A 52968-nucleotide genomic window follows, 5' to 3' on the forward strand; every position below is an offset into this window, starting at 1 on the left:
ATTTGGGTGGAAAAGAATTTAAGCTCAAATTAATCTGACAGACACGGTAATTTAAAACGGGGGACTGTCAGATTAGGTTTGATCTTCTACAAATATTGCAAATTTTCGTTGAAACTAACCGTTTGTAAAATTATCATTTGTTTCCTTTTGCTCGATTATGGCTGATACACAACATTTCGCAGTTTTCTGCTCCAGTTAACCCTCCTTTACTCCAGGCACTAACGTGGTCGGCTTCCATCTCTTTTAATGTCCAAATTTTGGTTTTATTGTTATTATCGCTCACAGCACACAATGGGCAGTTAGAGTGATTGGCTACTTTGGCTTTTTCGGTTTGCTTGCTATAGGTATCTTTTTTTGTTTTGTCGTCAAAAATCCGAATATCTAGCAAACGTTTATCTGTCATTCCGCCCAATACATATTCCCAAATACCTTTATGGTTTTTCACACAAGGGTCATCATAAAAGCGGTCAATTTCAGCATTAATTTTGCTTAAATCATAAGCTTGCTTGCCATAATTTTCATAAAGTCTGCCCCATTCTAAACCACACATCTCTTTTTTAGCATCAAAGAATGTGGTATTTACCCAATCAATCACGGTAGTAAAGTAAGTTTTCAATTCAGCGATATTCTCATCAAAACGATGGCGACTCATATAATCACTGATATTTCCCTTGCTTACCCAATTTAACGCACAAGCCAAAAAATCTTGGCGAATAACTGAACCTTTCACAAATGCCGACCATTTTTGCACATTGGCATTTTGAGAATTGCTAAATTCTGCTTTAGCAAGGGTGACAAATGAGCCTGAATAAACAGCATTTAATAATTCTTGCTCATTGAGTGGTACGCCTGCGATATTAATGGTTTTAAACCACTCTTTAATTTCGCTTTCAGTGCCTTTGCATTCATAAATTAATAACGTGGTATTTAAAATGAATTGGCGTTTATCTTCAGGCAAACTGGAAAAATAGCAAGGGATATTATTTTGATCTAAAATGGCAAATTTATTCGTAACAAATCGCCCGATACTAGTAATGCGTTGCTGACCGTCTAACACTTCAAATTTATCATCATCTGTTTGATTAAAATAAATCAAACCAAGTGGATAGCCTTTCAAAATAGAGTGAATAACCGCCACATCTTTTTTACCGTCCGCATAAATATAGTTACGTTGATATTCAGGCTGAATAGTTAATTTACCGTTTAAACCAAATAAGCCTTTGCCTTCAAGTTCGTTATATTGAAAACCTTCGCACAGTTTTTCAATGGTGATTTCGGTATTTAATTTCGTTTGCATTTTGTCTCCAAGTCGGGCATAAATGCCCGAAAATTTATATTATCGGTACAATGGTTGAATATATCGGAAAATTGTCGGGCATAGATGCCCGACCTACTTTTTATGGCGGATAAAAATACGTTGATAAGTGGATTGTACAATATGACCATCTTTTCATTTAATTCAAGGAGTGAGTTCTGTATTACTCACGGCTTAGTCCAACTTTTGGGGCAGATCAAAAAACAACGTGAGCTATTCGTGGGGGTAAAGGCGGTTTAGATCGTATTTTAATAATACTAATCCTGCGCCGATAAGTAGAATATCCTTGAAAATAAAGCTGTTAAAACCAAGCTGTAGCAACAGGCTAAGTGTAACAGATGAAACCAGTAATACTGTCATTGAACCGATAATTCCCCACCTAGGTTTCCAATAGCCAACGGCAAGTGCTATATAAGCAATCCCTTCAACCACACCTAAGAAATAACTTGTGCCGTGATAGCCTAGCCACTCATAGAGAAAATTCAACCAAGTCGGACTGATCATCGGCTTAAGGATTTCCACCTCAAAATCAAACCATTTTGTCATACCGAAAGTAAAGAAGATTAGACATACGCTAAGACGTAAAATCGTGATGTCTAAAGTCGTGCTACGAAAAGTGTGGATAAGTGCTCTCATCGTCATACCTAAGTTAAAAAATGAAGTATATTAGACATAGATCAAGCGTGTTTCTGACAAGTATTTGCAATTTAAAATGAAAATCGGTATTTTCAGCACCATTAATCAAAGCTATCACAGAGAATAAAATGAACAGTACAGAATTGATGAAATAATTTTTTTTCCATCATTTGTCGCTAAATTGGCATTTTCATTCGTTTTCCCTCCGCCTGATCCTGTTTTTTCTCCATTCTGTTTCATTTCCCAATAATCATCGTATTTCTTTGTGTCAGGCACTTCATCGTGGCAACCACGTTGCGTTGCTCCCAAAATCTCAAACTGCTCTGGGCAATACTTATCCAAGAACGAGATCGGCACACCCATAACTCCGTCAAAATCACTCGGTATTGCTTTGGTTTCAGGTACTTCAATTGCATTGTAATTATCGTATTGTTGATAGGCATTTTTACCGTCTAGTTTTTTATTGAATTTGAGATTATCCGTCATTGTCATTAATTGTAATGGTTGATGACGGCGACCGTGTTCTATATTGGTGAACCAGTGAATGCTTGCTACTCGAGTAACAAATAATCCTTTCGGAACAGCTATGCCTAATTTTTCAAATCTATCTAACTCTAGATATTCGCTATCACTTTCATACGGACTAAAAAAATGTGCACAACTTCTAGTAAATCCTTTCCCTAACCAAATTTTGTCATCTTTAATCAATGGGAAAACTTCTTTATAAGTAATCGCATTCATATTGCCAATAATCGCAAATTTCTTATCCGCTTCCATAATCCACGTAATAAATTCACGAAATAGAGAAAATGGCGGATTAGTAATAATGATGTCGGCTTCATCTCGTAGGGCTTTAATTTCATCAGAGCGAAAATCGCCATCGCTTTTTAAATATTTCCACGCTAAATCGTGGTGATCGATTTTGCCGTCATTGTTCAGATCTTTGTCAAGCGTAAAAATCTTGCCTTTAAGTGGTGAAATTAGGGCATTAAATTGTGAATCTTCACTTTCAAATAAGCTTGGTTGGTAGGGGATATTGAGAGGTTTGCTACTATGAGCAAAGCTGGTACTAATTAATTTTTTTAAACCAAGTCTGGCAAAATTTTGTGCAAAATAAAGTGTAAAATTACTCCATTCAGGATCATCGCAAGGCAACAAGATGGTTTTGCCACGAAATACATCAGGATCAAAATCAAGATAAGCATTCATCTCTTTCTCAATGTCGTGATATTGTGTGTAAAATTCGTCACTTTTGGCTTTTTTAGCGTTAGAAAGATTGCTATTTTTAGCATTATTATTCGACATTCCAACCTCCCAAGTTAAAAAAAGAGTTGGCGAGTTGGAATAAAGAGGTTAAATTATTTTGATTTGATTTGATTTGATTTGATTTGATTTGATTTGATTTGATTTGATTTGATTTGATTTGATTCATTTTTTATTCCTTAGTGAATAACTAGCGTTTTATTAATTATAAATTTTTTCATCAGAGAATCAATATCTTGGCGACAAGCGGTCATTTTTCACCAAAATTTTGCAAAACAGCTGAATTTTCCTTAAAATTCAGCTTCATTTTATAGCCTAAGAGAAAGAATAATGTCTGAAAAACGCTATGGGGCGGATGAAATTACCGTTCTAAAAGATCTTGAACCCGTGCAGCTTCGCCCGGGAATGTACACGGATACCACACGTCCAAACCATTTGGGGCAGGAGGTGATTGATAATAGTGTCGATGAGGCGTTGTCCGGCTTTGCAGATAAAATTGATGTGATTCTTCATGCTGATAATTCGTTGGAAGTGGTGGATAACGGGCGGGGAATGCCGGTCGATATTCATTCCACCGAGAAAATTTCAGGGGTGGAGCTTATCTTAACGAAATTGCACGCCGGCGGTAAATTTTCCAATAAAAACTATACGTTTTCCGGTGGTTTGCACGGGGTGGGGATTTCGGTGGTAAATGCCCTGTCCGAACGGGTTGAAATTCAGATTAAACGTGGCGGAGAAGTCTATTCGATTGCCTTTGCCAACGGGGTAAAAGTGGAAGATCTGACGGTAATTGGTACTTGCCCGAAAAAACAGACCGGCACGACAGTGCGTTTTTACCCGAACCCAAAATATTTTGATAGCCCTCGTTTTTCGGTGAGTCGTTTACGCCATTTGTTACGAGCCAAAGCGGTGCTTTGCCCGAAACTCACCATCAATTTTATTGATAAAATCAACAATACCGAAGAAAGTTGGTATTACGAAGACGGCTTATCTGATTATTTGAGCGAGGCATTAAACGGTTATGAAACCGTGCCGAATCCACCGTTTATTGGTGATGTTACTGCTGAAACAGAGGCGGTAAGCTGGGCATTAACTTGGTTGCCGGAAGGGGGCGAGTTAGTAGCGGAAAGCTATGTGAACCTGATTCCGACCGCACAAGGCGGCACGCACGTTAATGGCTTGCGTAACGGTTTATTAAAGGCGATGGTGGAGTTTTGCGAAATCCATAATTTATTGCCGAAAGGGGTAAAATTAACCGCTGATGATGTGTGGAACCGTTGTGCTTATGTGCTTTCTCTGAAAATTCAAGAGCCACAATTTGCAGGGCAGACCAAAGAGCGTTTGTCTTCCCGTCAAGCCTCAAGCTATGTGGATAGCACCTTGAAAGATGCCTTTAGTTTATGGCTTAACCAAAATGTGCAGACAGGTAAATTAATTGCTGAAATGGCAATTAGTTCCGCCCAGAGCCGTATGCGTGCGGCGAAAAAAGTGGTGCGTAAGAAATTGGTGAGTGGTCCGGCTTTACCGGGCAAACTGGCGGATTGTACTGCTCAAGATCTCAGCCGTACCGAACTTTTCTTGGTAGAAGGTGATTCTGCCGGCGGTTCGGCAAAACAAGCTCGAGATAAAGAGTATCAAGCCATTTTGCCGCTGCGTGGTAAGATTTTAAACACTTGGGAAGTTTCATCAGACCAAGTATTGGCTTCACAAGAAGTACACGATATTGCGGTAGCCTTGGGAATTGACCCTGATAGCGATAATTTAGAAGAGTTGCGTTATGGCAAAGTTTGTATTCTTGCCGATGCGGATTCTGACGGTTTGCATATTGCTACCTTGCTGTGTGCGTTATTCCTTCGTCATTTCCCGAAATTGGTGCAAAACGGACACGTTTATGTGGCAATGCCGCCACTTTATCGTATTGATATAGGTAAAGATGAGGTGCATTATGCTTTAGATGAGGCGGAAAAAGAGGCAATTTTAGCTCGCCTTGCCAAGAAAAAAGGCAAGCCAAATGTGCAACGCTTTAAAGGCTTAGGCGAAATGAATCCGAGTCAGTTGCGTGAAACGACGATGGATCCAAGCACTCGCCGCTTAGTGCAATTAACCTTTGATGATACGGCAGAAGAGGGTGAATTGAATACCTTTGAAATTATGGATATGTTATTGGGTAAAAAACGAGCGGAAGATCGTAAACAATGGCTACAAAATCGAGGCGATGAGGCTGATTTAGCGGTTTAGTCGAGAAGACAAGCGGTGATTTTTCCGCAATAATTTGCAAATAGGCATAGCGAACGGTTCACTATGCCTATTTTTATGCTCTATTTTTCTTGAATTTATCCCACAGTTTGTCTTCCTGCCCACGCCATAAGCGTTGAATATTATCGTGATGGCGGTAAACCAATAGGCAACAAACTAAGGCGACGGGGAAAGTAAATTGTGGTTCGAACCACCAAATGTAAAACGGTACGACCAAGGCAGTGAAGACGGCACTTAAAGAAGAATAGCCGGAGATTAAAAACACCAGTAGCCAAGTGCCGATAGCACCGCCTGCAACAATAAAGCTTAATGCGGAGATTGCACCAAATGCGGTGGCAACGCCTTTTCCGCCACGGAATTGGAAGAAAATCGGGAAAATATGCCCAAGACAAACCGCTAAGGCGATGAAACCGAGTTGTGAGGGAGAGAGTTCAAAATAAATCCCCATCGCCACCGGTAATGTGCCTTTTAAAATATCGAATAAAAGCACACCTAATGCGGCACTTTTACCGCCAATTCGTAGTACGTTCGTTGCACCGGCATTGTGTGAGCCGACTTCTCTTGGGTCAGGCAAGCCTGCCAGCTTACAAAAAATGACCGCACTGGAAATCGAGCCGAGCAAATAGGCGGTTAAGATCAATAAATAGGGAATTAAATTCATAAATTTTCCTGATTAAATTTATCTTGTGCTATATTTTACAGAAATTCAGAAAATAAAACAGGACGAAAAATGAGTGATAAGGTTTTTATTCGAGAACTAACCGCTTTTGCTTCCATTGGGGCTTACAATTGGGAGCATACGATTAAGCAACGCTTGGTTTTTAACATTGATATGGCGTGGGATTTTTCCAAAGCGGCAGAAACCGATGATGTACAATATTGCTTGAATTATGCGGAAGTATCGCAAAAAGTGCTGGATTTTGTTGAATCTCAACCTTTCAAATTAGTTGAAACTGTTGCCTATCAACTGGCGGAACTATTACAAAAAGAGTATCAACTTTCTTGGATTCGGATTGAACTGCATAAGCCGAAAGCGGTTGCCCAAGCAAGCAGTGTAGGTGTGATTGTAGAACGAGGTCATCAATGATCTCATCATCACTGAAATTGGGGTATTTCAGTTTAATCGTTGCTACTCTTTTTTGGGGTGGGAATTTTGTATTAGGCAAAGTGTTAAGTGGGGCAGTTCAGCCTATTACCTTAACCTATTTGCGTTGGTTGCCGGCTTTTTTAATTTTAGTTTTGCTCTTTTTTCGCCCAACTTGGCGGGTAATGCACTTATTAAAACCTCGTTTAGGTGTGATGTGGGTATTAGGTCTGCTTGGGGTAATTTTATTCCCGGCTACCTTATATGAAGGTTTAAAAACGACAACAGCATTGAATGCGAGTCTCTATTTAGCTATTTCGCCTGTATTGGTGCTATTTTTAAATCGGCTCGTTTTTAAGGAGAAAATCAGCCCGATTATTCTAAGTGGGGCAATAATCAGTTTGCTGGGAGTGCTGTGGCTATTGATGCAAGGGAAGCTAACTCGCTTATTCAGCTTGGCAATTAATCAAGGTGATTTATGGGCGATTGCTTCTACTATAAGCTGGGCGGTTTATTGTTGTGTGATTCGGCTACGTCCACAAGGTATAAGCAATACGGTGTTTTTGACCGTATTAGTGGGGCTGGCAGTTCTAACGTTAACGCCATTTTTTATCTATGAATATGTAGCAGAATCTGCAAAAAATTTAGCAAATTTGACCGCTTTACAATGGAGTGGGGTAGGCTATTTGGTTATCGGCCCTTCTATTCTCTCTTATGCGTTTTGGAATTTCGGCATTGCAATAGTCGGTTCTGCTAAAGGAGCGGTAATGACTAATTTTACGCCGCTCTTTGCAGCAATATTCAGTATTATTTTATTAAATGAATCAGTTCATTCTTACCATATTATTAGTGCCATACTGATTACGGCAGGGATACTGATTTGCAGCTATAAAAAACATTAAACGGAGGTACCGTATGTTTCGAACAGACATTACAGAGCGTTTTGAACAATTAAAAGCAGAGAAAAACTGTGCAGTTACACAGGCTATTATTGAGCAACTTATCAAACAAGATTTTCACGGGCAGCCCTCTTATGAAGTGGTTGATGAACTCTGTGAAAAATTTAAACGCTCTCGTGTTGAGTTGGCTTTATATTGCATTGCCATTGCTGCCTGTTATGCGGTTACACCAGTTTCCGATTTTAATGTAGGGGCGGTTGCGATTGGCAAAAACGGAGATTTCTATTTTGGGGCAAACCAAGAGTTTTCCGGGGAATGTATGCAACAATCCGTTCACGCAGAGCAAAGTGCAATCTCGCACGCATTTTTAGCAGGGGAAACTTTGATAACAGATGTGGTTGTGAACTATACCCCTTGTGGGCATTGCCGCCAATTTATGAATGAATTAAACAGTGCGGCAAGCTTAAAAGTACATTTACCGCATAGCCAAAATAATTTGCTCCATAGCTATTTGCCGGATAGTTTTGGACCGAAAGATTTAGGGATTGAGAAAGTCTTATTTGATGAACAACCGCAACAATTTGAGGTTAAGGGCGATCATTTACAACAAGCGGCAATTTTTGCTGCCAATAATGCTTATGCCCCTTACAGCAACGCATTTAGTGGGGTTGCACTGCAAGTAGGTGAGCGTATTGTTTGTGGTAAATATACTGAGAATGCAGCTTTTAATCCTACTTTTTTACCGTTGCAAAGCGCGTTGAACTATCGATTATTTTTAGGGCTTGCCGATATTCCCGTTACTCGAGTTGTGCTGGCTGAGGCGAAAGGCTCTCTCAGTAGTTATGCAATGACTCAAGCATTGGCAAAATCACTATTTGGGTTAGAGATTGAATACCTTTCGCTACAAGCGGTGTAATTTTGATTTATTTTTGCAAAGGTGCTGTATCTTTAAGCAATTTATTTTTTAGTGTTAAATTTTTTGATGAGCTTCACACTTTTGCAACAATTATATTTGCCTATATCGTTTTTTTATATATAGTGATACCACTGATTATCTATATTTTGTGAGGTTTTTATGGAAAATACTCCTCTTATTGAACCGAGTAAAAATACACGCAATAGCTTGATTGTATAGAACCATTAAAACTAAGAAATAAAAGAATAATAGGAATTTGGCGGAATTTTTCGGGAATAAGTGAAACAGAAGTATTGAAAACAGGGGCTTTGCGGTGCATTGCCCCTTTGTTTTATGTAGAAAAAAGTAAAAATAATGAATTGCGAAAAAATGGCTAAAACTAACCGCTTGTACCATTAAAACAACGAAAAAGTAAAAATGATTTAAGTAGCTTTAAATGGCGTTTAAATCATCTCGTGTCCAATGTACACAACCTGCCCGATAACCTCAAAATCTAACGTTTCATCAAAAATCACATCAATAGGGCTGTATAGCTCTTTATTATCGCTGATTAAGCGAATACCGCCCATAATGCCTTGCACACGTTTAACCCAAAGCTGCTCGCCTTGGCGGAACACATAAATTTTACCGTCTTTAGGCTGGGTGGTGGCTCGGTTTACCAATAGCATATCGCCATCACTGATGGTTGGGTACATTGAATCACCTGAAGCGGTAATAAATGCAAGATAGCTCAAATAGAAGCCACGCACATCTAGCCATCGTTTACTTAGCCCAATATAGTCATCAGGGGCATACACCTCGCTATTGAAAGCACCAAAGCCTGCTGAAGCCTGTACATTATAAAACGGCACACGTTCCATTTCATCTGCAGTTTGGGCTGCCACTAATGTTCTAGGCTCTTCTTTTACTGCCGTTTGAGCAAAGCCTAACTCTTGCTGCACGCTTATTGGGAGAGAGCTGTAGTGGTATTCAAAAGCAACCCCCCTTTTTCCCTCTATTTGTCTTTTGAGCCAATTATTTTTGGTAGCTCTTCTTGTTACATTTGATGGTTGTTCAGGTAAATTTCCCATTCCAGCTACTTCAGATGCCGTAAACCATTCCTTTCTAATTATAGAATTCATAAAACCCCTTTTGAATTCAAGTGGAATTCAAAAAAATTTACAAACAAATTCTCTTGAAAATCAATTAGTTAATTAAATAAAACCGAAAAACACTAAATTCTTTTGAATTCTCTTATTGAATTCATTTGGAATTCACTATATTATTCGTTCTGTAGTTAAATGATTTACATCATTTAAGTAGTTTCTAAAACTAACTTTCAAGGATCTCACAAAATGGCAAGAAATAAAAGAGTTCGAGATATGAGTAATTTCGAAATTCGTGGTGAGCTGATGAAAATCGGTAAGTCCTTATCTCAGTTAGGTATTGAGAATGGATTAGCAAAAACCACAGTTCGTAATGCGTTAGATAAGCCATATCCCAAAGGGGAGCAAATTATTGCAAAAGCGATTGGTAAAACACCGCAGGAAATTTGGCCCTCTCGTTACGAATAAGGAGCTTTTATGAAGGAATGGTTTTTAGCCAAAGAAATCGCAGGATTATCTGGAGTTCCAGAATTACCGAATAGCGTTTCAAGATTGGCAACCAAAGAAGGATGGCAAAAACGACAAATTCAAGGTGTAAGAGGTGTTACTTACGAATACCACCTCACCAGCCTACCCATTGAAACCCAACAACAACTTAGACTAAACGCCGCCCTTGCGGTAATACCGCAAGCGGCAGAACTACAACCCAAACGAGACGACCCCGCACTTATCGCAAGGCTCAATAATGCCACCGATAAAGGCAGGGATAAAGCAAAAGGCAAGGCAGAAGCCTGTATGCAGTTGCAAGCCTTTCTCGACCAAGGGTTTAGTTATACGCAGGCAGAAGCGGGAGCAGCAACCGCTAAAAATGTGTCGCAAGGTTCTTTAAAAAATTGGTACTACAAAGTGAAAGGTCACCCCGTCCATTTATGGCAGGCGATCTTAATTTCCGAAAGCGGTAGGAGTAAAAAGCCGCAGCTGAAAGCCAAGATTACTGAAGAAGCGTGGGACTGCTTTTTGGCGGATTACCTCCGCCCTGAAAAGCCGGATTTACGGGCAAGTTACCGCCGAACCCAAGCCATCGCCAAGCAATACGGCTGGCAAATGGCAAGTTTACAGACTTTCCAACGCCGAGTGTTGGCGGAAGTGCCTTACGAGGTGATTTTGCTCAAACGGGAAGGAGCAAATGCGGTTGCCAAGTTAGTGCCGGCACTACAACGCACGGTGAAAGATATTCTCGCAGGAGAATGGATTAACGGCGATGGCTATCAACACAATGTGTTTGTGAAATGGCACACCGGCGAGATTGTCCGCCCTAAAACGTGGTTTTGGCAAGATGTTCGCACCCGCAAGATTTTAGGTTATCGAACATCGATTTCGGAGAATACTGACAGCATACGCCACGCATTAATGGATGTGATTTTTAACGTAGGCATACCGAAAACGCTCACGCTGGATAACACCCGAGCAGCAGCGAATAAGGCAATGACCGGTGGTATTGAAAACCGCTACCGCTTTAAACATACCGAGTTAGACCCGAAAGGCATTATGCCGATTTTAGGGATTGATGTGCATTTTACCTCAATTCTTTATGGTGAAGGACACGGGCAAGCCAAGCCGATTGAACGTGCTTTCGGGCGAGGCGGAATTGGCGAGAAAATAGATAAACGCCCTGAATTAAGTGGTTTCTATACGGGCAGAAATGCACAAGAAACCCCTGATAACTATAACGGCGGTAAAGACGGTGTGGATTACAACACATTCTTGAAAGCCATAGCAGCAGGGATAGAAGAGTACAACTCTCAAACCGAACGCCATACCGAAATGTGCCGAGGAGAATTGAGTTTTAACCAAGTTTGGGAGCGGGATTACCACCCAAGCAACGTAAGACAAGCCAGCCCTGAACAGTTGCGGTTACTGTTCTTACAGGCAGAAACGGTCAGCATTAAACGCAACGGCAGTTTTACGCTGAAAGCAGCCGGCAAACTTTACGGCTTAACTAACGTTTACTGGGCAGAAAGCCTGATAGGGATAACGGATAAGAAAGTAGTGGCACGGTTCGACCCCGATGACTTACACGGCAACGTGTATGTGTACAACCTAGAGGGGCAATTCTTAGCCGAAGCGGTTTGCCGAGAGGCGAAAGGATTTGGTGATACCAGTGCAAGCCGTGAGCAAGGTCGCTTATATCAGAAAGTAGTGAAAAGTGCCAAAGCTCAAGCCGAAGCCCTTGAATTACTGGAAGCTCACGAACTGGCAAGCCTCGCCCCACAAGTGGACGTGCCTGAGCCGATAGAGAAGAAGGTAAAAGAGGTGCTGGTGAAAGAAGATTTTATCGTGGATTTCAACACTGTGCGTAAAGCAACGGTGGTGGAAGAAACCGAAGAGATCAGTATTTTTGATGAAGTGTTACTGAAACAAGAGAAACAACTTCGCATAGTGGAATAACTAGCGGTCAGTTTTTGCAAAAAATTTGCAAATTTTTCTAAAAAAACGACCGCTTGAAATGAGATTTAAACAGGGTTTAAACGCCTTTAAGGAGTAAAAAATGACATTAACAGGGCAAGCTTACCGAGTGATTTTCAAGGAACTCAAAGAGCAACAAGAGAGTGAATTTGAACAGGCTTTCAAGAAAGGGATTGCCAAAATTCAGCAGAATCAAACTCAGGAATCCATTCTGGTAAACCGTGATATGTTTCAAGCTGAAAAGCTAACACTGCTTTCACAAAAGTTGGAAGCGGTTGAGCAATTACTTCGCCTTGAATTAAATCAGCCGAATTTTCAAGCAAAACTTGAAGACTACGCTGACGCATTACGAACAACCATTTTAAGTAAAGTAGCCAAATAAGAGCTTTAGACTCTTGAAGGCTTAACATCTGAGCCACTTTTTTTACTGTCGGCATTATACCGTCAAGATCATCAATAGAAGTTAAATGATGAAAAGAGGAATGGTATTCAGCTAAACAAAAATTGATTGTACTAAGTTTAAACAAAGTAATGCAATTTTTCATCACGATGGCATTTGCTCGTTTTAACTTAAAACCAGAGAAGGTTGCACGAGCAGAATCAAGGGCTATTTGATGAATTTCATCATCTGTTAAAGAACGAAAGAGCATAAAAACCTCCAAACAAAAACAGGACACCATTATGACATTAATCGACCAAATTAAACAACACATCGCCGAAAGCGGCAGTTCTCAGGGGAAAGTTGCCAAAGAAGCCGGGATTAATGCCGGGGCGTTATCGGCTTACCTGAATGAAAATTACAAAGGCAATAATGAAGAACTTGAAGCAAAGCTGATTGCTTATTTAGAGCGTATTGAGGCGAAGAAAAGAGAGTTTGTCGAAGCTCCGAGTTTTATTGAAACCAAAACCGCAAACCAAATTTTCGGTTCGTTACGATTTGCTCAAAATACTGGCGTGCTTGCCATTATTCACGGTGCGAGTGGCGTGGGTAAAACACAAGCGGCTAGAGAGTATCGTAAACGCTATGCGAATGTATGGTTGGTTACCGCAAGCCCTTCTCGTTCCTCATTAAGTGAGGTGTTATATGAAATTGCTCTTGAACTTGGAATGAACGATGCACCACGCCGCAAAGGGACATTGGCTCGTTTAATTGTTCGCAAAATGAAAGGCACAGCAGGTTTATTAATTATTGATGAAGCAGACCATTTACCTTACGAAGCCTTAGAAGAATTAAGGCTGTTACAAGAAGAAGTAGTGAATGAAAGTGACATCGGAGCTGGTGTTGGCTTAGTGCTGATTGGCAATGACAAAGTCTACACCCGAATGAAAGGCGGAATTAACCCTGCTCACGAATATGGGCGACTTTGGTCACGCAGTGCCAAACGCACCAGTATCCAGAAAACCAAAAAAGAAGATACCCAAGCGGTAGCCAAAGCGTGGGGGTTGAGTGAAAACCAAGAAGCACTCAAGGTAATGCAAGCCATTACTGAAACTGGTGGCGGATTACGGATTCTGACACACACCTTACGATTAGCAGCGATGGTAGCAAAAGACCGAATGATTCCCTTAACTGCCGATTTAATTCAGCTCGCACGTAAAGATTTACTCTCAACAGGAGATTAACAATGAGAACCCCAAAACCCAAACACAGTTTTAACCGCACCAACCAAGCAGCGTGCCGTTTTTTAAAACAAACCCAAAAGGCAATTATCCGCTTAAACAGTCTTGGCTTTACGGTGCTGAATATTGATTTTACCCGTATTAAGCCCCGCATTGAGGTGGAAATCGGCAATAACAAGCACATTGCTCAAGGCTTGATTTATGAGGGTAAAGCCTACCGCTACAGCTTCGGTAAAAGCGAAGATTTAGGCAGATGGGAAGGCTACTACACCATGCTGGAAGGTATCAGAGTGTGGTGGCGACAAGCAGCAATTCACTAGGAGAAAAACAGATGAAAACCTTAGCACTATTAACCGCCCTTTTAGGGCTTGTAGGGTGTGATTTAGTCCAAAGCAAACAAGCTAAAAATTACATCGGCAACAATTTAACTGAAATCTGTATAGATAACGTGGTGTACCTGATTTATTCCGGTGATAAAAAAGGCGGAATTACCCCGAAAGTAAATAAAGATTTTTACCCTTATACCTGTACAAACAAAGAGGAAAGACAAAATGGCAAAACCCGATGAAACACCCATTACAAAAGCAGAATGTCAATCTCAGCTTGCAGAGTTGGGGGTGCAATATAAAAAACTGCCAATGGCAATTACAAGACATATTTGTAATGCCACAACCAATATACACGGCAAAGTTATAAAGGTCAGTGTGGTAGAGAGAGTTGGATATGGCGTCCAGATTACCGCACAAGGTAACGAGAAATCTTGCTTAGTAACCTATGAAGCAATGTTAGGTATGGCAGAAGCAATGGGATTATTTGATGAAGTTAAGGAGCAAAATAATGACTAAAAAAACAACCAGAGTAAAAAGTGCAACCCAAAGTGCGATTTATCAAAGCCGAGATGAAGTGCAAGTGGCTATAAAAATCATTGGTGATAAACAGCGTGAATTGCAACGTTTAGCTACGGCAATGAATGATGAATTAGCTGCTATTAGTGCCAGTTATGCTCAACATATAGATGCATTAAAAGAAGATATTAAGCCAATGCAAAAAGGTGTGCAGATGTGGTGCGAAGTCCACCGCAATGAATTAACCGATAACGGCAAGTGCAAAACAGGCTCATTTGTTACAGGCGAAGTGCAATGGCGAGTAAAACCGCCGTCGGTAAGTGTGCGAAATGCGGAGAGTGTGATTGAGTTATTAGAAAACTTTGGGCTACACCAATTTATCCGCACCAAGCAGGAAGTGAATAAAGAGGCAGTTTTAGCCGACCCGCAAGCAGTATCAGCGATTGAGGGGATTAACATTAAATCGGGCGAAGAGGAATTTATTATCAAGCCGTTTGAGCAGGAGGTGAAGTGATGAGTGATCAATCGATAGTAATTCTTGCCTATCTTGCGTTTGCGGCTTTCGTGATGTGGTTGCACTACAGAAGTTAAAACCCTTTTCAATGCCCTTTAAAAATCTCCCCTAGCCCCTCTTTTTCAAAGAGGGGAACAAGATAGAAGGGCATTTATAAAGTGTTTTAACCACAGGAGAACGAAATGAAACCAACAGAAGCAAAATTTAACCGCTACCAACATTATGCCGAGAAAGCGGCTGAAGCAGAACGCAAAGGCAACTATAAGGAAGCTCAAGACCATTGGGAAGTTGCAAAATTATCAGCAAAAAAGACCGCTAACCGAGACTGGGCGGAACAACGAGCGGAATTTTGTAAACGTATGCACAATAAACCGTTTTAGGGGGAAGTGATGACAGAAACCGTAAAAGCACAACTTAACAGCCAATTAAATGAGGCAATTATCCAGTTGATACAAGCTCAAAAGTATTTAAACCAAGATGATGCCATTCGCAGTGGAGTGTATATCGGTACGGTGCAGGATTTATTGCCAAAGGTGCATTTAAAGTTATTAACGGCAAATCGTAAACATTGATAGAGATGAGGTAAAAATGGCTATTACAGAAGAACAATGGAAAGAAATTAAGCAAAAGCTAGATAGTATCATAGGGAGAGTTAAATTTAGATACAAAGAGCATTTACTCACGGTAGATGTTGTACAAATTAAGCGATCTTTAAAATTGGCTGTGTATGTTGATGGGGAAATTGATGGAGCTTGGACAAAAGAAGGACACGAAATTCGCCCTTATTTAGAAGAAGTTTGGTATCGCAAAGAACGCCCTTTTTTTAATGCTAAGGAGAAGAAAGAGTATAGAGGTTTAATGAGCAAAAAAAAACTGAATGAAAAAATAGTAACCTACTCACCTATGTTTCCATCACCAACTGCACTGACTCGTCAATATAAGAAACTAGATGGCTTAGAGTTGATTGAAGTGATTTAAAACCCATTTACAGCCCATTTAACCCCGAGTTATTTAAAGGACAACAAAATGAATAAAAACGAATTTTTTAAGAAATACCACCTAGAGGGTTCACTAGCTATTTTGGATTTGGATGCAAATGACGATCAAAGCCAATTCTGTTACCAAGCATTGTTGGAGTATAGAGAACTCCCGTTAGACACATTTCTTGCAGAGTACTCAGATGATGAGGATATGACAGAGTCAGAGTTTATTGAGTTAATGCTTGATGAATTAGAGTGGATTATCCGCAGAGCTAAGAATGCTAAACGGTTTGTTAAAAAACGACAAAAAACGATGAGGGAGGAAATTATGTAACAGCTCAACCCAACCAACGCCACATCATCCGTCTAGCTGAGAAACAGGTGTGGCGTTTGTTTTAAGTGGGCAATCAAAAGCGATAACGTTTTTAATTGTTTATTTATCGGAGTAACAAATGACAGACAAAGCCAAGCTAATCCAGCTTATCCATATTGCCAAGTCGCAACTAGCAATGGACGATTTAAGCTACCGTGAAATGCTGAAACGGCTCACCAATAAAACCAGCTCGACCAAATGCACGGTGGTCGAGTTGCACAAAGTCTTACACGAACTGCAAACCAAAGGAGCAAAAGTAAAATATTTTGCCAAACGCAGCAAAAAACCGACCGCTTACAGCCCGGCAACAGGGGAAACAGCGGTAAAAAGCCAAATTGCTCATAAAATCCGAGCGGTATGGATAACAATGGGCAAACACGGATTTTTAAACGACCCAAGCGAAAAAGCATTAAATGCTTATATGCGTAAGGTTATCAATAATAAAACTAGACCAACAATATTATTAAATGTCTCTGCATTAGAGGCTGGAGATGCAAGTTATATGCTTGAAATCCTCAAAAAATGGCATAAACGTGTGATGATTAAAGCCCTAAGCAAAAGTTGCACAGTTGATCCAAAGATAAGCTACGATGAATTAGTGGAGTGGTACAATGAAGTTATGTAGATGCCCGATTTGCCACAGTGATATACACCTAGAAGCTCTCGTAGAAGATGAAGCCGGGCGTGAACTACTCGGCAAAATCAGCCAATTAACACACGGTGTTGCTCAACCGATGGTTGCTTATTTAGGCTTATTTAAACCGCAAAAAAGTAACCTTAATAACTCAAGAGCCTTGAAAATACTCAATGATGTATTAGCACTCTACCCTTGCTCATTGCTACTGGCTCAAGCCCTATCTGAAACGGTAGTAAGCATACGCAAAAAACGTCAGCAAGCAATGGAAAACGGGCAGAAAATTGAACCGCTACCGAACCATAACTATTTAAAATCGGTGTATGAAACGCAAAAAGTCCATTTTGCTGTGGTGAGAACCGGCAAAACCGAACGCGAAACAATGAAAGCCGAACAAGCCGAACTGGAAAAAACACGCAATGCGATTGCCTATGTGCAACGGTTTGTTGATTTAGGACGTGAAGAGGTTGTTAAAAATAGCCCTGAGTATCAGATTTGGTTAGCTCATAAACCCAAATAACACAAGCCACCAAAAGGTGGCTTTTTAACTTTTTGAAAGTGCGATAAAACCTGATTTAAACAGGCTTTAAACGGGTTTTAAGATTGAGTTTAAAAAAATATTTCACAAAATAAGAATGGTTTTTTATACAATAACCGAAACGGTTTTTGGATAGGAAATAGACAATGGAATTAGTGGATATTTTTGAAGAAAAAGCCCCGGAAGTGTTAACCGATTTAGCCAAACATATTGAAGTCGCATTAGAAGAAAAATGCCAATTTAGCCCCGAAAAGGCAAAGCAAATCGGTATTGATATTGCCCAACAAATGGCTCAAAACTGGGGTGGCGAGGTAATTTATATTCCTCGCAATTTGTTGATGGCTCTTAATGAGCGAGATATGAAAATTTACGAAGAGTTTAACGGTAACAATCACCGTGAATTGGCTCGTAAGTACAATGTATCAATGCAGTGGGTATATAAAATTGTGAAGAAAGTCCATAAGGACGAAGTTGCCCGCAGGCAGATGAGTATGTTTGAGATGTAAATCATTTTTTCCCAGCCCTGATCATTTTCAGGGCTTTTTGTGTATTAAAAGAACGCAGTCTTTAAACCCGTTTAAAATCAATTTTTCAGCAAATTCTTTAAACTCCTTTTAAAGCAATTTTAATAGGAGTGTGCTATGTCTCAAAATCTTACCTTTCGCCAAATTTTTGACCGTTTAATCGGACACGAGGGCGGCTATGTCAATCACCCACAAGACCCGGGCGGAGAAACCCACTGGGGAATTACCAAACGTACCGCGGTTGCTAATGGTTATATGTATGCAATGAAGAATATGACCCGTGAGCAAGCCTACCAAATCTACGAAAAAGCCTTCTGGCAACGTTATCGTTGTGCAGAGCTTAAGCCAGCAGTTGCTTATCAATTTTTCGACGCAGTGGTTAATCACGGTTTTGGTAATGCTAGTCGTATGTTACAGCGTGCAGTAGGCGTAGCGGATGATGGCATTATTGGCAATATTACCCTGCAGGCAATTAATGCAAAATCTGAAAGCGATCTCTTAATGCTATTTAATGCCGAACGTCTGAAGTTTTACACAAAATTACGCAACTTCCCCACTTTTGGTAAGGGTTGGGTCAATCGTGTGGCAGGCAATTTAGAATACGCAGCACAAGATAATGAGGTTTAAAAATGGCAAAACTATTTAAAGAACTACTCTCAACCAATGGCACATTATCCACCACTAGCACCGTGCAGTTTTTTGGCACATTGTGTGTATTTGGTTTAATGGTTTATGCAGTAATTACCCAACAACCTTATGCCGAAAGCCTATTAAATAATGTGTTGATTTATCTTTTTGGGGCAACTACCGCTAAGGGTGTAGTAACCAGCTATCAAGCCAAAATTAAAGGGGGTATCCATAAACAACAAAGTACATTTAAAGAGGAGGAGGGATGTTAATGCAACAAATTTTAGGCGTGATTGGCGTCATCGCAGCAATATTGTCTTATGCTTTGTTTAAAAGCTGGCAACTAAAACGTGAGCGTAAAAAGAATGCCATATTACAAGCTGAAAAACAGCAACAAGCGGTTGAAATTGAGCAAAAAAAAGCAGAGGTAAAATATGTGTATATATCAAAGAAAAACAATGAAAAAGTTACTCGCAGCTCTGCTAGCGATATTGATGACAAGTTGCAGCAACACGGTTACTTCCGTGACAACAACAGGTTGCACGGCGTTCAGTCTGATTTATCCGAACCGTGCGGATACGCTGGAAACGAAACGTCAGATTCTTGCTCATAATCTGACTTTTGAGGAAATTTGCCAAAATGAAATACATTAAAAAATTACGTAAACGCTGGCAAATTTGGCGTTTTTTAAAAAATCATCCTGAGGTTGCACAACGCCGAGATTTATTAGCGATTGCCATTAAACAGGGCGTAGAAAACCCTGTAGGGCGTGCAAGACGGAGGGAGCCATAATGGATTTATTTACAGTCTTTTGGGAGTCTATCCGTGCTAACTTTGGTTTTATTTCTGCGTTACTCACCATTGTTGTTACGGCATTTTGGCTCAAGCTAGATAGCAAATACGCCAAGAAAAATGATCTTGGTGAATTGCTGGAAATTGCCAAAAGCCACGATAACCGCTTAACCACCTTAGAAACCAAGGTAGAAAACCTGCCAAGTGCGGTGGACGTGGAAAAGCTGAAAACCTTAGTCACTGATGTAAAAGGCGATACCAAAGCCACCTCAAAGCAGGTGGATAGTATCAGCCACCAACTCGGCTTGTTATTAGAAGCAAAATTAAAGGAATGATATGTCGTTAAGAGATTTACTCACTCAAGACCAACGGCTGGTGATTTTACGCTCATTAGCGGAAGCCGGCTATGATGCCAATGAGTCAATTATTAGTGATTGCCTAGATTTATACGGTCACGATATTAGCCGTGATTTAGTTCGCACCCATTTAAGTTGGCTTGAAGAGCAAGGCTTACTTACCTTAGAACGTTTGCGAGATGGCTATATGGTGGCAAGCATTACCCAGCGTGGCTTAGATGTTGCTCAAGGGCGTGTTGTGGTAAGTGGCGTTAAACGCCCTCGCCCTAAAATTTAAACGGTATTTAAGGAGCGTTTAAATGAGCGAGAAAAATACTCGTGGTCGAGCATCAAAAGTCGATTTACTGCCGCCGAATATTAAAACCCAACTGGCGATGATGTTGCGTGATAAGCAGTACTCTCAGTCACAAATTTTAGAAGAAATTAATGACTTAATTCGGGATTGTGGCTTGCCTGATGAAATGCTGTTAAGCAAAACCGGATTAAACCGCTACGCAAGCCGTATGGAACGCTTAGGGGCAAAAATCCGTAATGCCCGGGAAGTTGCCGAAATTTGGACTAAGCAATTCGGCGAAATGCCACAAACCGATATTGGCAAAACCCTAATGGAAATGGTCAAGCAAATTGCCTTTGAAACCTCATTGAAATTAGGCGAACAAGAAGGCGGTATTGAGCCAAAACAGCTTGCTTTGCTCTCGTCTGCTATTCAACGTTTAGAACAAGCCGAAAGTTTGAGTTTTAAACGGGAACAGGCAATCCGTAAAGAGGTCGCACAACAAGCCGCTGAAACCGCTGAAAAAGTGGTGGTGCAAGCGGGTTTATCCGCTGAAACCGTCCGTACGATTAAAGAGCAAATTTTAGGAATTGCATAATGGCACTACTCAATAACAGACCGCTGAATGAATTAGCCCCTGAATGCCGTTCGTTTTTAGAGAGCATTCACGCTTTTAATCCTAACGAACTGTTATTGGGCTATCAAAAGCGGTGGATTGCGGACGACAGCCAACTCAAAATTGCCGAAAAAACCCGCCGTTGCGGTTTAACGTGGGCAGAAGCAGCAGATAACGCCTTAATCGCAAGCACCCGCAAATCAGACGGTGGCTCTGATGTATTTTACATTGGCTCAAATAAAGAGATGGCACGTGAATATATCGATGCTGTCGCAATGTGGGCAAAAGCCTTTAATCGTGTGGCTGGAGAAATCCAAGAAGAGATCTTTGAAGACGAAGATAAAGACATCTTAACCTATGTAATCTACTTCTCATCGGGTTTTAAGGTCAAGGCATTATCCAGTAATCCGAAAAACCTGCGTGGTATGCAGGGCGTGGTGGTGATTGATGAGGCGGCATTCCACGAATACTTAGCGGAAGTCTTGAAGGCGGCGTTAGCTCTCACAATGTGGGGGGCGAAAGTCCGTATTATTTCGACCCACAACGGCTCGGAAAATCTGTTTAATGAACTGATTACCGATAGCCGTGCCGGCCGCAAACGCTACTCTGTGCATACGATTACGATTGAAGATGCCTGCCGTGATGGGCTATATCAACGTATCTGCCAAGTAGTGACGAAAAAAACGTGGTCACCGGAAGCAGAAAAAGAGTGGATTGAAAACCTACTCAACGACACCGCCAGCGAAGAAGACGCATTGGAAGAATACTTCTGCGTACCGAAGTTCGGCTCAGGCTTATGGCTCTCTCGTGCTTTGATTGAACGGCAGATGAGCGAAGCCACGCCTGTTATCCGCTTTACGGCAAAAGATGGTTTCAGCCTTGTGGCTGAACCGACACGCTATGCGGAGATTGCCGAATGGTGTGAATTAGAACTTGAGCCGATATTGGCAACCCTTAACCCTGATTTGTTGCATTTTATGGGCGAAGACTTTGCACGCAGCGGCGATATGACCTCTCTGGTGGTGCTTGCTCAGCAACAAAACCTTGTTCGTAAAGTCGCCTTTATTGTTGAGCTTGGCAATATGCCCTACAAGCAACAAGAGCAAATCGTGATGTTTATGCTTAAACGCTTACCGCATTTTGCCGGTGGGGCTTTTGACGCCCGAGGCAATGGTGGCTATTTAGCCGAAGCTGCACGAGATGAATTTAGCACCTTGATTGACTGCGTGCAGTTATCGGAAAAATGGTATCGGGAACACACCGCCCCCTTTAAAGCGGCATTGGAAGACGGCGAGCTGGAAGCTATTCCAAAAGATGCGGATATTTTGGCTGATTTGCGTTCATTTCAGGTGGTCAAAGGCGTACCACGCATACCGGATAAACGCACTAAAAGTGCAGATGGGAAAAGCAAACGACACGGTGATACCGCAATTTCTTTGCTGTTGGCTCATTATGCCAGCCGACAATTAGTGCAAATGCCAGTTGAGCCGGTATCACGCCGTCCACGCCATAGCCAACAATTAACAGAAGGATATTAACAAATGAGATATGTACCACTTTGTTTAATGATGTGTGCCTCATTCTACCTATTTATTAACAACATTGACGGCTGGGGTTGGGGAATTCTTTTATCTTTTATTTTAGCGAGTGCAGCTTATGGCAAAGAAGAATAATTTAATTAGTGAAATTGCCACCCGTGCCAGAAGTATTGATTACTGGGCATTTGGCTATTATCTGCCGAACCCTGACCCGATTTTAAAACGAATGGGGAAAGATATTTCCGTTTACCGTGAGTTGTTATCAGACGGGCAAGTTCGCTCAGGCGTACGCCGTCGAAAAGCGGCGATTAAAGGCTTAGAGTGGCGAATTACCACCACTAACAATGAGAAAGTGGACGAGCAGATTTATCAAATATTTAACCGCTTGCCGATGAATAACCTGATTACCGAAATGCTCAATGCAGCACTCTATGGCTACCATATCAGCGAGGTTATTTGGGCAAAAGAGGGTGAGTTATTTGTGCCAACAGAAATCATTGGTAAAAAGCCTGAATGGTTTATGTTTGACGACGAAAACCTACTGCGTTTCCGTACCAAAGAAAACTGGGCGGACGGCGAATTATTACCAGATGATAAGTTCTTGCTTACTACGCAAGAAGCCACCCAAGATAATCCCTACGGTTTAGGCGATTTATCCCTCTGCTTTTGGGCGGCGACCTTTAAAAAAGGCGGTTTCAAATACTGGTTGGAATTTACCGAAAAATACGGCTCACCGTGGTTGATTGGCAAACACCCTCGCCAAGCTCACAATACAGATAAAGAGCGACTAGCTGATGCCCTAGAGGGAATGATTAGCTCAGCGATTGCGGTTATCCCTGAAGATAGTTCGGTCGAAATCAAAGATGCAGCGGGCAAATCTGCCAGCACCGATGCCTTTGAAAAGTTCCTCAATTTTTGCAAGGCAGAGATCAATATCGCCCTACTTGGGCAAAACCAAACCACCGAGCAAGAAAGCAACCGTGCCAGTGCACAAGTAGGCTTGGAAGTTATGGAAGATATTCGCTCGGACGACCAAGCGATGATTGAAGCCACCTTCAACACCTTGTTGCAGTGGATTGTGAAATATAACTTCAATGTGGAACAACTGCCGAAGTTTGAATTTTACGAGCAAGAAGCCATCAACACCGACCAAGTTGAACGAGACAGTAAACTCCACGCAATGGGCGTGCGTTTTTCCAAAGCCTACTTTGAGCGTGAATATGGCTTTGAGGCGGGTGATATTGAGGTGCAAGCGGTCGAAAAAGCGGAAAAATCTGCAAATACCACAGAATTTAGCGAAGGACAACGCCGAACCCAAGTGCCAATGCCTGTGCCAATTTTGGAACAGCTAGAACACGAGGGAGAAGCAATGGTGGACGATTGGCTACAAGGGGTGAGAGATAAACTCGCTCAAGCAGATAGTCTGGAGGATTTCCAAAGTCAGCTAGATAGCCTTATCCCTGAATTAAGCTTTGCCGAATATGGCGAGCTGTTGGCGTTAGGCTCAACGGTGGCAGAGCTTGCAGGCAGACAATCGGTAAACGATGAAATTAAGGCAAAACGCAATGCGTAAATTTACCTTTAAACAGCAAGCCCAATATTTTGAGAAAAAACTCAATCTCCGCACGAATAGCTACCTTGATATTCTGGGCGAAGAGCACGACTATTTTTTCGTGGTGGCTGGGGCGAATCGTAATGAAGTGTTGAGTGAGTTTCGCAAGGCGGTGGATGAGGCTATTCACAACGGCGAAACCTTAGAGAACTTTCGCAAGCGGTTTGATGAGGTTGTGGCAAAAACAGGCTGGGAGTACAACGGCGGACGAAATTGGCGAACACGGATTATTTACGATACCAATGTTTACGGGGCGTATAACCGTGGACGTTTGCAACAACATTTAGAGCTTGCGGAGGATATGCCTTATTGGGAATATCAACACAACGACAACGCCCACCCTCGCCCACAGCACGTGGCGTGGGACGGCTTGGTGCTGCGTTATGACGATCCGTTTTGGAAATATCACTATCCAATAAAAGCCTACGGTTGCCACTGCACCGTGCAAGCGTTAGATGATTTTGACCTCAAGCACGATGGTAAAACCGTCAGCCCACCACCTGAAATTGAGTTTGAACAAAAAACGGTAGGCGTGCGGACAGGCAATTCACGAGTCGTAACTGTGCCGAAAGGGGTTGATGTGGGTTTTACACCGCATAATTTTGATAATCTCAAAGCCGGGAGAACAGCAAATGTAGATAAGTTGCTAATGCAAAAAATGGTTACCGCCGATCCTATATTTGCCTCCAAAGCAGTCAGTGATTTATTGGCAAAAGAGCCGGTTGCAAAGTTACATAACCAAGCCTTTAAAAATTGGGTAAATGATGTTGCCAATGCTAAAGGAAGTGCATTATCCCAAGTAGAGAATATGCAGTTGTTAGGGGTACTACCTGTTGCGGTGATTGAACGGTTACAGCAGATCAATTTAGCTCCGCAATCTGCAATTATTGCAATAACAAAAGGCGATATGGTACACGCTCTACGAGAGCTAAAACAAAATACCGGTATTGCCGTACCGTTGGAATTTTGGGAAAAGTTGCCTGCAAAGTTACAATACCCAAATGCCATCTTGTTGGAAAAACAACAAGCAGAAACTACATTGCTCTTTATCTATGACGTAGCTCAAACCAAAATTGCCGTAAAAGTCAATTATGATGCAACTTTACAAGATAGACACGGAGCAAAAGGACGGCAGAAAGTCTTACTGAATCGAGCGGTTACAGGTAGTTTATTCCAAGATACAACTGGATTGAAAAGTTCAAAGTATGAAGTGCTATTGGGAGAAATGTAGCGGCGAAGGACTCGAACCTTATAATGTAGGTTAAACCTACAACCTTTACCAATTAGGAAACTACCGCTACATTGTGTAAATTCACTATACCCCTAAATTATTTTTTAATCAATAGGAGAAACAAAATGGCAGAAAAACAACTTTCCTTTAAAGTAGCCGAAATAGTGCCAATGTCAGCTATTAACACTATGCGGCACTTAATTAGTTTGGCATTACAAGCGAATTATGAGAGAGAAAAATCTCGTGCTTGATAATTTCAATGGCTTGTAGTTCGGGAACTATATTATCTGAAACAAGCCATTGTTTTGTTGATGTCAGACATTTAGCGATGAAATCCATAATTAAACCATTAGCAGTAGCTCGTTGTTCCGGAGTAAGTTGTAACCACGACGCCTCTGTTTGTTGGTCTAATGTATAAAGAAACATAACGGCTTCTTTTTCTGATAATGGGTCAAGTGGTAATTTTTCAGCTTTTGTGACTAACCATTGACGGGAAAGCAATAAATCATAAACCAGTTCTATTGCTTGTTCTGCATTTACCATCATATTCTAATTCCTTAATATATCAGGGCAACATTACCCAATCTATATTTTACTGAGATTTGCTTAATGATCAAAATCACCCTCAACAACACCCAAGCGGTCAAATCGTTACAACAAATTGCAAATCAGCTGGAACAACCTCGCCGACTGTATGGCATTTTAGGGGAAACCCTAAAGAAAATTCACACTGCACGCTTTAAAGCGGAACAAGACCCCGATGGCAACAATTGGAAACCGTTAGCCAGTAGCACGCTTGCTTTAAAACGTAAACGAGGTAAGTCCACTAAAATCTTACGGCAAGACGGCTACCTTGCCGATAAAACGGCTTACAATGTTACAAGTGATAATGTTGAGTTTGGCTCGCAGGAAGTGTATGCACGGTTGCATCAATTCGGCGGTAAAGCCGGACGAGGCAAAAAAGTGACTGTACCGGCTCGCCCGTGGTTAGGCGTAGGCGATAAAGATGAGCAGTTACTTTTACGCAAAGCTGAGTGGCATTTAGGGCAAATTATCGGTCGTATGGGAAAATAACCGCTTAAAATCAAATTTAACGCATAAAAACGCCTCTGTGCGTTTTTATTTTTTATTCGCCTGATTATTCGACTCAAAAAATTTAAACGCTGTTAAACGCATTTAAACGGTATTTAAACGGTATTGCCGATTGTGATAAATCCTCTTTATTAAAACACCCTCGAAAAATCTTTAAACCAGTTTAAAAGCTAATTTCTCTCCAAATCCTTATTATTGCCCCATCACGGAGGCAATATGACCCAAATTGAAATTTTTAAAGCCGGTAAGCGTTATGACGCCAACGGCACGTTAATTGACATTACCCCTGAAATGTTGCAACAGACCGTTGCTGCCTATAACCCCGAATTTCACGAAGCTCCGCTGGTGATCGGACACCCGAAATCCAACAACCCTGCGTGGGGGTGGGTAAAAGCCCTTTCCCTTGAGGGCGATGTACTAAAAGCAGAAGTAGATCAGCTAGACGCTGAGTTTTCAGAAATGGTGGCAAGCGGCAAATTCAAAAAAGTCTCGGCTGCTTTTTACTTACCTGATAGCCCGAATAACCCACATAAAGGCGTGTTATCGCTACGCCACGTGGGGTTTTTAGGGGCAATGCCACCGGCGGTTAAAGGCTTAAAGCAGGTGGAATTTGCAGAAGATGATGATTTTGTCGTCTTTTCTGAATGGGGGGTTGCAAGTCTATTTAGTCGTTTTCGTGATTGGTTGGTGAGTGAGTTCGGGCTTGAAAAAGCCGATAAAGCTCTTCCCCCACACGAAATTGATTGGCTGAAAGAAGAGGCAATGCGAAGCCAAATTAGCAAACAGGTACACGCCGAACAGGCAACACCTGAACCGATTTTTAATGAACCCGCACAACCAGAAGGAGAACCTGAAATGAGTGCAGAAGAGAAGGAAGAGCTTGAACGCTTAAAAGCGGAAAACGAGCAGTTGAAAGCCGAAAAAGCCCAAGCCGAAGCAGAGAAAATGGAAGCAGAGCTGGAAGCTGAAAAAGCTGGTAATGCAGAGTTTTGTGAAGGTTTAGTCAAGCAAGGCAAACTTGCCCCGGTGGCAAAAGCGGCGTTTGTGCAGGCTTTAAATAACCTTTCAGTATTAAAAGCCGGTCGTGAGCCGGAATTTAATGAGGGCGAAGATGTGGTTTCACAGTTTAAGTCTGCAATGTCGCAATCACCACAGATTATCCAATTTGGAGAATATGCCACAGCAGATAAAGCCAACCCACAAGAAGCGGAAGCAGTGGAATATGCTGAAGGCACAGATCCAGTTTCGATTGAAGCCGACCAAAAAGTGCGAGCTTATATGAAAGCCCACAATGTAGGCTACGCTGCGGCATTTAATGCGATTTATCGCTAATGTTTAACCCACAACTGAAAAGGAATACTAATGACAACTCATAACTTACAAAAACTGCGTGTACAAGACCCCGTTTTAACCGAGCTGGCACAAGGCTATCACAATAACGAGCTGGTTGCCGAGACCTTAATGCCGACTGTCGAAATCGAAAAGGAAGCAGGCAAAATCCCAACTTTCGGGCGTTTAGCTTTCCGATTGCCTTCTACCGTGCGTAACTTGCGTGGTTCATCTAACCGTTTAGATCCAGAAGATATTGGGGCGATTGATGTGGCGTTAGAAGAACACGATGTGGAATATGCCATTGATTATCGTGAAGAGAACGAAGCCATTTTTTCTTTACGTCAATTTGCCTTAAATACCACCCAAGATGTGATTGCGTTAGGTCGTGAAAAAGCGGTTGCAACCCTCGCCTTAGATGAAAGCCGTTATGAAACAGACAATAAAGTCACGCTGTCCGGCACCAGTCAATTCAGCCATAAAGATGCTGATGTGTTTAAGGTATTTGATACCGCTATTCGTGCCGTGAAGCGGGCTATCGGTCGTAAACCGAATGTGTGTGTGATTTCCGGTGATGTGTGGGCAGCGTTAAAAGAACATCCGGCAGTGGTTGAAAAGCTCAAATACAGTCAAGTAGCGATTGTTACCCCTGAGGTGTTTGCCAAACTGATCGGCATTGAGACCGTAAAAATCGGTGAAGCGGTGTATGAAGAAAGCGGTCAGCTCAAAGATATTTGGAGCAAAGATATTGTGGTGGCGTATGTTGCTCCTCGTTCGACCGGAGGCAAAGGCACGGTTTACGAGCCGTCTTATGGTTACACGGTTCGCCGTCAAAAAGGCTTATTTGTTGATACTTATAAAGAGAGTGGCGGCAAAATTGAAGTGGTACGCACGACCGATATTCACAAACCTCATTTAGTGGGTGCGGCAGCAGGCTATTTAATTAAAGCTGCCGTATAAGCCACATACCATAGGGTGCGTTTACTAACGCACCATTATCTCAAACACATTACATAGAGGAAAAAACGATGGCTAAATTTATTGTTTTACATACCCCAATTTTACACGATGGCAAACGCTATGAGGTGGGGGCAGAAATTGAACTCACCGCTGAACAAGCTGAGAACAATGCGATCAACTTAAAAGCGGTAGAAGCTGTTCCAAAACCACCTAAAAATGCCTCAAAACCTGAAGATGAGCCAAAACCCGAAGGTGAACCTAAGCCTGAAGATGCAGTGACGGAAGATGATGTGAAGCTGGCTGAAGCAAAAATTGCAGAAGCAGAGCAACCAAAAGGGAATAAAAAATAATGTATGTGCAGATTGATGAGCTACTCACGGCGTTTAGTCGCAAGATTGTGGTGCAGCTCAGTAATGATGAACCGACAGCGACCGAGCCTGATTTAAAGATGCTTGAAACGGCAGTTAAAGTGGCAAATGAGCGAATTGATGCAGCGTTACGCTCTCGCTATACCTTGCCGCTGGCTGATGTGCCTACGCTTATTAATCAGCACGCATTAACCCTTGCCCGTTATTGGCTTTATGCCCGCCGTCCTGAAACCAAAATGCCGGACACCGTGAAGGAAACCTACCAACAAGCGGTGAAAGAGTTGGAACAGATTGCAACAGGCAAACTGCATTTAGGCATTGCTGAAAGCAGTCAAATTTTAGAAGACGATGTTTTAGCCGATAACAGTGAATATGAAGTTCGGGCGAACGCTCGCATTGATACCAGTCGTTATTAAAGATTATGTCAGCCACACAACCGATTTTAGAAGATATTTGCCAACACTTGCGGCAAGCATTGCCCGAGTGGGAGGTGGAACTCTTCCCGAATGACCCAAGCACCTATCATCTCTCGCACATTAACGGTGCGGTGTTGATTAGCTATTTGGCAAGCAAATTTGAGAAACCTCGCACTACACAAGCGGTGCTGCAGGTTCGCCACGTTCAGATTGCTTTAACGGTGCTGACCCGTGATTTGCATAATGATGTCGGGGCGTTGGATTTGCTGGATAAATTGCGGTTATTGGTTGTGGGGTTTAAGCCTCAAAACTGCGGTGAGTGTTGGTTGATTGATGAATTTTTTAATGGCTCAAGCGAAGAAACCGGGCTTTGGCAATATCAGTTGATTTTGCAAACCGAAACTCAGCAGGTGCAACACCAAGCGGTCGAAAATCTGCCAAAATTTGTAACCGCTCATCTTCGCCGTCAAGACCAGCCTGGTTCGCCCGGACTTAAAACTTAAATCGTAGGGTGCGTTTGCTAACGCACCATCAACATCACCTGATTTTACGGTGCGTTGGCAAACGCACCCTACAAGGAGAATATTATGACGTTTCACCACGGTTCTGAAACCGAACGAGTAAACGGTGGCTCTGTGCCGGTATCGGTGGTTGATAGTGCCATTATCGGCATTGTCGGTACTGCCCCAATCGGCGCAGTTAATGAATTGACCGTCTGTTTAACCAAAAAAGATTTTGCCAAATTCGGCACGATTTTAAACCAAGGCTTCACCTTACCTGATGCCTTTGATATTTTAGCTCGTTACGCAGCGGGTAAAGTGTATGTGGTGAATGTGCTTGACCCTTCCCGCCACCGTACTACCGTGACCGATGAAGTCCTCACACTGGATCGCAATACGCTGACCGCTCAAACAGCGAAAACCGGCATTATTGCGGTGACGAGAGTGAAAGACGGTGCAAACGTGCTGAATGCTGATCGGTATTCGGTCGATCTGCAAACCGGCGTGGTGACCTTTGTCTCTGCACCGTCTGCCCCGAAAATTAGCTATATCTATGCTGACCCGAGCAAAGTGACCGAAGAGGACATTAAAGGCGGGGTGGATAGCTTAACCGGTAAACGCAAAGGTTTTGAACTATTGCGTGATGGTTTTAACCTTTACGGTGCGGATGCCAAAATCTTAATCTGTCCGGAATTTGATAAAACCGCAAGCTGTGCCGCTGCCCTTGCCACCCTTGCCGACCAACTGCACGCTAAGGCGTATATTCAACTGCCGAAAGGGACGAGCTTATCAAAAGCTATTCAAGGACGTGGCCCGGCAGGGACGATTAACGCCTCGGCAAGCAATGAGAACGTACGCCATTTCTTCCCGTATGCGTTGGGGTCAAGCAATACTCTTGAAAGCCTTGCGACCCACGCCGCCGGTTTGCGTATGTTGATTGATGTGGAGAAGGGCTACTGGTTCAGCACTTCCAATAAAGAGCTGAAAGGGGTGATCGGGTTGGAAATTCCGCTGACGGCTCGGGTGGACGATAAGCAAAGCGAAACTAATCTGCTCAATGCGGTAGGGATTACCACCATTTTCAATAGTTTTGGCACAGGCTTCCGCTTATGGGGCAACCGTTCGTCTAACTTCCCGACTGTGACCCATATCAGCAACTTTGAAGTCGCCTCTCGCACAGGCGATATTATTGATGAAAGCATTCGCCAAGCCGAATTGCAGTTTATTGATTTACCGATTGATGATGCGTTGCTGGATAGCTTCCTTGAAACCATCGACACTTTCCTGCGTACGCAGAAATCGTTGGTAGGTTATTCGGTGAGCTTAGACTATGAATATGACTTGGTTGATGCATTCAGCCGTGGGCAAGTCCCGATTGTGTATGAATACACTCCTAAAATTCCGGGTGAACGTATCAGCAATAAATCTGTGATGACCCGTAAATACTTGGCAAACTTGGTGTCGCAACGATAAGGGGAAATAAATGAGTATTGCAATTAACCAAATTGTAAACGGAAATGTTTACATTAACGGCAACAGCCAAATGGGGCGAGTGAATGAGGTCAAAATCCCCGATATTGAGTTTGAATTTATCGAACACAAAGGCCTTGGAATGCACGGTGTGATTAAATTACCTGCCGGCACGAATGCGATTGAAGCAGAAATCACTTGGGACAGTTTTTATCCGGAAGTGCGTGCGGTAATGCTTAATCCGTATAAATACACTCAGTTGCAAATCCGCTCTAACCTGCAAGTGTTTAACTCGCAGGGCTTGGCAGCCGAAGAGCCGATGGTCACCATTATGAATGTGTCTGCCGGTAAAATCGGCGGCACAGGGCATAAAAACAAAGAAAATGCCGAATTTGCCGACACGTTAAATGTACATTCAATTAAACAGACCGTTGCCGGTCGTGAGCTGTTATTTATTGATGTGCTGGCGAATATCTACCGTGTGAACGGGGTGGATGTGTTGCAAAAATTCCGCACCAATATCGGTTAGTAAAATCTTTAAAGCCGTTTAAAATCAATTTAAACACCGTTTAAGTAAACTCCTTTGTGAAGTTAAACAACAACCACTCACAAAGGAGTTTTTTTATGGCTAACGCAGCTCAACAAGTATTAACCAATCTTCGTGTACAAACCACTTATAAATTGCAATACCCTATCGCTTTACCAGATGGTAGAGTTATTGAAACCTTAGATGTACGTCGTCCAAAAGGTAAAGATTTTCGTTTGCTTGATGAAAAAGGGTTTGACCCTGAAAAAGATGGCGTAAAAATTCTACGCTTCTATATTCAACAGCTCACCACACTTGTGCCGGAAGATATTGATGAACTCGATGCTGCCGATATTAAGGGCTTAAATAACCTATTGGAAGATATGCTTATTGAGGGAAAGTCCGACAAATAAGTGAACTAGATACCGTTTATGCTGATCTCGCTTGGTGGTTTAAGTTTTCACCAAGCGAGCTTTTAGAATTGGATTTAGTGGATATTCCGAAATGGGTAGAACAGATGAACAGGCAAATAAAAGCCGGTTATGGGCAGATTTTACGGTAGAGCCAAATAAAGGGTTCGGTGGCTAAAGTAAGTAAAATGGCGACGCCCCAAGCTAGATACACACCAACCCACGCCAAGATTGTCAAAATCAATCCATAAATGAGTACAAAACTAACGCCCTCGCTTAGGCTTTGTATAGATTGAATCGCATCTAACCAGTAGAAGATACTCCAACCGACTAATGCTACCGCTAACAACCATTTAGCGGTGCATTCTGTTCTTGTTACACAAGCCTCGAAACCAGCCCACTCAGTAATTCGATTATTTAATTTAGTCAGCATACACCACCTCCTTAAACTTTCCCTATTTTACGCTAAGGATTTAACCAATGGCAAATAATTTAGCTATCGGAATGGTAATTGGTGCAAGCCTATCATCAGGTTTTCACGGTGCTTTTTCAGGAGCAAAGAAAAAGCTAGAACAATTAGAACAGGCTGTCGCTAAAAATCAGCAAAGCCATTCTAAATTAGGTTCTGAGCTTACTGCATTGCGTAGTAAACAAGCTACTCTCTATGCAGAAATGAGCCGAGCCAGTAGTAAAGGTGGTGCTGGGCTTGCTCTTATGCAACAGGAATATAAAAAAATTGGCAAAGAAATTGCCAATATTAGCCGAGAGCAACGCAAATGGAGTACAGAATTAGAAAAATCTATTGCTAAGCAAACTAAATTACGCAATGCAATGGAACGTCATACACAAGCTAAAGAAAACCGAGACGAGCTTAAAGGGAAAATAATTGGAACGGTAGCTTCTGCGGCAATGGGTGTCGGCGTGATGAAAACCTATATGGAGCAAGAAGAAGCTGCGAATAATCTTAAAATTTCAATGCTGAAAGCAGATGGTTCTTTCGGGAAATTTGAAGAGATTGGCAAGATTGCTGACACATTAGGGACAGATTTACCGGGAACAAAAAAAGATTTCTACAAGCTCGCAATGGCATTAAAGAAACAAGGTGTTTCTGATGATGTGCTGACCGGAGGGGCATTAAAAACTTCTGCCGAACTGAATGTCTTGCTTGATATGGATCAGGAAAGTGGTGGAGAGTTTTTAGCGAAGTTTATGGAATCTCACCGGCTCAATGAAAATGAGTTACCACAAGCAGCCGATTATCTGCAACGAGCAATGTTTGCCGGCGGTTTAAGTAAAGAGCAGATGTATGAATCGATGAAATACTATGCTCCAAAACTGAACTCAATGAAACTTACAGGGGCTGAGAATACCGAAAAAGTGCTGGCGATTGAAGCAATGGCAGGTCAGCAAGGCTTAGAGGGTTCAACCTTTGGTACGGGCTTAAATATGATGTTAAGCCGTATGAATAAAGGACCGGAAATGCTCAAGGCAGCAGCCAAAGGAATGAAAGCCGAAGCTCGAGAGATGATGGAGGCTGTCGGAGTAGAATTTAATTTCTGGGATAAAAACGGCTCATTCAAAGGCATTGATGGAATGCTGGCTGAAATGACGAAATTTGAAAAAATCCGCAAAAAATTCGGTGACAAAGGTGTAGGTTTAGTTGCAGAAGAGCTGTTTGGCATTGAAGGTGGGCGTCTTGCTGATATTTTGGCTATGAAAGGTCAAAAAGGCTTAGATGAAATGCTGAGTAAAATGCGTGAACAAGCCAGCCTTCAAGATCGCATTAACCTTAAAACAAATACATTAGGTGCTGCCCTAGAATCTTTAGGAGGAGCGTGGGAAACCTTTGTGGGGGATATTGGCTCTGTCTTTGCCGAAGATATAAAAGGGTTTTCAAAAGGCTTGCAATCTGCGGTGGAATGGCTTGTGCCATTTGTATCAAAACATAAAGAGGCGATTAAATTTGTAGGTGGTTTGGTTGCTGGACTTGTTATTTTACGAGGCGTTTTACAAGCTGGTTCTTTTGTTATTCAAACGGTAACTATGGCAATGAACGCCCTCAAAATTGCAGCAATGACCAATCCTATTGTCTTAGTCATTGGAGCAATCGCAGCGGGTGCTTACTTGATTTATAGCCATTGGGATAGCATTGCCCCTTGGTTTGCAAATCTTTGGCAAAATGTGACCGCTTACTTCAATCAATTTTGGACTTGGGTAAAAGGTGTTTGGTCGGGCGTGACGGACTGGGTGTCTTCTGTGTGGAATGGTGTAGCCACTTTTTTCGGGCAGTTATGGACTACGATTACTAGCTTATTTAGTGTAGCTTGGACAAATATCCAAACAATATGGGGAGGAGCAACAGCTTGGTTCTCTGGTTTATGGGATGGGATTAAGTCTGCGGCTTTTGGTATGTTCGACAGTATTAGCCAAAAAGTCAGCTCTGTTGTAGCAAGCATTAAGAGCTTTTTAGGCTTTGGCGATGATGTGGATAAAATGGGGGCAAAAATTGGCAATGTAGCTACCCAAGTCATCAGCAAAGAACACTCAGGACAACTCAGCAAAACCGCAGATATGGCAGCCAATACAGGGTTCTCTAGCGGTGGTTTCACCGGGCAAGGCGGTAAATATACCCCTGCCGGTATTGTGCATAAGGGCGAATATGTGATGACGAAAGAAGCGACCTCTCGTTTGGGTGTTGGAATGCTGGATAGCTTAAACTATGGCGGTGCTATGGGTTTCACTCAACCTGTTTTGCAACCGATTTTAGGTAAGCAAAAAGGCTTTTTTGGCTCACTTTGGGACGATGTGAAATTCGGGGCAAACTTTGTCGGCAATCTGCTTGGCTTAAATCAAGGCAGCCTGAAAACGCCTGATTTTAACCCAAATGCGACCAATGCAAGCGGTCAAAATTCGTCGATTTTTAGCAATTATGAACCACTCAACCGAAATGCGGTAACACAGCAGGAAAGCTCGCAAGCACCGCAGATAGTCGTGAACTTTAACCCGACAATCAATGTAAACGGTAATGCTACGCAAGAGGCTCAATCGCAAATTATGCAGCAGTTGCAAATGAGTGCTTATGAGTTTGAGAAATTGCTCAATCGTGTGCTAGACCAACGAAGCCGTAGAGCCTATTAGGAGTGATTTATGTATTTTATGTTAGGCAATATTGCCTTTGAGCCGGTGAATTTAACTGAATTTAGCGAGCAACATACCGCCGAATTTGCCGAACACGCTGTGCTAAAAGGCAAACCTCGTTTACAAGCGATGGGCGAAAAGCTAAATGAACTTAATTTTTCTCTTCGGTTGCACCATACCATAGGCGGTGTAGAGAGCCGTTATCAAGCCTTGCTTGAAGCCAAAGCGAAGCAAGCGGCATTGGCGTTAATTTGGGGCAGTCGTTATAAGGGAGATTATGTAATTGTCGATATTTCATCGACCACATTGTTCACCGATGGCAGAGGCAATGCCCTCGCTCGTGAAATGCAAATCAGCCTGAAAGAGTTTGTGGGCGATAATGACGGTGGTGTGTTGGGTGAGGCGTTAAATTTTGGTGGTGGCTCACTGCTTGGCTCTATTTTGCCAAGCGGTGCGGTAACTACCCTATCTCAAATCAAAACAGCAGTCAGCCGAGGTGTGGAGCTTTATAACAGCGGCAAACGCTTAGTTGACGAAGTGCAAAATACCGTGGCGATTATTCGGCAGTTGAAAAATGACCCGGCAACTGCATTGGCATATTTACCCGCTGCATTAGCGAATTTAGACGGGGCATTGGGGCATTTTGGTAATTTGACCGGCTCATCGGCGACCTTGGGCGGTTTGCAGGAGAAACTACCGGCAGCAGTGGTCTTTAGCGAGGAAATCGGCGAGATTTATCAGAGTTTGCAAACAATGCGAAGCAGTTTGGGTAATGCCTCGGCAAATAGCTGGGATAATTGGTTTACACCGGCAGAGAGTGCATTGACAGAGGTCACAGACAGCTTTGACCATCTAGCAAAACCGGTGGCAAAAATGACCGCTTGGATTGTGCTGCGTACCGATGAGGAGGCAGAAAATGACACAGTTGCTTAAACATATCGTCAAACAGGGTGAGCGTTGGGATAACTTGAGCTATCAATACTACGGCAATGCGTTTGAATATGGTCGAATTATTGATGCCAATCCGCATATCGGTTTTTGCGAGGTGTTGCCGATAGGGGTAACAATTTATATCCCTGTACTTAACGTTAAGCCAACGAATAATGAAAATATGCCACCGTGGCTAAGGGGGCGTGATGCGTAATGTACCGAAGCCCGATTTTTCACTGTTTTATGAAAAAACCAATATCACTGCCGAGATTGAGCCACATTTGGTGCAACTGACCTATATCGACCATTTGGAAGGTCAATCGGACGAACTCACTGTGGAATTTGAAGACATTCAAGGCAAATGGATACGCCAATGGTTCCCGACTCAGGGGGATAAGCTCAAAGCGGCGATTGGCTATCAGGGCGAATTTCTGACGGGCATCGGTGAGTTTGAAATTGATGAAGTGGAATATAGTTATAAGCCTTCCACTATTAACTTAAAAGCTCTAAGCACCGGTATCAGCAAAGCCAACCGTACTTTAAAACCGAAAGCCTATGAGAATACGACTCTTGCTCAGGTGGTGGCAAAGGTAGCAGATAACCTGAAATTAAAGGTAGTCGGTAAGATTAAGGCTATCCCGATTAAACGGATCACCCAATATCAAGAGCGGGACGTGGAGTTTTTGGCACGCCTTGCCCGAGAGTATCATCACAGCTTTAAAATCGTGGGCAATCAGCTGGTCTTTACCGATAAAAGCGAACTGGGGCAAAGTGAGCCGGTGTTAATGTTGGAAGAACGGGATACTATTTCCCTACGTTTGCGAGATCGGATTAAAGACACTGCAAAGGCAGTGGAAATCAGCGGCTATGATACAAGCGGTAAAAAAGTGGTGAAAAAACGCAAAAAGGCAAAAGCCTTACGCCCGAATATAAAACAAGCTAAATCAGCCAGTGAAGATACGCTGAAAATCATCACACGAGGCGAAAGTCAAGAACAGATTGATGCACGGGGTGAGGCTGCGTTGGCTACGCAAAATGAAGATCAGGCGGCTGGTGATATTGAGCTTATCGGCAATCCTAAATTGGTTGCCGGAGCAACGATTTTATTGCGTAACTTTGGCGTGTTTAGTGGCAAGTATCTGATTAAATCATCACGCCATACGATTAGCCGTAGCGGTGGTTATACTACTCATATTGAGGTCAGAATGTTGGAGTTTATTGCCGATGATTTAATCACATTAGGTATGGAGGCTGGCAATGCAAACGCATAATTTTGGGGCGACTTATCAAGAAGGGATTGTATCCGCTGTTGATCCGAAAACGCACAAAGTGCGGTGTAAAATCCCTGCGCTGGAAGATTTAGAAACTGCTTGGCTGTCGTTTTTGACCCCGAACGCCGGTGGCAATCAGTTTTACTGTTTGCCCGATGTGGGCGAGCTGGTGGCAATGCTACTTGATGCACAAGGCGAAGGTGGCTGTGTGTTTGGGGCAATTTATAACGAGCAAGACCCGACACCGGTTGCCGATAGCGATATGTGGGTTAAGAAATTCAGCAATGGCACGGAGATTTCGCATAATCGCAAAACCGGCGATGTGGTAGTGAAGACTAACGGGCATTTAACCGCAACGGCTCAAGGTGGGGCTACGATTAATGCAAACACCGTAGTCAATGGCACATTGCACGCTACCGGTAAAATCACCTCTGACGAAGAAGTCTCTGCTCCTGTTGTGAAACAAGGCACGGTAGAGCTTGGCACACATAAACACGGCGGTAGCCCTGAACCTAATAAGTAATTCTTTAAACCAGTTTAAAATCCCTTTTAAAGATAGCCCTGTATCATCAGGGCTATGAACAGACAAACTTCCATTCAATTAACCCACTGGCAACTTGCACCCTCAACCGATACAGTTGAGGTGGTGCAAGGTATTGATGATATTCATCTTTGTATTGTCAATATCCTTTCAACCCAAAAAGGCACGGATATTTTACGCCCTGAATTTGGCTCTGACCACTTTCGCTACATTGACTACCCTGAAGATGTGGCTATCCCGAATTTTGTACGGGAAATTACAACCGCCTTGCAAAAATGGGAAAAACGCATTGAGGTTGAAGAAGTGTTGGTGGACGGTTCAGCTCCGCATTTTATTTTTACTGTGATGTGGCACTTAACCGATGATGTTTATCGTGAAATTTACCGAACAACGGTATAAGGATAGGCAATGACAGAAGCGATTAAAATCATTGATGACGATGTAAAAACCGTACTTGCCGAAGCGATTGCCGATTATGAAAAACGCACCGGTAAAATCTTACAACCTGCACATATTGAGCGTTCCATTATTCAAACCTACGCTTACCGTGAGCAGTTATTACGCAAAGGCATTAATCACGCCTTTTTACAAACCTTTCCGCAGTTTGCGACGGGGATTGCGTTGGATTTGTGCGGGGAAACTTTTGGTTGTTATCGGCTTAGAGATAAACCTGCCCGTACTTTACTACGCTTTTCAGTAAGTGGTGAACATACAGCTATAGTTATCCCTAAAGGAACGCAGGTGGCAATTAATGACGAGCTATACTTTTCAACGCTCAATGACGATGTTATTACTCCATTAATTACCTATGTGGAAATTGATGCAGAGTGTAATCAGGTTGGTGTTATCGGTAATGGTTGGGAATCAGGAAGAGTCAGTAAACTAAAAACAGCACTGGCAACTAATTATAAAGTAACAGTTGAAAACATTGATATTACGAGCGGTGGGTTGATGCAGGAAGAAGATGAACCTTACCGTAAGCGAATTTTAGCCGCACCGGAAGCCTTTAGTAACTGTGGCTCTATCGCTGCATATGATTACCACGTCCGCTCTGTATCCCAAGATATTGCAGATGTGAATATCTCTACGCCTAGGGGTGGCTTGGTAAGAATTGCGGTATTGACCCAAAAAGGGTTACCGGATACCCGATTACTTGATGATATTAAAAAACACGTTAGTGCCGAACGGCTACGCCCACTTTGCGATATGGTCGAGGTTATTAAGCCCACAGAACGCCGTTATCAAATTACGGCACGTTTAATATTGTTAGATGGCTACCGTGAGGATTTGGTAAAAGCAAAAGCCCGAGAGGCATTACAACTCTATTTGTCAGACAAGACTAAAAAACTCGGTTTAGACATTGTGCCGTCGGCCATCATTTCAGCTTTAAGAGTTGAGGGTGTTTACGATGTGAATTTAATTCAGCCAGTCAAAACTATTATCAACGAAACAGAATGGGCGAACTGCACAGCAATCAGCGTAGAAGTCGAAGAGGAGCGTAGAGATGGCTAGCTTGCACTATGCGGACATTATTGTGCGAGACCCTAAATATAAAGCATTAGCGGATTTAAGCAAGCGGTTAAATTTGCTCGATACTTCGCAAATTATGACTACGCTGGTGGATTTATTGGGCGACGAATGTATCCCATTGCTGGCAGAAAAATGGTCGGTAACCGGCTATGACGGCTTATTGGTTGCAGATAGCGAAAACTCAAAGCGAGCCTTAATTAAAAGAGCAATCGAACTACATCAACTAAAAGGCACGCCTTGGTCAATTCGTGAAGTATTACGCAGACTAGGTTTCGGAGAGGTTGAGATTGACGAGGGACTGAAAAATCGGCTGTATGAAAGCACTTATGTGAGCGGAATCCCCGAAAACGAACGCTGGGCGCACTATGCGATTAGGTTGAGTAACCCGATTACCAATGAGCAAGCTCGCAATATCCGTAAGGTCTTACGCAATTTTGCTCCGGCTCGTTGCTCTCTTGCAGTTTTGGATTATAAAGCAGCTCCAATTCGATATAACAATAAAGCAACCTACAACGGCACATATAACCACGGTTCAAGTTAAGGATAAATTATGGCAGGTGTACAAGAAACCGCACAGTGGGAAAACCACGTTTACAGAATTGAAGAAAATGACCCAGTCCACGGAGGAGAAAACGGTGTAACCAATAAGCCAATTAAGCACCTAGCAAACCGCACGCTCTATCTGCGTAGATTGCTCACCGAGGCAGGACAACGCATTAACCCGAAAAAAATCACAGCTACCAGCAAAAATAGTAATGATTTAACTGGGCATACTCACGAGATTGACCACGCAAGCCTAACGCAAAAAGGCATTGTGCAGTTAAATGCGAGTATCCAATCAACTAGCACAACTGAGTCTGCAACCCCTTCAGCAGTTAAAGCAGCCTATGATAAAGCAGCAACAGCAGAACAAAAAGCGACATTGGCAAATGAGAAAGTCGAGGCGATTAAAGTAGGCGGACGAAACCTCCTCATTCAATCCAACACCCCACACAACGGGAATGCGTACTCAGTCAGATACGCATTGGCTGAGGCTCCGAAAGTAGGCGAAGAGATTGTAGTCACTCTATGGGGTGAACTTGGCTCTCAACGTACCGGAATTGGCGTTTATAACTCTCAAGGCACTACCGAGTTGGCAAAACTGGTCAAAATTCGTGATGGAGTTTATCAAGGTAAAGGCATTTGGCGTAAGCCGATGAGTGAGGGACGAGAGCGAACGCCTAACGACACGCACCTGAATGTGTATTTTTACCCGAAAACCGCAACAGATAATAACCGTATTGACAGAATACAGCTTGAGCGTGGTTCAATCGGCACAGATTGGACGCCAAACGAGGCAGACTTACAGGCAGAGATTAGTGCAATCCGCACTAAACTAATCCCTGTACGGGGTGGCAATGTTGCTACAACCTTAAATGCGGCTAAGCGGTCGGATTGGTTTAGAGAAATGCAAATCCCTTATCAAAGTGGTTGGGGGTATTACACCCAAGCATTTCATAACTCTGGGACGCAACATAATTACAGCAATCTACCGCAGACAGGTCGTTATTATTTTATTGCCGAACTCTATCATAACTCTGGTTATTCTCACTTGCGTATCACCTATCCAAGTTTAAAACGCACCTTTGAGAGTGCTATCAACCTTAACAATGAGGATTTGATTCTAGATTGGCGTGAGGTGGTGTTTTTAAAAGATGGATTGTATCAAGGCACTTTTAAAACAACAGGCACACTAGAGTCTGCTTATCGTCTAAGAGCGGCTCGTGATGATGAACGTTATCAGCCATACCTGCAAATGGTCGATATGGGCTATGACCTTGCCAATCCCCCGGTAGGAAAAAACAAAATTATTGGCAGTGTTGATTATTACGTTAAAAACGGCACAAGCGAGTCTTCCAAAGCGACGATGATGGCAGCGGCAATGCCTGACAAGAACGTATTTTGGGAAGTAGCATTGTGGAATGCAGCACAGCAACGGAATGTGTTGTTTAAGGGGTATAGCAAGACTAACAATTTGAGTATTGGTAAAACCACCGACAATGAGCGAGACCGAGTACAAGTCAATGGCACAATCCAAGCCACCGCACCGGCTGATAACGCCAATAACGACCAAGTGCCGACTACGGCTTGGGTGCGTAAGATGGCTAAGCCTCTATATGATGCGGCATTTAAAATTGACACTGCTAATCAAAATAAAAATTTGAATACTCTTCTTGGTAAAAATACAGTCTGGGGGGTTGCCGGTAGAGAGGCTAACACGACTAAATTAGGCAATATTTACAATTACGGTGTAGGACTTACCTTAAGTGCAGCTGGTGCAAATGCAATGCTCTATATCCCTCATTCGAGAGCAGGACAAAATAATGGCGTTTGGGTGCAATCATCATTTACCGGTAATGAGGCAGCTCCGGTATGGCAAAGGATTGATGGCACAGACTGGGGGGACATCCGGAATAATCCACTTAGTCACGGCAACGGTATTTTACATTACAACGGCAGTTATTTAAGTGTTGTTGCAAATAATGGGGACTATGCTGGCTTTGAGGTAGTAAGAAGAGGCAATCAAGGTAATTTTACAGTACGGTATGAGCCTTTGCCGGATAAACGTATTAAATGGTGGGTACAAGGCAGCCACGAGATATTTATGCCAGCCAAAGGTGGCACAGTCGCTTTAATTAGCGATATTGCTAATACTGTTAAAGCCTCTGTCAGTCGTAGCACAAAATCCCGTACTATTAACGGTAATAGTGCTGATGATAACGGCACAGCGAAGAAAATGGAGCTGGTCGGTGAGGTAGTGGTTTATCCGGACGGTAAAATTGAACAGTTTTTTCATCTGAAACAGTTTAGGGATATTTGGTTCGCAAAAGAGGAGAATGCAGTAGGTATTGCTAACAGAGATTATTGGGGGAGATTAATCCCTATCCCGCTTTGGACGGCAATGCCGAATAAGGTGTTGTATGTGGATGCACAGCTTGCTCGCAGTAGTAGCTCAACCTTAAGTCCAATGTATACAACAGAAGCCGTAGAACACCAAGTAGCGTGGGCAGTCCGTAAACAAGGTAATAACAAAGGACAAGTATGGATAGATATTGGCCGAATTCTTGGGGGAGCGTCGGAACATATCGACTTGATTGTTAAAGTGGAGGGTTATTAAATGGCATATTTTGTGAATGTGATTGATGAGCAAGGCAATTATGAGCTAATTGATGATGAGTTTATTGGGCTGTATCCGGATTTGGATTTTAACACATTACCCAAACTCACGGATAAGCAATATCAGACCTACCTTGCCAAAGCAAACGGCAAAGAGCGATTTGTAAATGGCGAATTTGTGTATGAGCAAATTAAGGTGGATATGCAAGCGGTCATTTCCACTGAAAAATCTGCAAAGTTAGCAGAGATTAACCAAAAAGCACAAGCCTTTATCAATGATTTAGCCAAATACAACGAAACGCCTCAGTTTGAGCGTGACACTTGGCTTGAGCAAGCGAAAGAGGCAAAAGCGTGGGTGGCTGACCCAACCGTACAAACGCCAACCCTTGAGTTAATTGCGCAAATGCGAGGCATACCGCTCGACACGCTACGCCAAAAAGCCTACGAAAAAGCGATGGCGTATCAAACGGTGGCTGCTATTGTAGCAGGGCAACGGCAAGGATACGAAGACCGCCTAGAGCAAGCGGAAACCTTAGAGCAGATTCAGGCGATTGAGCCGATGTATCAATTACCGCAAGGAGCAAACAATGAGCAAACTGACTAAATTAAAATCGTGGAGCTACCACGTCTTAATTGCAATAGATCAACTCTTTAACGCTCTCACCGGTGGAGCAGCGGACGAAACATTTTCTAGCCGTTGCTACCGTGGTGCAGTGCTTGCGGAAAATCCGAAAAAACGTTGGCGTTTTTGGCACTCTTTTGTGAATTGCTTATTTTTAGACCCAAAGCACTGCTACTCCGCTTATAAAGCGGAGGTACACCGCAAGCAGTATCCGAAGGCATTTAGACTTGGGGGGATTTAATGAAAAAGCAAAACTTAAAATTAGTGCGGGGCGATGATGTGAGTTTTAGATTCAGCATTAAAGACAGCACCGGACAACCTCTTGCGTTAAAGGATTTGCGGTTTGATTTGCACTTAGTCAGCTATCAAGGTGAGGTGCTGATTGCTCTCTCTACTGATGATGGCAGTATTGAGACAGCAGAGGCTGGTCAGATGGTGTTACATTTTAGTCACCAGCAAACTGCTCGAGCTGAATGGACAAGTGCCAATTATGACTTGCAACTCACTACCGCAGAGGGTAAGAGAAAAACGATTATGTATGGCGTTGTGCAACTCACGCACGACTATACAAGAGTCTAGGAGGTGGAGATGACCTCTATCATTGAACTAGACCTGACTGATGACCTCATCATTGAGGTGCAGTTAGATAGCACAATCATTACCGGCGATAGCTTTTTAGCCAACCTGCCGGATTTACTCCAAATTTACAACCAAGCAAAGTCAGATAGCAGTAAGGAGCTTAACAATGACTAAACACAAAAACCACGAAAACCACCCGATTGCTATAACATTCTACCAACTTGGCAAAGATGTCGGCGACATTAACCGCCGGCTAGCGGTTATTGAGCAACGTGAGCAATCAGCACAGCCAAGCCAACCACAAGCTGAGGCGGTTACAATGCCACAGCAAGATGCTGTTGCCATTAATAACATCAATGCCGTTTTGGAGGCGGTCGAAAAATACAAAACTTTTGAAAAATACAACACTCAGTGGCAAGAGCGTTTTGAAAAATTCCTGTCTCGTAACCCGAATGATTACGAGTTAAGTGAAGAGCAACGCCAAAAACTTTACCACACGATGTGCCAGCATTTGTGGCAGGTGAACTTTACTGAAATCAATAGTAAACAGTATGAATTACCGATCCCGCAACAATTCCAGGGTAAGTTTGGCTATATTGTCAAAACCTCGGGCGGTAGCACAGAAATTAGTTTTGAGTTGCTATCTGAAACTCACAGCACTTATCTTTATCCGGATAGCTATATTCCCGAGGGCGGTGGCGATGTAATGCTCAAGCCGGCTTATATTTATTTAGTGATTCCGGACTTAGTTGCAATGCGTGAGCCGGAGGTGGTGGGGGTTTCACCGCTGAAACTGAACATTCTGCAGAAACACCTGCTGACACCTCAGAAACTACAGGAGCAGAAGCCCTTGAACACGAAGGCAAACTGATTGATGGCGTATGGCATTTTGAGCAAGAGCCGGTAAATCCACCGAGAGATCAGAATTATTATGTGGCAGGTAACCTGTTCTACAACGGCATACCGGATTGATAAATTGATGTTTCAGTAAACCTAATTAGGGGGGAATCCCCCTTTTTTATTATTATAAGGAAAGAAAATGAATAAATCTTTAGTAGCGTTAGCTGTTGCAGCGATGGCATCGAAAGCACAAACTAAACAGCAAGCAAGCATTGTGAGATAGAGAAAGTATTTAAACAAGCTCCTTTACCCTTTTCAGGGCAAAAACGGATGTTTTTATCCCATTTCAAACAGGTGTTAAATGCAAATATTGAAGCAGACGGGAAAGATTGGACTATTATAGATGTTTTTGGTGGGAGTGGGTTGCTTGCACATACCGCAAAGCGTGAGAAACCGTTAGCAAGAGTGATTTATAATGATTTTGATAATTACGCCGAACGGCTAAACCATATCAAAGAGACAAATCAACTTCGCCAAGAAATCTACCAAATTGTTGATGAAATTATACCAAAAAATAAGAGAATTAGCAATGAAATTAAAGCTAAAATCATCAATAAAATCAATGATTTTGAGGGGTTTAAAGACCTCAAATGCTTAAGTTCTTGGTTATTGTTTAGCGGTGAGCAAGTTGCAACTTTAGATGAGTTATTTAAGCACGATTTTTGGCACTGTGTGCGGCAAAGTGACTATCCTGAAGCAACGGGTTATCTTGATGATATTGAGGTGGTTAGTGAGTCCTTTCATCAATTATTGCCGAGATTTCACGACAAAGAGAAAGTATTATTGATTCTTGACCCACCTTATCTTTGCACAAGGCAGGAAAGCTATAAGCAGGAAAATTACTTTGATTTAATTGATTTCTTACGGTTGATAGACCTTACTAAACCACCTTATATCTTCTTTAGCTCAACCAAAAGCGAGTTTATTCGCTTTATTCACTATATGGTTCAAAACAGAAAAGAAAACTGGCAAGCGTTTGAGGGAGCGGAAAGAATAGTGGTTAATGCCTCGGCAAGTTATAACGGCAAATATGAGGATAATATGGTGTATAAGTTCTAAAAATTTAAACGCCCTTTGATAGTGATTTAAAGGGCGTTAAAAAACCATTAAAATTAAGAAAGTAAAGCTCCTGTTTTCTTTCGTAGTTTTCGTGGTTGCGTTTCGCAGTTTTGTTGGCTCGCTACATTGATTTTTGTTGCAGATGCTATTTTATTTATTATTTTGTTAAATACCTTGCCTTTTACGCCTGAAGCCAATAAGGGGTTGGCATTGTTAATTTTCATTGCCGTCTTATGGCTAACAGAAGCATTACACGTTACGGTTACGGCATTATTAATTCCGATTTTGGCTGTAGCACTGGGGCTGGTTAAATCAAAAGAAGCTCTTGTTGCTTTTGCTGATCCAACGATTTTCTTATTTTTTGGAGGCTTTGCCTTAGCGACAGCATTACACATTCAGTAGCTAGATCGTATGATTGCCAATAAAATTATGGCATTAGCTAAAGGTAAATTATCGATTGCAGTTATTTTATTTGCGGTAACAGCGTTTTTGTCAATGTGGATGAGTAATACAGCTACAGCTGCAATGATGTTACCTTTGGCAATGGGGATTTTAAGTAAACTTGATCAGAAACAGAACCACAATACTTATCTTTTCGTGTTATTAGGAATTGCTTATAGTGCCAGTATTGGTGGAATGGGTACTTTCGTGGGAAGCCCACCGAATGCGATTGTTGCTTCTCAATTGAATCTGACTTTTGCTGATTGGTTAAAATATGGTTTGCCAATTATGCTAATTTTATTCCCATTAATGATTGCAACACTATATATCGTATTTAAACCAAATTTTTCAGTTAGTTTTGATCGATCATTTGAGAAAATTGAATTAAATCGTTCTCGTATTATCACCTTGGCTATTTTCGTCTTTATTGCGCTTGGTTGGATTTTTGGTGATAAAATTAACCCTATTATTTCTGCATTTCTGGGAATTAATGGCAAAATTGCGAGCTTTGACACCATTCTTGCATTGATTGCCGCAGCACTTATTTGCATTACTCGTGTCGCAAATTGGCAACAGATTCAAGAAAACACCGAGTGGGGGGTATTATTCCTATTTGGTGGTGGTTTGACGTTAAGTGCTGTATTAGGACAAACTGGTGCGAGCAAAATTATGGCTGATGGGGTCGTCTCACTAATTGAAGGGGGGCATTTTTACCTAATTGGTTTAATTGTGGCAGCATTTATTATTTTCCTAACTGAGGTTACCTCTAACACAGCCAGTGCGGCTTTGTTAGTGCCGATTTTCATCTCTATAGCACAAGCATTAAATATGCCACCGGTCGGATTAGCCTTAATTATTGGTCTAGGAGCATCTTGCGCCTTTATGTTGCCGGTTGCCACCCCACCGAATGCGATTGTATTTGGTACAGGGCAAATTAAACAAAGTGAGATGATTAAAGTTGGTTTCTGGCTAAATATTATCTCTATCTTTGTGATTGCGACTGTTGGGTATCTCTTCTGGTTGTAATGTTAAAACAAACTAAAATAGCCGAGTATTTACTCGGCTATTTGTATTATAGAGGATTAGCTACCCCAAACTTCTTCCGCAATTTCTTTAATTAAGTTTAGTTTCGCCCATTGTGCGGCTTCGGTTAAAATATTGCCTTCTTCGGTGGAGGCAAAGCCGCATTGTGGTGATAAGCATAGCTGATTGATTGGCACAATTTGAGCCGCTTCTTTAATACGCTCAATGATCGCATTTTTATCTTCTAAATCGCCAAATTTAGAGGTAATTAAGCCTAGTACCACTTGTTGATCTTTAATGTGGCGTAGTGGCTCGAAAGTGCCTGCACGTTCGGTATCGTATTCTAAGAAGAAGCCGTCAACACGGCATTTATCGAATAATACTTCGGCAACCGGTCCATAACCGCCTTCCGAGAACCAAGAAGAACGGAAGTTACCACGGCAGATGTGCATCGTAATTGACATATCCGCCGGTTTTGCATCAACAATACGGTTTAATAATGCGACATATTTTTCCGCTAAATCAGTTAAATTAAATCCTCTGGCTGCAAACTCTTTCCGTTTATCTTCGGCACAGAATTGTCCCCAACTGGTGTCGTCTAATTGTAAGTTACGTAGCCCCATATCGTAGAATTTGTGCATTGCTTTGATATAAGCATTAGCAATATCATCGTACAGTTTTTGTTCGTCTTGATATTGTGGTAACGGTTGGTAATCTTCCGCACGCACACAGCAGATAATATGTAACATTGTCGGTGCCGGAATCGTGAATTTGGTTGGGTAATCGCCGGCAGCTTCTTTTAAAAGACGATAAGCGTCCACAAAAGGGTGGCTTTCGGAGAAATCAATATCGCCCACGATTTTTACCGTTTGCCCTTTGGGTTTATGACCGGTAAAGTTCACGTTAAAGACTTCGGTTTCTTGCCAATCCATTCCATCAAGTTCAGCTAAGAAATCTAAATGCCACCAAGTCCGGCTAAATTCACCGTCAGAGACTGCTTTTACACCGTGTTGCTTTTGCAACTCAACTAATTTTTTGACCTCTTGGCGTGTGACTTCACGCAATTCGTCACGGGTGATTTTTTGCTGATTGAAATCTTCTCTGGCTTTTTTTAACGCATCGGTACGTAGAAAGCTGCCTACAATATCATTACGATACGGGGCTTGAGTGCGGATTGTTGCTTCCGGAAATAATTGGCTCATAAATTACTCCTTGTAATTGTATTGGTTATAAACGCCGTTAATGATAGCAAAAAGAGTAATAAAAAGCCCTTCATTAGCTTATGAAAATTAATGAAGGGCAATATGAAAATTTTTACTGTGCAAGCGGTCATTTTCGAGCAATTTTTTGCAAATTTTTACGATAAATCCACCGCTTGTAAGGTACGAGCGAGGACGCTCGCACCATCGGAGACATTATTGTGTTGCAACAATCTGCCCGTTTTGGTAATCCACCGTAACGGCTTTATTCGGTAATAATTTACCGCTTAAGATCTGTTGAGCAAGCGGATTTTCAAGCTCTTGTTGAATCGCACGTTTCAGTGGTCTTGCTCCGAACAGCGGATCGAAACCAGCCTTGCCGATATGATCTAATGCTGCATCGGTTACTGTCACCTCATAGCCTCGTTCTGCCAAGCGTTGGATTAAGCGTTGTAGCTGAATCTTCGCAATCGAACGGATATGCTCTTGACCAAGTGAGTGGAACATCACCGTTTCATCAATACGGTTGATAAATTCAGGGCGGAAGTGCTGTCCGACGACTTCCATCACCATTTCTTTAACCACATCATAGCCTTTATACGCATTTTCTCGAATTAAATGCGAGCCTAAGTTTGAGGTCATAATCACTACCGTATTGCGGAAATCGACTGTTCTGCCTTGCCCGTCGGTTAAACGCCCGTCATCTAACACTTGCAATAAAATGTTAAACACATCAGGGTGAGCTTTTTCCACTTCATCAAGTAACACTACCGAATATGGATGGCGGCGAACCGCTTCGGTCAAATAGCCGCCTTCTTCGTAGCCGACATAGCCCGGAGGTGCGCCCACTAAGCGGGATACGCTGTGTTTTTCCATAAATTCAGACATATCAATTCGCACCATAGCATCAGGATCGTCAAACAAGAAATTAGCTAAGGTTTTGCTTAACTCGGTTTTACCCACGCCGGTCGGTCCTAAGAATAGGAATGAACCAATCGGTTTATTCGGATCGGAAAGTCCGGCACGGCTACGGCGAATCGCATTTGTCACCGCATCAACGGCTTCATTTTGCCCGATAACCCGAGCGTGTAATACTTCTTCCATACGAAGGAGTTTTTCCTTCTCGCCTTCCATCATTTTTGCAACAGGAATGCCCGTTGCTTTTGAAAGCACTTCCGCAATTTCCTCTTCGGTGACTTTAGTACGGAGGAGCTGAGCATCTGCATTTTTTTCGCCATTTTCGACCGCTTGTAACTGTTTTTCCAAGTTTGGAATCACGCCATATTGCAATTCCGACATCTTCTCGAAATCGTTTTCACGGCGAGCCTGATCCATCGCAATTCGGGCATTTTCCAACTCCGATTTAATATGCTGTGTACCAAGTAAGGCGGATTTTTCCGCTTTCCAGATTTCTTCCAGCTCGGAATATTCACGCTCTTTCGCTGCCATTTCTTCGTCTAATTTGGCTAAACGCTGACGGCTCGCTTCATCTTCCTCTTTTTGTAACGCTTGGCGTTCCAATTTGAGTTGGATAATGCGGCGTTCTAATTTATCCAACGGCTCAGGTTTAGAATCAATCTCCATACGCAGGCTTGAAGCGGCTTCATCAATCAAGTCAATCGCTTTATCCGGCAATTGACGGTCAGACACATAACGGTGCGAAAGCGTTGCCGCCGCCACGATGGCAGGGTCTGTAATTTGAACGTGATGATGGATTTCATAACGCTCTTTCAAACCACGTAAAATCGCAATCGTATCTTCAACCGTTGGTTCGTCCACCAATACTTTTTGGAAACGGCGTTCAAGGGCTGCATCTTTTTCAATGTATTGGCGATATTCATCAAGGGTTGTAGCCCCCACACAGTGCAATTCACCACGGGCAAGGCTTGGTTTTAATAAGTTGCCGGCGTCCATTGCTCCGTCTGTTTTGCCTGCTCCAACCATCGTGTGAATTTCATCAATAAAGAGGATAACTTGCCCTTCTTCTTTCGCCAGTTCGTTTAAAACCGCTTTTAAACGCTCTTCAAATTCACCACGATATTTCGCACCGGCAATTAATGCTCCCATATCCAGCGAAAGTACACGCTTATTTTTCAAGCCTTCCGGCACTTCGCCGTTTACAATACGCTGTGCCAAGCCTTCTACGATCGCAGTTTTACCGACCCCCGGTTCACCGATTAATACTGGGTTATTTTTAGTGCGGCGTTGTAAAACTTGTACCGCACGGCGGATTTCTTCATCACGACCGATTACCGGATCTAGCTTGCCAGCTTTGGCACGCTCGGTCAGATCAATCGTATATTTTTGTAATGCTTGTCTGGTTTCTTCTGCGTTTTGATTATTCACGGTTTCTCCTCCTCGAATTTGGCTGATAGCTTGTGTCAGTTTTTCTTTGCTTAAGCCAAATTTTTTCCATAATTTACCTAAATCGCCATTATCCTCAATGCTTGCCAACACAAACAATTCAGAGGAAATAAAACTGTCGCCAAATTGTTGTGCGAGCTTGTCTGACTGATTTAACAATCTCACTAATTGCTGTGAAACCTGTGTATTACCGCCTTGAACTTGCGGCAAGCGGTCTAAAATAGCTTGCAATTCACTAATTAAGGTTTGCACATTGATATTTAATGCGGTAAAGAGAGGGGCAACAGATCCACCATCTTGTTTTACTAACGCATACAGTAAATGGGCAGGTTCGATATAAGGATTATCTTTTCCAACTGCAAGCGATTGGGATTCTGCCAAGGCTTCTTGCAGTTTTGTGGTCATTTTTTCAAAATTCATTTCTTTCTCCTTACAATGAGTTTAGAAAGTGTAAATTTTTATTTACATCTCTTGTTGAAACATTAAATGGAGCTTGGTAAATAATTTTCAAGTAAAAATGTGAAAAAGATCACAAAAATAAATAAAATAACTCTTGTTGGGTATCTTTGTGTTAAAAGTTTGATAAATATCAATTCATTTCTATTTCATTTCATTTACACTCTGCTAAAGTTTACCTCATTATAGGTATTCTAATTATTTTTGAGGATATGAAAATGAAAAAATCAACTTTAGCAATTATTTTAGGTGGGGCATTATTAACTGGAACTGCGATGGCACATCAAGCTGGTGATGTGATATTCCGTGCCGGTGCTGTGCATGTTAAGGCAAATTCAAGTTCAGATACGAAAACTGCGGTTGATATTGATTTAAAAGTAAAAAACAACACCCAGTTAGGTTTAACGGCCACTTATATGTTGGCGGATAATGTGGGTATCGAATTATTAGGTGCAACGCCATTCTCGCATTAAATCAATGCGATTGTGCCGGCATTAGGTGCAAATGCGAATTTAGGTCGTGTTGTGAGCTTAAGACAATTACCACCGAGCCTTTATGCTCAATACTATTTCTTTGAACCAACCGCTAAAGTGAAACCTTATATCGGTGCGGGTCTGAACTATACCCGTTTTTACCACGCAAAATCAGTACATGCAGCGGTAACGGATTTAAATGTGAAAAAACACTCTTTCGGACCGGTGGCGAATCTCGGTGTTGATGTGAAATTAACCGATAACATCTATTTCAACGCCTCAGCGTGGTACACCCGTATCAAAACCACGGCGAAATTCAAAACGCCAAGCGTAACTAATGATATGCAACACGAAGTAAAAGTAAAACTTGATCCGGTTGTCCTATTTGCCGGTTTCGGTGTGAAGTTCTAATTATTGTTGAGAACGAGTTGGGCTAATCTTAGTGATTAGCCCTTTTTGTTGCAGTTGTTTAGATATAGCCCGTTTCTACTTTTAATTGAAGAGATAATAAAATCTCACTATGCAAATATTTATTGGTGTAATTGGTAAATCTTGCTTGAAATTTTATAGATTAATCTCTATCTTATACACAACTGTTCGCCTTAACTTGCCAGTTAGGGCGTTTCTTTTTTTAATTTAATATTTAAGGATAAACTTATGAGCAATGTCATTCATACAACAGATGCTACATTTGAACAAGATGTTTTAAAATCAGATGTACCGGTATTATTAGACTTCTGGGCGCCTTGGTGTGGTCCTTGCCGTATGATCGGCCCCGTACTTGACGATTTATCTGTTGATGCACAATTTGATGGTAAAGTAAAAATTGTCAAAATGAACGTAGATGAAAATCCATCTGTACCAGCACAATTTGGCGTACGCAGCATTCCATTTTTACTATTATTCAAAAATGGTGAAGTGATTGCCCAGCAAGTTGGTGCAATTCCGCACGCACAAATGGCTGAATTTATCAAACAAGCATTATAATTTAAGGGGCTGTCCTAGATAACGACTAAAAACTCCATTTAGGTTAAGATACCCAAATGAGAAAAAGTCGTCTAAGTCAGTACAAACAAAACAAACTCATTGAGCAGTTTGTTGCAGGGGTAACAGCCCGAACAGCATCTGAGTTGGTCAATGTAAACAAAAACACGGCGGCGTATTACTTCCATCGCTTGCGGTTGCTTATCTATCAACATAGCCCTCATTTGGAAATGTTTG

At 42.3% G+C, this 52968-nt stretch carries 66 protein-coding genes and 3 pseudogenes; 58 read left to right on the top strand and 11 right to left on the bottom strand.

Going from position 1 to position 52968, the window contains the following annotated elements; genetic code table 11:
- Positions 1-133: 133 nt before the first annotated feature.
- From EDC41_RS08550 to EDC41_RS13535, 4 genes are all read right to left on the bottom strand, one after another.
- Positions 134-1297 (bottom strand): HNH endonuclease family protein, encoded by a 1164-nt coding sequence (locus EDC41_RS08550; RefSeq protein ID WP_006251678.1) that lies wholly within the window; start codon positions 1295-1297, stop codon positions 134-136.
- Between the two features lie 231 nt (positions 1298-1528).
- Entirely contained in the window at positions 1529-1951 is a 423-nt protein-coding gene (locus EDC41_RS08555) for a DUF417 family protein (protein WP_020824163.1), read from the bottom strand.
- A 114-nt stretch (positions 1952-2065) separates the two neighbouring features.
- A complete protein-coding gene (locus EDC41_RS08560; RefSeq protein ID WP_006251676.1) occupies positions 2066-3256 on the bottom strand; it encodes an adenine-specific methyltransferase EcoRI family protein in 1191 nt (396 codons plus the stop codon).
- Positions 3246-3383, bottom strand: coding sequence for a hypothetical protein (locus EDC41_RS13535; RefSeq protein WP_165876901.1), 138 nt, complete (start codon positions 3381-3383; stop codon positions 3246-3248). Before EDC41_RS13535 ends, EDC41_RS08560 begins: the two co-directional genes overlap by 11 nt.
- A 161-nt stretch (positions 3384-3544) precedes the next feature.
- Here EDC41_RS13535 and parE point away from each other — a divergent pair, with 161 nt between their 5' ends.
- On the top strand, positions 3545-5452 hold the full coding sequence (parE, locus tag EDC41_RS08565) for a DNA topoisomerase IV subunit B (RefSeq protein WP_006251675.1): 1908 nt from the start codon (positions 3545-3547) through the stop codon (positions 5450-5452).
- A gap of 73 nt (positions 5453-5525) precedes the next feature.
- On the opposite strand, the gene plsY is transcribed toward parE, so the two are convergent.
- Entirely contained in the window at positions 5526-6131 is a 606-nt protein-coding gene (gene plsY / locus EDC41_RS08570) for a glycerol-3-phosphate 1-O-acyltransferase PlsY (protein WP_006249773.1), read from the bottom strand.
- A gap of 69 nt (positions 6132-6200) precedes the next feature.
- On the opposite strand from plsY, the gene folB reads away from it, so the two are divergent.
- The 3 genes from folB to cdd are packed head-to-tail and all read left to right on the top strand — an operon-like array spanning position 6201 to position 8369.
- Positions 6201-6557 (top strand): dihydroneopterin aldolase, encoded by a 357-nt coding sequence (gene folB, locus EDC41_RS08575; protein WP_006249772.1) that lies wholly within the window; start codon positions 6201-6203, stop codon positions 6555-6557.
- Positions 6554-7456, top strand: a complete 903-nt coding sequence (locus EDC41_RS08580; protein WP_006251674.1) for a DMT family transporter — start codon at positions 6554-6556, stop codon at positions 7454-7456. Before folB ends, EDC41_RS08580 begins: the two co-directional genes overlap by 4 nt.
- 13 nt (positions 7457-7469) lie before the next feature.
- Positions 7470-8369 (top strand): cytidine deaminase, encoded by a 900-nt coding sequence (cdd, locus tag EDC41_RS08585; RefSeq protein ID WP_006251672.1) that lies wholly within the window; start codon positions 7470-7472, stop codon positions 8367-8369.
- Positions 8370-8812: 443 nt separating this feature from the next.
- On the opposite strand, the gene EDC41_RS08595 is transcribed toward cdd, so the two are convergent.
- Positions 8813-9490 (bottom strand): helix-turn-helix domain-containing protein, encoded by a 678-nt coding sequence (locus EDC41_RS08595; RefSeq protein ID WP_006249683.1) that lies wholly within the window; start codon positions 9488-9490, stop codon positions 8813-8815.
- 213 nt (positions 9491-9703) lie between these two features.
- On the opposite strand from EDC41_RS08595, the gene EDC41_RS08600 reads away from it, so the two are divergent.
- On the top strand, positions 9704-9922 hold the full coding sequence (locus tag EDC41_RS08600) for a helix-turn-helix domain-containing protein (protein WP_006253637.1): 219 nt from the start codon (positions 9704-9706) through the stop codon (positions 9920-9922).
- A gap of 9 nt (positions 9923-9931) precedes the next feature.
- The gene (locus EDC41_RS08605) at positions 9932-11902 is read left to right on the top strand and encodes a transposase domain-containing protein (RefSeq protein WP_020828826.1); all 1971 of its coding nucleotides are present in this window, start codon (positions 9932-9934) and stop codon (positions 11900-11902) included.
- A 179-nt stretch (positions 11903-12081) separates the two neighbouring features.
- Here EDC41_RS08605 and EDC41_RS08610 read toward each other — a convergent pair whose 3' ends face one another.
- On the bottom strand, positions 12082-12570 hold the full coding sequence (locus tag EDC41_RS08610) for a hypothetical protein (RefSeq protein ID WP_006253638.1): 489 nt from the start codon (positions 12568-12570) through the stop codon (positions 12082-12084).
- A 31-nt stretch (positions 12571-12601) separates the two neighbouring features.
- Here EDC41_RS08610 and EDC41_RS08615 point away from each other — a divergent pair, with 31 nt between their 5' ends.
- The 23 genes from EDC41_RS08615 (at position 12602) to EDC41_RS08715 (ending at position 24994) form a co-directional block, all read left to right on the top strand.
- Positions 12602-13543, top strand: coding sequence for an AAA family ATPase (locus EDC41_RS08615; RefSeq protein ID WP_006249679.1), 942 nt, complete (start codon positions 12602-12604; stop codon positions 13541-13543).
- A gap of 2 nt (positions 13544-13545) precedes the next feature.
- Positions 13546-13860, top strand: a complete 315-nt coding sequence (locus tag EDC41_RS08620) for a hypothetical protein (RefSeq protein ID WP_006249678.1) — start codon at positions 13546-13548, stop codon at positions 13858-13860.
- 11 nt (positions 13861-13871) lie between these two features.
- A complete protein-coding gene (locus tag EDC41_RS08625; protein ID WP_006249677.1) occupies positions 13872-14108 on the top strand; it encodes a hypothetical protein in 237 nt (78 codons plus the stop codon).
- Entirely contained in the window at positions 14092-14385 is a 294-nt protein-coding gene (locus tag EDC41_RS08630; protein ID WP_006249676.1) for a hypothetical protein, read from the top strand. Before EDC41_RS08625 ends, EDC41_RS08630 begins: the two co-directional genes overlap by 17 nt.
- The gene (locus EDC41_RS08635) at positions 14378-14899 is read left to right on the top strand and encodes a host-nuclease inhibitor Gam family protein (protein ID WP_020828827.1); all 522 of its coding nucleotides are present in this window, start codon (positions 14378-14380) and stop codon (positions 14897-14899) included. Before EDC41_RS08630 ends, EDC41_RS08635 begins: the two co-directional genes overlap by 8 nt.
- A gap of 182 nt (positions 14900-15081) precedes the next feature.
- A complete protein-coding gene (locus EDC41_RS08640) occupies positions 15082-15279 on the top strand; it encodes an ANR family transcriptional regulator (protein ID WP_020828828.1) in 198 nt (65 codons plus the stop codon).
- 9 nt (positions 15280-15288) lie between these two features.
- Entirely contained in the window at positions 15289-15471 is a 183-nt protein-coding gene (locus EDC41_RS08645) for a hypothetical protein (RefSeq protein WP_006249674.1), read from the top strand.
- 16 nt (positions 15472-15487) lie between these two features.
- Positions 15488-15877 carry a hypothetical protein gene (locus EDC41_RS08650; protein WP_006249673.1) on the top strand — a complete coding sequence of 130 codons (390 nt, stop codon included), beginning with the start codon at positions 15488-15490 and terminating at the stop codon, positions 15875-15877.
- A gap of 48 nt (positions 15878-15925) precedes the next feature.
- Entirely contained in the window at positions 15926-16213 is a 288-nt protein-coding gene (locus tag EDC41_RS08655; RefSeq protein ID WP_006249672.1) for a hypothetical protein, read from the top strand.
- A 118-nt stretch (positions 16214-16331) separates the two neighbouring features.
- Positions 16332-16877: a gp16 family protein gene (locus EDC41_RS08660; protein WP_006249671.1), complete on the top strand. Its 546-nt coding sequence runs from the start codon at positions 16332-16334 to the stop codon at positions 16875-16877.
- Positions 16864-17406 carry a hypothetical protein gene (locus EDC41_RS08665; RefSeq protein ID WP_115262486.1) on the top strand — a complete coding sequence of 181 codons (543 nt, stop codon included), beginning with the start codon at positions 16864-16866 and terminating at the stop codon, positions 17404-17406. Before EDC41_RS08660 ends, EDC41_RS08665 begins: the two co-directional genes overlap by 14 nt.
- A gap of 164 nt (positions 17407-17570) precedes the next feature.
- Positions 17571-17930: a Mor transcription activator family protein gene (locus tag EDC41_RS08670; protein ID WP_006249669.1), complete on the top strand. Its 360-nt coding sequence runs from the start codon at positions 17571-17573 to the stop codon at positions 17928-17930.
- A 135-nt stretch (positions 17931-18065) separates the two neighbouring features.
- Positions 18066-18575: a glycoside hydrolase family 108 protein gene (locus tag EDC41_RS08675; RefSeq protein ID WP_006249668.1), complete on the top strand. Its 510-nt coding sequence runs from the start codon at positions 18066-18068 to the stop codon at positions 18573-18575.
- A gap of 2 nt (positions 18576-18577) precedes the next feature.
- Positions 18578-18847 (top strand): DUF2644 domain-containing protein, encoded by a 270-nt coding sequence (locus EDC41_RS08680; RefSeq protein ID WP_006249667.1) that lies wholly within the window; start codon positions 18578-18580, stop codon positions 18845-18847.
- The gene (locus tag EDC41_RS08685) at positions 18841-19188 is read left to right on the top strand and encodes a DUF2681 domain-containing protein (RefSeq protein ID WP_015484419.1); all 348 of its coding nucleotides are present in this window, start codon (positions 18841-18843) and stop codon (positions 19186-19188) included. The genes EDC41_RS08680 and EDC41_RS08685 overlap by 7 nt, the downstream gene beginning before the upstream one ends.
- A 26-nt stretch (positions 19189-19214) precedes the next feature.
- The gene (locus EDC41_RS13540; RefSeq protein ID WP_006249665.1) at positions 19215-19367 is read left to right on the top strand and encodes a hypothetical protein; all 153 of its coding nucleotides are present in this window, start codon (positions 19215-19217) and stop codon (positions 19365-19367) included.
- Positions 19367-19702 carry a DUF2730 domain-containing protein gene (locus EDC41_RS08690; protein WP_006249664.1) on the top strand — a complete coding sequence of 112 codons (336 nt, stop codon included), beginning with the start codon at positions 19367-19369 and terminating at the stop codon, positions 19700-19702. The genes EDC41_RS13540 and EDC41_RS08690 overlap by 1 nt, the downstream gene beginning before the upstream one ends.
- A gap of 1 nt (position 19703) precedes the next feature.
- Positions 19704-20000, top strand: coding sequence for a VpaChn25_0724 family phage protein (locus EDC41_RS08695; RefSeq protein WP_006249663.1), 297 nt, complete (start codon positions 19704-19706; stop codon positions 19998-20000).
- A 22-nt stretch (positions 20001-20022) separates the two neighbouring features.
- A complete protein-coding gene (locus EDC41_RS08700; RefSeq protein ID WP_006249662.1) occupies positions 20023-20595 on the top strand; it encodes a DUF3486 family protein in 573 nt (190 codons plus the stop codon).
- Positions 20595-22151, top strand: coding sequence for a terminase large subunit domain-containing protein (locus EDC41_RS08705; RefSeq protein WP_006249661.1), 1557 nt, complete (start codon positions 20595-20597; stop codon positions 22149-22151). The genes EDC41_RS08700 and EDC41_RS08705 overlap by 1 nt, the downstream gene beginning before the upstream one ends.
- Before the next feature lie 3 nt (positions 22152-22154).
- Positions 22155-22286 (top strand): hypothetical protein, encoded by a 132-nt coding sequence (locus EDC41_RS14025; protein WP_006249660.1) that lies wholly within the window; start codon positions 22155-22157, stop codon positions 22284-22286.
- Positions 22270-23724, top strand: coding sequence for a DUF935 domain-containing protein (locus EDC41_RS08710; RefSeq protein ID WP_006249659.1), 1455 nt, complete (start codon positions 22270-22272; stop codon positions 23722-23724). The genes EDC41_RS14025 and EDC41_RS08710 overlap by 17 nt, the downstream gene beginning before the upstream one ends.
- Positions 23717-24994: a phage head morphogenesis protein gene (locus EDC41_RS08715; protein ID WP_006249658.1), complete on the top strand. Its 1278-nt coding sequence runs from the start codon at positions 23717-23719 to the stop codon at positions 24992-24994. Before EDC41_RS08710 ends, EDC41_RS08715 begins: the two co-directional genes overlap by 8 nt.
- 201 nt (positions 24995-25195) lie before the next feature.
- Here EDC41_RS08715 and EDC41_RS08720 read toward each other — a convergent pair whose 3' ends face one another.
- On the bottom strand, positions 25196-25540 hold the full coding sequence (locus EDC41_RS08720) for a hypothetical protein (protein WP_006249656.1): 345 nt from the start codon (positions 25538-25540) through the stop codon (positions 25196-25198).
- Positions 25541-25603: 63 nt separating this feature from the next.
- Between EDC41_RS08720 and EDC41_RS08725 the strand changes: the two genes are divergently transcribed.
- The 10 genes from EDC41_RS08725 to EDC41_RS14030 all read left to right on the top strand — a co-directional run bounded on the left by EDC41_RS08725 (position 25604) and on the right by EDC41_RS14030 (position 32217).
- Positions 25604-26068 (top strand): phage virion morphogenesis protein, encoded by a 465-nt coding sequence (locus EDC41_RS08725; RefSeq protein ID WP_006249655.1) that lies wholly within the window; start codon positions 25604-25606, stop codon positions 26066-26068.
- A gap of 234 nt (positions 26069-26302) precedes the next feature.
- Positions 26303-27418: a hypothetical protein gene (locus EDC41_RS08730; protein ID WP_006249654.1), complete on the top strand. Its 1116-nt coding sequence runs from the start codon at positions 26303-26305 to the stop codon at positions 27416-27418.
- 30 nt (positions 27419-27448) lie between these two features.
- Positions 27449-28375 carry a major capsid protein gene (locus EDC41_RS08735; RefSeq protein WP_006249653.1) on the top strand — a complete coding sequence of 309 codons (927 nt, stop codon included), beginning with the start codon at positions 27449-27451 and terminating at the stop codon, positions 28373-28375.
- 68 nt (positions 28376-28443) lie between these two features.
- Positions 28444-28725: a DUF7210 family protein gene (locus EDC41_RS08740; protein ID WP_006249652.1), complete on the top strand. Its 282-nt coding sequence runs from the start codon at positions 28444-28446 to the stop codon at positions 28723-28725.
- A complete protein-coding gene (locus EDC41_RS08745; RefSeq protein ID WP_006249651.1) occupies positions 28725-29159 on the top strand; it encodes a gp436 family protein in 435 nt (144 codons plus the stop codon). Before EDC41_RS08740 ends, EDC41_RS08745 begins: the two co-directional genes overlap by 1 nt.
- A 5-nt stretch (positions 29160-29164) precedes the next feature.
- The gene (locus EDC41_RS08750) at positions 29165-29662 is read left to right on the top strand and encodes a Gp37 family protein (RefSeq protein ID WP_006249650.1); all 498 of its coding nucleotides are present in this window, start codon (positions 29165-29167) and stop codon (positions 29660-29662) included.
- An 84-nt stretch (positions 29663-29746) separates the two neighbouring features.
- Entirely contained in the window at positions 29747-31132 is a 1386-nt protein-coding gene (locus EDC41_RS08755) for a phage tail sheath family protein (RefSeq protein WP_006249649.1), read from the top strand.
- 10 nt (positions 31133-31142) lie between these two features.
- Positions 31143-31658 (top strand): phage major tail tube protein, encoded by a 516-nt coding sequence (locus tag EDC41_RS08760; protein ID WP_006249648.1) that lies wholly within the window; start codon positions 31143-31145, stop codon positions 31656-31658.
- Positions 31659-31753: 95 nt separating this feature from the next.
- The gene (locus EDC41_RS08765; RefSeq protein WP_006249647.1) at positions 31754-32068 is read left to right on the top strand and encodes a phage tail assembly protein; all 315 of its coding nucleotides are present in this window, start codon (positions 31754-31756) and stop codon (positions 32066-32068) included.
- The gene (locus EDC41_RS14030) at positions 32065-32217 is read left to right on the top strand and encodes a GpE family phage tail protein (RefSeq protein WP_080542703.1); all 153 of its coding nucleotides are present in this window, start codon (positions 32065-32067) and stop codon (positions 32215-32217) included. Before EDC41_RS08765 ends, EDC41_RS14030 begins: the two co-directional genes overlap by 4 nt.
- Here the strand turns inward: EDC41_RS14030 and EDC41_RS08775 are convergent.
- On the bottom strand, positions 32196-32498 hold the full coding sequence (locus EDC41_RS08775; protein ID WP_006249646.1) for a hypothetical protein: 303 nt from the start codon (positions 32496-32498) through the stop codon (positions 32196-32198). The two genes, EDC41_RS14030 and EDC41_RS08775, sit on opposite strands and share 22 nt — an antisense overlap.
- 47 nt (positions 32499-32545) lie before the next feature.
- Between EDC41_RS08775 and EDC41_RS08780 the strand changes: the two genes are divergently transcribed.
- From EDC41_RS08780 to EDC41_RS08860, 16 genes and pseudogenes are all read left to right on the top strand, one after another.
- Positions 32546-35203 carry a phage tail tape measure protein gene (locus EDC41_RS08780; RefSeq protein ID WP_006249645.1) on the top strand — a complete coding sequence of 886 codons (2658 nt, stop codon included), beginning with the start codon at positions 32546-32548 and terminating at the stop codon, positions 35201-35203.
- Positions 35204-35212: 9 nt separating this feature from the next.
- Positions 35213-36136, top strand: coding sequence for a phage tail protein (locus EDC41_RS08785; RefSeq protein WP_006249644.1), 924 nt, complete (start codon positions 35213-35215; stop codon positions 36134-36136).
- On the top strand, positions 36120-36347 hold the full coding sequence (locus tag EDC41_RS08790) for a tail protein X (RefSeq protein ID WP_006249643.1): 228 nt from the start codon (positions 36120-36122) through the stop codon (positions 36345-36347). The genes EDC41_RS08785 and EDC41_RS08790 overlap by 17 nt, the downstream gene beginning before the upstream one ends.
- Complete coding sequence (locus tag EDC41_RS08795; protein ID WP_115262487.1) at positions 36340-37404, top strand: phage late control D family protein; 1065 nt, start codon at positions 36340-36342, stop codon at positions 37402-37404. The genes EDC41_RS08790 and EDC41_RS08795 overlap by 8 nt, the downstream gene beginning before the upstream one ends.
- Positions 37391-37927, top strand: coding sequence for a phage baseplate assembly protein V (locus tag EDC41_RS08800; protein ID WP_006249641.1), 537 nt, complete (start codon positions 37391-37393; stop codon positions 37925-37927). Before EDC41_RS08795 ends, EDC41_RS08800 begins: the two co-directional genes overlap by 14 nt.
- Positions 37928-37981: 54 nt before the next feature.
- The gene (locus tag EDC41_RS08805; RefSeq protein ID WP_006249640.1) at positions 37982-38344 is read left to right on the top strand and encodes a GPW/gp25 family protein; all 363 of its coding nucleotides are present in this window, start codon (positions 37982-37984) and stop codon (positions 38342-38344) included.
- A 9-nt stretch (positions 38345-38353) separates the two neighbouring features.
- Entirely contained in the window at positions 38354-39457 is a 1104-nt protein-coding gene (locus tag EDC41_RS08810; protein ID WP_006249639.1) for a baseplate assembly protein, read from the top strand.
- Positions 39450-40016, top strand: coding sequence for a phage tail protein (locus tag EDC41_RS08815; RefSeq protein ID WP_040080714.1), 567 nt, complete (start codon positions 39450-39452; stop codon positions 40014-40016). The genes EDC41_RS08810 and EDC41_RS08815 overlap by 8 nt, the downstream gene beginning before the upstream one ends.
- Positions 40017-40025: 9 nt before the next feature.
- A complete protein-coding gene (locus tag EDC41_RS13880; RefSeq protein WP_235658931.1) occupies positions 40026-42632 on the top strand; it encodes a tail fiber protein in 2607 nt (868 codons plus the stop codon).
- Positions 42633-43235 carry a hypothetical protein gene (locus EDC41_RS08825; protein WP_115262488.1) on the top strand — a complete coding sequence of 201 codons (603 nt, stop codon included), beginning with the start codon at positions 42633-42635 and terminating at the stop codon, positions 43233-43235.
- Entirely contained in the window at positions 43219-43494 is a 276-nt protein-coding gene (locus EDC41_RS08830; protein ID WP_044427692.1) for a hypothetical protein, read from the top strand. Before EDC41_RS08825 ends, EDC41_RS08830 begins: the two co-directional genes overlap by 17 nt.
- Positions 43494-43832, top strand: coding sequence for a hypothetical protein (locus EDC41_RS08835; RefSeq protein ID WP_235658932.1), 339 nt, complete (start codon positions 43494-43496; stop codon positions 43830-43832). The genes EDC41_RS08830 and EDC41_RS08835 overlap by 1 nt, the downstream gene beginning before the upstream one ends.
- Positions 43833-43841: 9 nt before the next feature.
- Positions 43842-44006: a hypothetical protein gene (locus EDC41_RS13545; protein ID WP_006249633.1), complete on the top strand. Its 165-nt coding sequence runs from the start codon at positions 43842-43844 to the stop codon at positions 44004-44006.
- The gene (locus EDC41_RS08840) at positions 43999-44703 is read left to right on the top strand and encodes a hypothetical protein (protein ID WP_006249632.1); all 705 of its coding nucleotides are present in this window, start codon (positions 43999-44001) and stop codon (positions 44701-44703) included. The genes EDC41_RS13545 and EDC41_RS08840 overlap by 8 nt, the downstream gene beginning before the upstream one ends.
- A 299-nt stretch (positions 44704-45002) precedes the next feature.
- Positions 45003-45791, top strand: a complete 789-nt coding sequence (locus tag EDC41_RS08850; protein ID WP_006249630.1) for a hypothetical protein — start codon at positions 45003-45005, stop codon at positions 45789-45791.
- A 126-nt stretch (positions 45792-45917) separates the two neighbouring features.
- Positions 45918-47258: pseudogene (locus EDC41_RS08860) on the top strand (DASS family sodium-coupled anion symporter).
- Between the two features lie 56 nt (positions 47259-47314).
- Here EDC41_RS08860 and EDC41_RS08865 read toward each other — a convergent pair.
- Entirely contained in the window at positions 47315-48457 is a 1143-nt protein-coding gene (locus EDC41_RS08865; RefSeq protein ID WP_006251668.1) for a 5-methyltetrahydropteroyltriglutamate--homocysteine S-methyltransferase, read from the bottom strand.
- 213 nt (positions 48458-48670) lie between these two features.
- A complete protein-coding gene (gene clpB, locus EDC41_RS08875; RefSeq protein WP_006251667.1) occupies positions 48671-51238 on the bottom strand; it encodes an ATP-dependent chaperone ClpB in 2568 nt (855 codons plus the stop codon).
- A 254-nt stretch (positions 51239-51492) separates the two neighbouring features.
- On the opposite strand from clpB, the pseudogene EDC41_RS13885 reads away from it, so the two are divergent.
- The 3 genes and pseudogenes from EDC41_RS13885 to EDC41_RS08895 all read left to right on the top strand — a co-directional run.
- A pseudogene (locus EDC41_RS13885) lies at positions 51493-52158 on the top strand (OmpW/AlkL family protein).
- 246 nt (positions 52159-52404) lie between these two features.
- Positions 52405-52734 (top strand): thioredoxin, encoded by a 330-nt coding sequence (trxA, locus tag EDC41_RS08890; RefSeq protein ID WP_006250045.1) that lies wholly within the window; start codon positions 52405-52407, stop codon positions 52732-52734.
- A 56-nt stretch (positions 52735-52790) separates the two neighbouring features.
- Positions 52791-52968, top strand: a pseudogene (locus EDC41_RS08895) (IS1595 family transposase); the annotation flags it as partial.

This window comes from Mannheimia haemolytica, assembly GCF_004342115.1.
Lineage (GTDB): Bacteria > Pseudomonadota > Gammaproteobacteria > Enterobacterales > Pasteurellaceae > Mannheimia > Mannheimia haemolytica.

Coding starts and splice junctions, on each gene's coding strand:
- EDC41_RS08720 (WP_006249656.1), bottom strand. CDS start 25,540: ATGATGGTAAATGCAGAACAAGCAATAGAACTGGTTTATGATTTATTG.
- EDC41_RS08635 (WP_020828827.1), top strand. CDS start 14,378: ATGACTAAAAAAACAACCAGAGTAAAAAGTGCAACCCAAAGTGCGATT.
- EDC41_RS08610 (WP_006253638.1), bottom strand. CDS start 12,570: ATGCTCTTTCGTTCTTTAACAGATGATGAAATTCATCAAATAGCCCTT.
- EDC41_RS08600 (WP_006253637.1), top strand. CDS start 9,704: ATGGCAAGAAATAAAAGAGTTCGAGATATGAGTAATTTCGAAATTCGT.
- EDC41_RS08865 (WP_006251668.1), bottom strand. CDS start 48,457: ATGAGCCAATTATTTCCGGAAGCAACAATCCGCACTCAAGCCCCGTAT.
- EDC41_RS08665 (WP_115262486.1), top strand. CDS start 16,864: ATGAAGTTATGTAGATGCCCGATTTGCCACAGTGATATACACCTAGAA.
- EDC41_RS13545 (WP_006249633.1), top strand. CDS start 43,842: ATGACCTCTATCATTGAACTAGACCTGACTGATGACCTCATCATTGAG.
- EDC41_RS08710 (WP_006249659.1), top strand. CDS start 22,270: ATGGCAAAGAAGAATAATTTAATTAGTGAAATTGCCACCCGTGCCAGA.
- EDC41_RS14025 (WP_006249660.1), top strand. CDS start 22,155: ATGAGATATGTACCACTTTGTTTAATGATGTGTGCCTCATTCTACCTA.
- EDC41_RS08715 (WP_006249658.1), top strand. CDS start 23,717: ATGCGTAAATTTACCTTTAAACAGCAAGCCCAATATTTTGAGAAAAAA.
- EDC41_RS08650 (WP_006249673.1), top strand. CDS start 15,488: ATGGCTATTACAGAAGAACAATGGAAAGAAATTAAGCAAAAGCTAGAT.
- EDC41_RS08750 (WP_006249650.1), top strand. CDS start 29,165: ATGTCAGCCACACAACCGATTTTAGAAGATATTTGCCAACACTTGCGG.
- EDC41_RS08795 (WP_115262487.1), top strand. CDS start 36,340: ATGCGTAATGTACCGAAGCCCGATTTTTCACTGTTTTATGAAAAAACC.
- EDC41_RS08680 (WP_006249667.1), top strand. CDS start 18,578: ATGGCAAAACTATTTAAAGAACTACTCTCAACCAATGGCACATTATCC.
- EDC41_RS08830 (WP_044427692.1), top strand. CDS start 43,219: ATGAGCAAACTGACTAAATTAAAATCGTGGAGCTACCACGTCTTAATT.
- EDC41_RS08640 (WP_020828828.1), top strand. CDS start 15,082: ATGAAACCAACAGAAGCAAAATTTAACCGCTACCAACATTATGCCGAG.
- EDC41_RS08630 (WP_006249676.1), top strand. CDS start 14,092: ATGGCAAAACCCGATGAAACACCCATTACAAAAGCAGAATGTCAATCT.
- EDC41_RS08740 (WP_006249652.1), top strand. CDS start 28,444: ATGGCTAAATTTATTGTTTTACATACCCCAATTTTACACGATGGCAAA.
- EDC41_RS08595 (WP_006249683.1), bottom strand. CDS start 9,490: ATGAATTCTATAATTAGAAAGGAATGGTTTACGGCATCTGAAGTAGCT.
- EDC41_RS08775 (WP_006249646.1), bottom strand. CDS start 32,498: ATGCTGACTAAATTAAATAATCGAATTACTGAGTGGGCTGGTTTCGAG.
- EDC41_RS08815 (WP_040080714.1), top strand. CDS start 39,450: ATGGCTAGCTTGCACTATGCGGACATTATTGTGCGAGACCCTAAATAT.
- EDC41_RS08660 (WP_006249671.1), top strand. CDS start 16,332: ATGACAGACAAAGCCAAGCTAATCCAGCTTATCCATATTGCCAAGTCG.
- EDC41_RS08555 (WP_020824163.1), bottom strand. CDS start 1,951: ATGAGAGCACTTATCCACACTTTTCGTAGCACGACTTTAGACATCACG.
- EDC41_RS08725 (WP_006249655.1), top strand. CDS start 25,604: ATGATCAAAATCACCCTCAACAACACCCAAGCGGTCAAATCGTTACAA.
- EDC41_RS08675 (WP_006249668.1), top strand. CDS start 18,066: ATGTCTCAAAATCTTACCTTTCGCCAAATTTTTGACCGTTTAATCGGA.
- EDC41_RS08730 (WP_006249654.1), top strand. CDS start 26,303: ATGACCCAAATTGAAATTTTTAAAGCCGGTAAGCGTTATGACGCCAAC.
- EDC41_RS08745 (WP_006249651.1), top strand. CDS start 28,725: ATGTATGTGCAGATTGATGAGCTACTCACGGCGTTTAGTCGCAAGATT.
- EDC41_RS13880 (WP_235658931.1), top strand. CDS start 40,026: ATGGCAGGTGTACAAGAAACCGCACAGTGGGAAAACCACGTTTACAGA.
- cdd (WP_006251672.1), top strand. CDS start 7,470: ATGTTTCGAACAGACATTACAGAGCGTTTTGAACAATTAAAAGCAGAG.
- EDC41_RS08780 (WP_006249645.1), top strand. CDS start 32,546: ATGGCAAATAATTTAGCTATCGGAATGGTAATTGGTGCAAGCCTATCA.
- EDC41_RS08800 (WP_006249641.1), top strand. CDS start 37,391: ATGCAAACGCATAATTTTGGGGCGACTTATCAAGAAGGGATTGTATCC.
- EDC41_RS08850 (WP_006249630.1), top strand. CDS start 45,003: ATGTTTTTATCCCATTTCAAACAGGTGTTAAATGCAAATATTGAAGCA.
- EDC41_RS08700 (WP_006249662.1), top strand. CDS start 20,023: ATGAGCGAGAAAAATACTCGTGGTCGAGCATCAAAAGTCGATTTACTG.
- EDC41_RS08645 (WP_006249674.1), top strand. CDS start 15,289: ATGACAGAAACCGTAAAAGCACAACTTAACAGCCAATTAAATGAGGCA.
- EDC41_RS08670 (WP_006249669.1), top strand. CDS start 17,571: ATGGAATTAGTGGATATTTTTGAAGAAAAAGCCCCGGAAGTGTTAACC.
- parE (WP_006251675.1), top strand. CDS start 3,545: ATGTCTGAAAAACGCTATGGGGCGGATGAAATTACCGTTCTAAAAGAT.
- EDC41_RS08605 (WP_020828826.1), top strand. CDS start 9,932: ATGAAGGAATGGTTTTTAGCCAAAGAAATCGCAGGATTATCTGGAGTT.
- EDC41_RS13535 (WP_165876901.1), bottom strand. CDS start 3,383: ATGAATCAAATCAAATCAAATCAAATCAAATCAAATCAAATCAAATCA.
- EDC41_RS08840 (WP_006249632.1), top strand. CDS start 43,999: ATGACTAAACACAAAAACCACGAAAACCACCCGATTGCTATAACATTC.
- EDC41_RS08655 (WP_006249672.1), top strand. CDS start 15,926: ATGAATAAAAACGAATTTTTTAAGAAATACCACCTAGAGGGTTCACTA.
- EDC41_RS08835 (WP_235658932.1), top strand. CDS start 43,494: ATGAAAAAGCAAAACTTAAAATTAGTGCGGGGCGATGATGTGAGTTTT.
- trxA (WP_006250045.1), top strand. CDS start 52,405: ATGAGCAATGTCATTCATACAACAGATGCTACATTTGAACAAGATGTT.
- folB (WP_006249772.1), top strand. CDS start 6,201: ATGAGTGATAAGGTTTTTATTCGAGAACTAACCGCTTTTGCTTCCATT.
- EDC41_RS08560 (WP_006251676.1), bottom strand. CDS start 3,256: ATGTCGAATAATAATGCTAAAAATAGCAATCTTTCTAACGCTAAAAAA.
- EDC41_RS08755 (WP_006249649.1), top strand. CDS start 29,747: ATGACGTTTCACCACGGTTCTGAAACCGAACGAGTAAACGGTGGCTCT.
- EDC41_RS13540 (WP_006249665.1), top strand. CDS start 19,215: ATGAAATACATTAAAAAATTACGTAAACGCTGGCAAATTTGGCGTTTT.
- EDC41_RS08785 (WP_006249644.1), top strand. CDS start 35,213: ATGTATTTTATGTTAGGCAATATTGCCTTTGAGCCGGTGAATTTAACT.
- EDC41_RS08805 (WP_006249640.1), top strand. CDS start 37,982: ATGAACAGACAAACTTCCATTCAATTAACCCACTGGCAACTTGCACCC.
- EDC41_RS08810 (WP_006249639.1), top strand. CDS start 38,354: ATGACAGAAGCGATTAAAATCATTGATGACGATGTAAAAACCGTACTT.
- EDC41_RS08735 (WP_006249653.1), top strand. CDS start 27,449: ATGACAACTCATAACTTACAAAAACTGCGTGTACAAGACCCCGTTTTA.
- EDC41_RS08760 (WP_006249648.1), top strand. CDS start 31,143: ATGAGTATTGCAATTAACCAAATTGTAAACGGAAATGTTTACATTAAC.
- plsY (WP_006249773.1), bottom strand. CDS start 6,131: ATGAATTTAATTCCCTATTTATTGATCTTAACCGCCTATTTGCTCGGC.
- EDC41_RS08790 (WP_006249643.1), top strand. CDS start 36,120: ATGACACAGTTGCTTAAACATATCGTCAAACAGGGTGAGCGTTGGGAT.
- EDC41_RS08685 (WP_015484419.1), top strand. CDS start 18,841: ATGTTAATGCAACAAATTTTAGGCGTGATTGGCGTCATCGCAGCAATA.
- clpB (WP_006251667.1), bottom strand. CDS start 51,238: ATGAATTTTGAAAAAATGACCACAAAACTGCAAGAAGCCTTGGCAGAA.
- EDC41_RS08580 (WP_006251674.1), top strand. CDS start 6,554: ATGATCTCATCATCACTGAAATTGGGGTATTTCAGTTTAATCGTTGCT.
- EDC41_RS08550 (WP_006251678.1), bottom strand. CDS start 1,297: ATGCAAACGAAATTAAATACCGAAATCACCATTGAAAAACTGTGCGAA.
- EDC41_RS08615 (WP_006249679.1), top strand. CDS start 12,602: ATGACATTAATCGACCAAATTAAACAACACATCGCCGAAAGCGGCAGT.
- EDC41_RS08625 (WP_006249677.1), top strand. CDS start 13,872: ATGAAAACCTTAGCACTATTAACCGCCCTTTTAGGGCTTGTAGGGTGT.
- EDC41_RS08825 (WP_115262488.1), top strand. CDS start 42,633: ATGGCATATTTTGTGAATGTGATTGATGAGCAAGGCAATTATGAGCTA.
- EDC41_RS08695 (WP_006249663.1), top strand. CDS start 19,704: ATGTCGTTAAGAGATTTACTCACTCAAGACCAACGGCTGGTGATTTTA.
- EDC41_RS08690 (WP_006249664.1), top strand. CDS start 19,367: ATGGATTTATTTACAGTCTTTTGGGAGTCTATCCGTGCTAACTTTGGT.
- EDC41_RS08705 (WP_006249661.1), top strand. CDS start 20,595: ATGGCACTACTCAATAACAGACCGCTGAATGAATTAGCCCCTGAATGC.
- EDC41_RS08620 (WP_006249678.1), top strand. CDS start 13,546: ATGAGAACCCCAAAACCCAAACACAGTTTTAACCGCACCAACCAAGCA.
- EDC41_RS08765 (WP_006249647.1), top strand. CDS start 31,754: ATGGCTAACGCAGCTCAACAAGTATTAACCAATCTTCGTGTACAAACC.